Below are 54,358 nucleotides of genomic sequence, written 5' to 3'. Positions count from 1 at the left end.
CCGTTGATCGAGCCGGGCGAGCCGATCTGGCACACCAGGTCGACATCGCCGATATCAATCCCCAGTTCCAGCGACGCAGTGGCGATCAACACCTGCAGCTCACCGGCCTTGAGCCGTTGTTCGGCGTCCAGGCGCATTTCCTTCGCGAGGCTGCCGTGGTGGGCGGCGACGGCGGTTTTGCCCAGGCGCTCGCTCAAGTGCCGGGCCAGGCGTTCGGCCAGGCGCCGGGTGTTGACGAAAATCAGCGTGGTGCGGTGTTGCCTGGCCAGTTCGGCGAGGCGGTCGTAGACCAGCTCCCACACGTCGTTGGCCATGACGGCCGACAGCGGCACCGGCGGCACTTCGATATCCAGGTCCCGTGGGCGTGCGTGGCCGATATCGACGATCTCGCAAGGCCGGCCGGTGCCCACCAGAAAGCGCGACACCGCCTCGATGGGCTTTTGCGTGGCGGACAGGCCGATGCGGGTCAGCGGTTCGCTGCACAAACCCTGCAGGCGCTCCAGTGTCAGGGCCATGTGGCTGCCGCGCTTGCTGGCGGCGATGGCGTGGATCTCATCGACGATCACCGTGCGGGTGCTGGCAAGCATCTGCCGGCCGGAATCCGAGCCGAGCAGCACGTAGAGCGATTCCGGGGTGGTGACCAGGATGTGCGGCGGGTGCTTGCGCATCAGGGCGCGGTCTTTCTGCGGGGTGTCGCCGGTACGCACGGCGGTGCGGATCGCCAGCGGTGGCAGGCCGAGGCGCTGCAAGTGCTCGGTGATGCCGGCCAGCGGGTTTTGCAGGTTGATCTGGATGTCGTTGGAAAGAGCCTTCAGGGGCGAGACGTAGACCACCAGCGTTTGGTCTGGCAGTTGGCCGCCATTGGCCAGGCCTTGGTGCACGAGATCGTCCAGCACCGCGAGAAAGGCAGTCAGGGTCTTGCCGGAGCCGGTGGGTGCGGCGATCAGTGTGGAGCGGCGCTGGCGGATCAGCGGCCACGCCTGGGCCTGGGCGGCGGTCACCGACGGGAACGTGCTGCGGAACCAGGTGCTGACGGCGGGGTGGAAACCGTTCAAGACCGTGTCCGTTGATTCAGGAAGGTTCATCCCCAATTTATGCGGCCGGCCCCGGCAACTTGCAACCCCGGGATGCATTCCCTGTGGTGAGGGAGCTTGCTGCGGTAAGGGAGCTTGTTGTGGCGAGGGAGCTTGCAGTGGCGAGGGAGCTTGCTCCCGCTGGGCTGCGTAGCGGACCCAAAAAAGCGGGAGCGCTGCGCACTCCAGCGGGAGCAAGCTCCCTCGCCACAAGAAGCTCCCTGGCCACAGCAAGCTCCCTAGCCACTGCATGCTCCCTGGCCATAAAAAGGCTCTCTCTACCTAAACCCCCCGGCCGCAATCGGCGGCGCACTTTATAAGTGACGGTTGCGCTACAAACCCGCAAAATGCAACGATTCTGGCAAATGCCAACGGCATGGCTCACAAGCCTGTCGATAATAACCATCGTTCCAAACAGACCGGGCCTGCTCAATCTATGCGAATGCGCCTTATGTTACTGGGCGGCGGGAATGCCCTCGGGCAGGCGCTGATTCGCCTCGGTGCGGAGGAAGACATCGGTTTCCTCGCCCCGCGCCCGCCCCAAGACGGCTGGGATGCCGCGAGCCTCACGCAACTGCTCGACGACACCCGTCCCGATGCCTTGATCAATCTCGCCTATTACTTCGACTGGTTTCAGGCGGAGACGGTCAGCGAGACACGCCTGGCCGCCCAGGAATATGCGATCGAGCGCCTGGCTGAACTGTGCCAGCACCACAGCATCACCCTGCTGCAACCGTCCAGCTACCGGGTGTTCGACGGCTCCCGCGCCACCGCCTACAGCGAAAAAGACGAACCCGTGCCCTTGGGCCTGCGAGGCCAGGCGTTGTGGCGCATCGAGCAGAGCGTACGCGCCACCTGCCCGCAGCACGTGCTGTTGCGTTTCGGCTGGCTGCTGGATGACAGCGTCGACGGCACCCTCGGGCGCTTCCTGGCCCGTGCCGAAAAACCTGACGAACTGCTGATGGCCGACGACCGCCGGGGCAACCCGACGCCGGTGGACGATGCCGCGCGGGTGATCATTTCGGTGCTTAAGCAACTGGATTGCGCCGCGCCGTTGTGGGGCACTTATCACTATGCCGGCCACGAAGCGACTACCCCGCTGGCGCTGGGGCAGGCGATCCTGACCGAAGCGCGCAACTTCCACCCGCTGGCCGTGGAAGCGCCGACCGCCCAGGCCCACGCCGCCCGTCCGGATGCAGCCGACGAGCCGCAACACGCGGTGCTGGCCTGCAAGAAAATCCTCCACACCTTCGGCATCAAGCCACGGGCATGGCGGGCCGGGCTGCCGGCGTTGCTCGACCGGTTCTATCGACACGGTCAAACATAAAAAAGGCGCCTGAAACAGGCGCCTTTTTTGTGGCAGTGCACGGACGATTACACGTGATAGGTGTTGGCCAGCCGGATGCGCAGCGGCCTGCGAAAAATTTGAAACCTTTGGTGCGGGCGGTCATCTGTGTTGAGTCGATGGACCTTATCCCGGCGTTCAATGGTTATCCCCTTATGAACGGAAGTTACATTGCCGTCTCTATCACAGACAATGGCCAGGGAACTGGGTTGGGACTCAGCCAGGTATATGGCCCGCGCTTGAACGGCTGAGTGGATAGCCCGTTTGAACAAATGGAGTTAGCATCGTAAACCTTCGGCTCAAGAGCCTGTTGTTCACATCAGGGTTGCATTGTGGAAAAGCTAAATCGCCTTCAAAGCGGAATAGAAGGGCTGGATGCTCTGCTCAAGGGTGGGCTAGTCGCAGGTGCCTCCTACATCATCCAGGGGCGCCCGGGATCCGGTAAAACGATCCTCGCCAATCAGCTGGGGTTTAACCATGCGCGCAATGGGGGCCGTGTACTGGTTGCCACGTTGCTGGCCGAATCCCACGACCGTTTATTTCAGTTCCTCTCGACCCTGAACTTCTTTGATGCTTCCCGGGTGGGAGCCGAGATTCAGTTCGTCAGTGCGTTTGACACCCTTGAGAACGAAGGTCTCGATGAAGTGGTCAAGCTGCTTCGGCGTGAGATCAGTCGTCAGAAGGCCACCGTGTTAGTGGTCGACGGCTTGCTCAATGCACGCTCCAAGGCTGACTCGCCCATCGACACCAAAAAATTCATTTCCGAGCTGCAAGGGCACGCCGCGTTCGCCGGTTGTACGGTGCTGTTTCTCACCAGTTCCCGGTTGGACGACGGCAGTCCCGAGCACACCATGGTTGATGGTGTGATCGAGATGGGTGAAGAGCTTCACGGCAGCCGTTCGGTGCGCCGTATTCACCTGCGCAAAACTCGAGGCAGTGGTGCACTGACCGGACTGCACGAGTGTGAAATTACCGACGATGGCCTGGTGGTTTATCCGCGTCTGGAAAGCCTCTACAGCCATCCGTCTTTACCTGACAGTGCCGATCTGACGCGTATCACCAGCGGCATCGGTTCGCTGGACGCCATCATCGGCGGTGGCCTGCACAGCTCTTCCGTTACCCTCGTCATGGGGCCTTCCGGCGTCGGGAAGACCACGCTGGGGCTCAGGTTTCTCGCAGAGTCGACAGTGGACGCGCCGGGCCTGCATTTCGGTTTTTATGAAAGCCCGCAGCGGTTACGTCTCAAAGGCCAATCGCTGGGGATTGATATCAAGGGTATGGAAGAAAGTGGTGCGCTGAGTATTGCCTGGCAACCCACCACAGAAGGCCTGATCGATGGTCTCGGCGCACGGCTGCTGAAAATGGTTGAGGAAAAGGGCATCAAGCGCCTGTTCATCGACAGCTTGAGCGGCATGACCCGGGTGTCGACAAACCCGGCTCGTATCACTGATTTCTACAGCGCCTTGATGAGCGAGCTTCGTGCCCGTGGCGTAACGGTGTTTGCCTCATGGGAGATGCGTGACGTTTTTGGTTCGGAGGTCAGCTCTCCAACCCCGGACCTCTCCAGTATTGTCGATAACCTGATGCTGATGCGTTTCTTCGAGATTCAATCTGAACTAAGAAGAATGCTTTCGATTCTTAAGGTACGAGACAGCTTCTACGATCCTTCGCTTCTTGAAGTGGTAATCCATGAAAACGGCGTTGACCTGAAGAAGGCATCAAGAAATGCGTTGGCGGTCCCTAATGATTCTTCGCTGCCGGGCTCAACGTCCAAAGTCTCTGATTCGGGTTGAACTGACATGACCACCATCCTGGTCGTCGACGACGAGTATTTGATCGCTGACATTCTCGGCTATGCGCTGGAGGATGAGGGGTACATGGTCGTAAAAGCGAGCAATGGCCAGAAAGCACTCGAGGTCCTGGAGCGCGAGCGGCCAGCGTTGATCATCACCGACTTCATGATGCCGGTCATGGATGGCCAGGAGTTTGCCGAAGCTGTCCGCGCGCTACCGGCAGTCAATCACTTGCCCATCATCCTGATCAGCGGAGCCCAGGCCCATATTGGTATGGAGCGGTCGGACTTGTTCAATGCAGTGTTGAATAAGCCGTTCAACATTGACGTGGTCATTGCTGAAGTTCGCCAGCTCCTGGCTGAAGCCTGACTCGCAGCACACGGGCGTGTGCCTGGCTTCTGATTGGCGCTTGCCTCCAGGGGAAGCCTCACAAAAAAGGCCCTGTACAACAGGGCCTTTGGGTAGAACCTAGAACTTGTAGCCAATACCGACCATGTACACCATCGGATCAACATCCACATTAACCTTGGCCCGGGTGCCCTGGCCCAGGGCGTTGTTGTCCACGGTGGCCTTGGTGCTGATGTCGATGTAGCGCGCCTGGGCGTTGATCATCCACTTGTCGTTGATCATGTAGTCCGCACCGATCTGCGCCGCCCAGCCCCAGGAGTTTTCCGCCTTGAAGTTGCTGAAGCCGGCCTCCTGGGCGCGACCGCCGACGTGCTCGTCGTAGATCCAGGTGTAGTTGATACCGGCGCCGATGTACGGTTGGAATACCGACTTGCTGTCCAGCGGGTAGTACACGACGCTCAGGGTCGGCGGCAGGTGTTTCAGCGAGCCGAGCTTGCCGTTGGCCGGGGCCAGGGCGGTGTTCTTGATCTTCACATCATGTTCGAACGGTGTGGCCGCCAGCAGTTCGATACCCCAGTGGCTGGTGAACATGTAGGCGAAGTTCAAGCCCAGCTGGGTGTCGCTGCTCATGGTCGCCTTGCCGCCCAGGTTGGTCCCGGCCAGCGGGCCCTGGTCAACCTTGACACTGCTGCTGTCCGCTTTCGGGTTGACGGTGATGGCACCGGCGCGAATCAGGATGTCACCCGCTTCGTGAGCGTGGGCAACAGGGGCGACGAGGGCGAGCGCGACAAGCGACGCGCCGAGCAGGGACTTGTTCATGGGAGCTCCAAAGGACGTTATTAATTGCTTGTGTCCAATGGTAAAGATCGTAACGTTCGAGCTTTTGACTCAGCTCAATGAAAGCGCAATCACGGGTTATTCCTGCAACTCGTACACATAGATCTTGTCGGCATCCATCTGGTAGCCGGCATCGGCCAGTTCACTGCTGGACGGTTTGACCTGCATCTGGCCTTCGATCCAGTACGGTTGATACAACTCGTCGAGCTTCACGCCGACTTCGCTTTTCACATGCACGATCTGGTTCGACGGCGGTGGCGGTACATGGATGCACGCGCCGAAATACGGCACCAGCAGGAACTCCGTGGTGCGACCTTCTTCGCTGACTTCCAGCGGCACGATATAACCCGGCAGGCGGATGTGCTTACCGTCCAGGCTCTGTACGACTGGCGCGTTGGGCAGGTCCTGCTTGGCGGCCGGCGCTGACTCCACCGACAACGCATCGGCCATGCCCGACAAGTCGTGCAGCGGTTTCATGTTGGGGATTTCCGGCGGCGCGTCCGGCGGGATCATCTCCTGCCACGACAGGTCCTTGGGCTGGTCTTCAGCCCACACGGGCAGGGCCACCAGCAGCAACAGTGCGAGCACGGCGCGACGCATCAACAGCTTCCTCATAAACGTATCGACAGGCCGTCGGCCAACGATTGCCGGTAGGCGCGCCAGGCCGGCACGCTGCCCATCAGCAGGGCTGCGACGAGAATACCGCCGAGCAGGGTCCATTCATATTCGCTCGGCAACGACAGCGGCAGGTCCAGGCCGTAGTTGGCCTGCAAATACCCGCGCGACGCGGCGATGCACACATACAGCAGCCCGACGCCGGCGATCACGCCCGACAATGCCAGGGCGAAGGCTTCGAAGATCAGCAAGGTCGCAATATGCCAGGGCCGCGCGCCCACTGAACGCAGGATTGCCATTTCCCGGCGGCGCTCGTTGAGGCTGGTGAGGATCGCGGTGAGCATGCCGATCAGGCCGGTCAGCACCACGAACAGCGAGATCACGAACAGCGCTTTTTCAGCCGTGCCCATCATGCTCCACAGCTCTTGCAGCGCCACGCCCGGCAGGATCGCCAGCATCGGCTCGCCACGGAACTCGTTGATCTCCCGTTGCAGGGCGAAGGTGGAAATCTTGTTGTTCAAACCGAGCATGAACGCGGTGATGGCTTGTGGCGTCAGGTCCATGTTGCGAGCCTGGTCGGCGCTGATCCGGCCTTTGCCCTGGGCCGGCACGCCGTTGTGCCAGTCGATGTGAATCGCTTCCATGCCGCCGAGGCTGATATGCAGTGTGCGGTCCACCGGAGTGCCGGTGCGCTTGAGAATGCCGACCACGGTGAAGGGCTTGTCATCGTGCTTGACCAGGCTGACCACCGCCACGCCGTGGGCCAGCACCAGCTTGTCGCCGAGCTTGTAATGCAGCGCGTCGGCCACTTCGGCGCCGAGCACCACTTCGAATGGATCGGTGGCGAAGGCGCGGCCGCTGGCCAGTTCCAGGTTCTGCCGGCGGCCGTATTGGTAGTGTTCGAAATAGGATTCGTTGGTGCCCATCACGCGGTAGCCACGGTGGGAGTCGCCGAGGGAAATCGGGATCGCCCATTTCACCTGCGGGTTGGCCGCGAAGTGCTCGTAGCTGTCCCAGCGAATGTTGTTGGTGGCGTTGCCGATGCGGAACACTGAATACAGCAGCAAATTCACCGAGCCGGAACGCGCGCCGACGATCAGGTCGGTACCGCTGATGGTGCTGGCGAAGCTGGCGCGGGCTTCGGTGCGTACCCGTTCCACCGCCAGCAACAGGCACACCGACAGGGCGATGGCGAAGGCGGTGAGGATCGCGGTAAAGCGGCGGTTAGCCAGGCTGGCCATGGCTAGTCGAAACAAATACATCTCAAACCTCTGCGGGCGTGGCGGCGCGATTGAGTTCGGCCAGCGACAGGTTGCGGTCGAACAGCGGCGCCAGGCTCTGGTCATGGCTGACGAACAACAGGCTGGCGCCTGCTTCGCGGCATTCGGCGAACAGCAACTGAATGAAGGCTTCCCGGGCGTCGTAGTCCAGGGCCGAGGTCGGCTCGTCGGCGATCACCAGCTCCGGCTGGCCGATCAGCGCACGGGCAGCGGCCACCCGTTGTTGCTGGCCGATGGACAGGGAGTCGGCGCGGCGCTCCAGCAGGCTCTTGTCCTTCAGGCCCAGGTGGGCGAGCAAGGTCGCGGCAGCCTGGTCGACGCTGCCGTGACGCTGGATTGCCCGCTGCGCCCGTAACGTTGAAAAGTGGCAGGGCAACTCGACGTTCTCGCGCACCGAGAGAAACGGCAACAGGTTGAACTGCTGGAAGATGTAGCCGGTGTGGTCGACCCGGAAACGGTCGCGGGCGCCGGCCGAGAGTTCGGTCAGTTCCTGGCCCAGCAGGCGGATGCTGCCCCGGCTGGGCTTTTGCACACCGCCCAACAGGCCGAGCAGGGTGGTCTTGCCACTGCCGCTGGGGCCCTTGAGGAACAGGGTTTCCCCCGGCTCCAGGCGGAACGTCGGGATGTCCAGCAACTGTGGGTGACCGGGCCAATTGAAGCCCAGGTCAGACAGTTCGATAAGTGCTTGGGTCATAGGGAGGTCAGTGGTCTGGCTCGATTTGGATGATGACACCGATCAACTGTAGGAGCTGGCTTGCCTGCGATGGCATCACCGCAGTGTTTCTGGAGCACCGCGGCGTCTGCATCGCAGGCAAGCCAGCTCCTACAGTGTGGTGTTTACATCAGAATTTCAGGGTAGCTGCCTGTGCGGTCGCTTCCACACCCTGCTGGCCGCTCGGGCCAATGAGTTGTACCTGAATTTTCTGGGTGGCAGGGAAGGTCTTGAACACCTGGGTCAGGTCGAGGTTGCTCAGGGCGGTCGGCGTGGCGCAAGTGAACTGGTAGTGAGCGTGGATTTCGCTGTGGTCGTGGTGATGTTCGTGGGCGGCGGCGCCTTTGCCATCGGTGGCGTGGTCGTCATCGTCTTCATCGTGGTCGGCTTCAGGCTTGTCGCCGAACAGCGGGCTGTTCAGTTCCTGGGTGCTGATCACGCAACCGGCGGCCTTGGGCAGGCTGAACAGCACCAAAGGCTGTTCAAGTTGTTTGCGGGCAGCGGCGACCTTGGCTTTATCGGCAGGGGTGGTGGCGAGATGTTCGAAACCCACCAGGTTCATCGCCGGGCTGTCCAGTTCCAGCTCCAGGGCCTGGCCGTCGAGCACCGCATTGAGGCGACCCACGCCGTGTTCGTGGGCACCGAGGCTGCCGTGCTCGTGATCATGGTCGTGCTCGTCGGCAGCCTGGGCGATGGCCAGTGGCAACAGGGCAAACGGCAAAGCGAGCAGCATACGGCGCATGGTGGAGCTCCCGGACAAAGATGAAAGTTTTGTTATGTGATCTTATAACAATTTTGCGAGGAGTTTGACCGCCCGCTTGGCGTAGCGCAAGACGCGTGGGAGCATGCTCGTCAGAAAAGTGCGGGAGTAAGTGCGATGTTGAGAATTCGTGGAACCGTCGGTGACCTGCCGGTGGACTTGACCCTGGAGCTGGATGACGGCGACTGGGCCCGGCTGGGCGCGCAGTTGCAGGCCAGCAAACCGCCGAGTGCCGAGCCCGAGGTGGCGCCGGCCGCGGGTAACCTGGACGAGAGCCTGTGGCAGGCCGCCCAGGATTTGCTGCGCAAGGCCGGGCAACTCAACGGCCTGGAATTGCTTGATCAGCTGGAAGGCCTGGCCGGCAGCGCCTCGGCGGGCAAGCGCCTGCTGGTGCGCCTGCGCCATAGCGCCAAGGTCAAGGTAGCCAGCGGCGGGGATACGCCGCTGTACAGTTGGATCGAGTAAGGCTTAATACAGCGCGGCGAACAGCTTGCGGCGGTACACCGTGACAAGCGGGTGATCGTTGCCGAGCAGTTCGAACACCTGCAACAGCGTCTTGTGGGGCAGGCCTTCGCTGTAGCTGCGGTTGCGGATGAACAGCTTGAGCAAGCCATCCAGCGCGGCGTCGTATTGCTGGCGCGCCAGTTGTTGCACGGCCAGTTGGTACACCGCCTCGTCATCCTGCGGGTTTTGCGCCAGGCGGGCTTTCAGGTCTGCGGCGTCCGGCAGGTCGGCGGCCTGGCGCAGGAAAGTGATCTGCGCCTTGGCGCCGGCCAGTGCGGCCTTGTGATCATCGCTCTTGACGGCGTCGAGCACGGTTTGCGCTTCGCCCAGTTCACCGCGCTCGGCCAGGCAGCGTGCGTACAGGATCAGCGCGGCGGCGTTGGTGTTGTCTTCGCCAAGCAGGGTGACCAGCACGGCCTCGGCGTCGGTGATACGGCCTTCGGCAAACAGCGCCTGGGCCTGCTCCAGTGGATCGGCAGCCGCCGGTGGTGGCATCTGCACATGGGGCTCCAGCATCGCGCGCACGGCGGATTCAGGCTGCGCACCGGCAAACCCATCCACTGGCTGGCCATCCTTGAACAGCACCACGGTCGGCAGGCTGCGAATGCCAAAGCGCGAGACCACGTCCGGCTCGGCATCGCAATCGACCTTGGCCAGCAGCAACTCACCCTGATAACTCTCGGCAATCTGCGCGAGCATCGGCATCAACGCCTTGCACGGCGCGCACCACTCGGCCCAGAAATCCACCAGCACGGGTTTTTCGAAGGAGTTCTGGATCACCGCCTGATCGAAGGTGGCGGTGGTGGCATCGAAGATGTACGGCGTGGGCTCACTCATGGGGAATCTCGAAGAAAGCAGGAATGGGGCAACTATAAAGACTGGAGGAGGCGACCGGAAGCTATGCCGCGATTAAGCGCGTACAGGATGCCAGAAAGGGTCCTGGTACCAGTCTTGAGGAAAACCCATCGCTTTGAGGCTGACATCGGGAAAGTCTTCAGTCAGTTGATGCAGGCGCCGGTCCCAGTGAGCGTGTGGACACACTTTATGCATTAGGTGATTAAGAATGCAGAGTGCTGCAAACATACGGGTATGAGTGCCAGGATGAAGAAGGTGCCTGGGCCATGGGAAGTTGGCTTTTTTGGGCAGTTCTGGGCGAATGCCCAATTCTCGATTCCACATTCGCGCATGGTGTGCGCAGATGTTACGAATAGTGGTCAGCGTGTGCAGCCAGGATTGCATCAAAGGGGCGGGGAGTTCCAAGCGTCTGGCGATAGCCTTCTTGTCTGAATCCCTGGCCAAGCCTTTGTAGAGATGGGACAGGTCGCCGAGTGTGAGTTCTTCCAGCATTGCCCAGCCGGGCATGAGTGGTGGTTGGTCGTAGGTGGTGGGGTAGTGTCGGGCGTAACTCTCTTTTGCTCTCTGGCGTTTGAGATGCGCTTTGCGACCGCTTTCGGCTTGCAACCGATCTATTCGCAGGCATTCGCGCTCATAGTCTCGGATAGCGGCACATTGCTTGGACTGCAATGTTGCGAGTAGGCGTTGGTGGTCAAATGCCTGTTGAAACATTCCGATATCGGTATACCAATGGCTGCCATAGTTGGGCCCCATATGGTTACTGATCATCGAGCGGGTCGCTATTTCCACGCGTTCAATGGCATCCATGCTCAACAATCGAAGCCTGCGGTCAAAGTCGTAGAGTCGAGTTAACTGACGAAAACCTGTGCCATCGCGAAATCGATGATCGACATCCCCCGATTGCTGAAAAGGGCGCATGTAGGGGCTCAATCGGAAAAAACTGACGGACTGCAAGAAACACTGCGCACGGGCTTCATCTTGAATGAGCAAGCCACGTTGTTTGAGCAGTTCTATCTGGGAGGGAACATCAATGGCAGGTTTGTCGAACGTTCTCATGCCCAAAAAACGCCAGGCATAAAAAACCCGCACAATTTGTGCTTAGTCACTTGCGCGACCAGAGGCATGGCGGGTGTATTGCGGCAAAGATTAGGCAGTAGCGGTAACGTTTGCAAGCTTTTTGAGCAAGAGGCGACGGATGCAAATCGGGGGTTTGGCATACCCTTTGGTCGTCCAGGTAGCGTGCGAGAGGCGGCCATTTTCCACGCTACGCTGAAGACTGTCTTAGCCCATCTGTTACTGGAGATTTGCGGGTTTGATAGGCGCGACTATCGCTGCGAATGGTACAGGCTCACCTTGCGAAACTCCCACGGCTCGGCCAGGTCGGGCAGTGTCAGGGCGTCGAGGATACCCAGGCGCTGATACTCCGGGTGCTGGAAGTCCCGAACCCGGGAATCGGCGACCAGCGCTTCGCGGCCGCGTGTCAGGAATTGATCCAGCAGCGGCAGGTTCGCCCGGTCGTACAGCACATCGGCGACCAGGATCAGGTCAAACCGATCGGCTTCGGTGAAGAAGTCTTCTGAATAGCCCAGTGTTACGCCGTTGAGTTCGGCATTCGCCCGGCAGGCAGCCAGGGCCAGCGGATCCAGGTCGCACGCCACCACTTCCAGCGCTCCGGCCTTTACCGCGGCAATCCCGGCAACACCCGAACCTGCGCCGAAATCCAGCACCCGCTTACCCGCGACCCACTCGGGGTTGGCCGCCAGGTATCGCGCCAGCGCCAGGCCACTGGCCCAGCAAAAGCTCCAGTACGGCGGCTCATGCAGGATGCGCCGGGTTTCTTCGGGGCTGAAGGCGCGGTCCATGTTGTCGGCGTCCAGTAACCACAGCGACAACTCGGTGCCCGGCAGCGGGCAGGGCACCAGTTGGGCGTCGCCGATCAGTTCGCTCAGTGCGCGTTGCAGGCCCAGCGGTGGCGTCATGGTGCGGGAACGAGTTGCAGCGGCCCGGTGGTCTGGGTGATCGCCTGGGTGATGCGCACCGGCGGCAGGTGCAGGATCAACTGGCCGGACTGGCTGGCGCGACCACGCAATTCAACGCGCCCGCCCGCCGGGAACGCTTGCGGGTTGAAGCGCAGGCGGAAGGCCAGGGGCTTGTTGTTGCCGATCAGCACGCTGCTGGCCAGCAGTTGTTGCGGGCGCGAACGGTCGTCGATCACCAGCAGCGCCAGTTCGACTTCCGCACCCGCCGGTATACCGTTCAATTGGCCGCTGACTTCACGCTGGTAGGCGGGCAACGGGCCGAGATCTTCTTCCACACCCGGCAGTTTTTTCTCTTGTTGCGGTGCCGGAGCCGGCGCCGCAGGTTTTGGGGCATGGCTGCTGCAGGCGACCAGAAAACCGAGCAACGTGAGCAAAACAAGTGGTCGTAACTGCATGTACGGCTCCAGAAAGGACAAAATCCGTGGCTTAAAAAATATGAAACATAATAGTCAGCCTATATACCGTAAAGGCTATGGCTTGTCTTGCCACAGGGATGCGCTACCATGGCCCTCCCATTTTTTGTTGCCTGCCACCATGCACTGTCCCTTCTGCGGTGCCAACGACACCAAGGTCATTGACTCGCGTCTGGTCGCCGAGGGCGAACAGGTGCGTCGCCGGCGTGAATGCCTGGCTTCTGGCTGCGGTGAACGTTTCACCACCTTCGAAACCGCCGAACTGGTATTGCCACGTCTGATCAAGACCGACGGCAGTCGCCAGCCTTTCGACGAAGAAAAACTGCGCGCCGGAATGCAGCGCGCCCTGGAAAAACGCCCGGTGAGTGTCGAGCGGCTGGAAGCGGCACTGGTGCACATCAAGCACAAGCTGCGCGCCACCGGCGAGCGCGAAGTCAAATCCCTGGTGGTTGGAGAACTGGTGATGGGCGAGCTGCAAAAGCTCGACGAAGTCGCCTATATCCGTTTCGCCTCGGTGTATCGACGCTTCCAGGACCTCAACGAGTTCCGCGAAGAGATCGACCGCCTGGCCCGTGAGCCGGTAAAAGAATGAACCCACCTTCGGCAGAACAAGCGGTACTCGACGCCCATTACATGGCCCGTGCCCTGGAATTGGCGCGCAAGGGCCTGTACACCACCCACCCCAACCCCCGGGTTGGCTGCGTGATCGTGCGTGACGGGCAGGTTGTCGGCGAAGGCTGGCACGTGCGCACCGGCGAACCCCATGCGGAAGTCCACGCCCTGCGGGCTGCGGGCGACAAGGCCCGGGGCGCCACGGCCTACGTGACCCTTGAACCGTGCAGCCACCACGGGCACACACCGCCCTGCGCCGATGCCTTGGTGAATGCCGGCCTGGCCCGTGTGGTGGCAGCGATGCAGGACCCGAATCCGGAAGTCGCCGGGCGCGGCATGCGCCGCCTGGCCCAGGCCGGGATCGAGACCCACAGCGGCTTGCTGGAAAACGAAGCGCGGGCGCTTAACCCGGGCTTTCTCAAGCGCATGGAGCATGGCCTGCCGTTTGTGCGGGTCAAGTTGGCCATGAGCCTGGACGGTCGCACCGCGATGGCCAACGGCGAAAGCCAATGGATCACCGGCCCGGCCGCGCGTGCCGCTGTGCAGCGCCTGCGTGCCCAGGCCAGTGTGGTGCTGACCGGCGCCGACACGGTGCTGGCCGACGGTGCTCGCCTGACCGTGCGCGCCGCCGAACTGGGCCTGGATGAAGAAACCACCGCCCTGGCGATGTCCCGTCCGCCGCTGCGTGTGCTGATCGACGGCCGCCTGCGGGTGCCGCTGAATGCGCCGTTCTTCAAGGCTGGCCCCGCGCTGGTCATCACCTGCGTGACGCCGGACAACCAGTACCCCACAGGCCCCGAGTGCCTGGTGGTGCCGGGTGTCGACGGCCAGGTCGACCTGCGTTCCGCGCTGGTGGCCCTGGCGGCCCGTGGTGTCAACGAAGTGTTGGTGGAAGCCGGCCCAAGCCTGGCGGGTGCCTTCGCCCAGCAAGGGCTGGTGGACGAGTACGTGATATTCGTCGCCGGCAAGTTTCTTGGCTCTGCCGCCCGGCCTTTGCTGGACTGGCCGCTTGAGAAACTGGCCGACGCCCCCCAACTCAAGATCACTGAAATGCGCGCTGTTGGCGATGACTGGCGAGTCACTGCCATCCCTCTGCCATCAGCGAGCGTATAATTTCCGGCCTGCGCCACGTCTTCAGGAGAACGGCATGTTCACCGGCATTATCGAATCCATCGGCAGCATCCGTGCAATGACCCCAAAAGGCGGCGATGTACGCCTGCTGGTTGAAACCGGCAAGCTCGACCTGAGCGACGTCAAACTGGGCGACAGCATCGCCGTCAGCGGTGTGTGCCTGACCGTCATCGAGTTGCCTGGCAACGGCTTTGCCGCCGATGTCAGCCGGGAAACCCTGGACTGCACCGCGATGAACGACCTCAAGAGCGGCAGCCCGGTGAACCTGGAAAAAGCCCTGACCCCGACCACCCGCCTCGGTGGGCACCTGGTCAGCGGCCACGTCGACGGTGTCGGCGAAGTGGTTGCTCGCAGCGAAAACGCGCGTGCCGTGGAATTTCGCATTCGCGCACCGAAAGAGCTGGCCAAGTACATCGCCCACAAAGGCTCGATCACCGTCGACGGCACCAGCCTGACCGTGAACGCCGTGAATGGCGCCGAATTTGAACTGACCATCATTCCCCACACCCTGAGCGAAACCATCATGGCGTCGTACCAGCCGGGTCGCCGGGTGAACCTGGAAGTGGACTTGCTTGCCCGTTACCTGGAGCGCCTTCTATTGGGCGATAAGGCCGCAGAGTCTGACTCTCTTCAAGGGCCCGCCGGGAACATCACTGAAAGTTTTTTAGCCGCTAACGGCTACCTTAAATCCTGACCCAAGGGGGTGCCGCGTGGCGCTCAACAGCATCGAAGAACTGGTTGAAGACATCCGCCAAGGCAAGATGGTCATCCTCATGGATGACGAAGACCGCGAGAATGAAGGCGACCTGATCATGGCCGCCGAGTGCTGCCAGCCGGAACACATCAACTTCATGGCCAAGCACGCCCGTGGCCTGATCTGCATGCCGATGAGCCGCGAGCGCTGCGAGCTGCTGAAGCTGCCGTTGATGGCGCCGCGCAATGGTTCGGGGTTTGGCACCAAGTTCACCGTGTCCATCGAAGCCACCACCGGTGTCACCACCGGCATCTCCGCTGCTGACCGCGCCCGCACCGTACAAGCCGCTGCCGCGAAAGACGCCAAGGCCGAAGATATCGTCAGCCCGGGCCACATCTTTCCGCTGATGGCCCAACCGGGTGGCACCCTGGCTCGCGCCGGCCACACCGAAGCGGCCTGCGACCTGGCGCGCATGGCCGGTTTCGAGCCGAGCGGTGTGATCTGCGAAGTGATGAACGACGACGGCACCATGTCCCGTCGCGCCGAGCTGGAAGAATTTGCCGCGCTGCACAACATCAAGATCGGCACCATTGCCGACCTGATCCACTACCGGATGATCCACGAACGTACCGTTCAGCGGATTGCCGAGCAGCCGCTGGACAGCGAACTGGGCCAGTTCAACCTGGTGACCTATCGTGATTCCGTGGAAGGCGACGTGCACATGGCCCTGACCCTGGGCACCATCTGCGCTGAAGAGCCAACCCTGGTGCGGGTGCACAACATGGACCCGCTGCGCGACCTGCTGATGGTCAAGCAACCGGGGCGCTGGAGCCTGCGGGCCGCGATGTCCGCGGTGTCCGAGGCCGGCAGCGGTGTTGTATTGCTGCTGGGCCATCCGCTGGATGGCGACGTGCTGCTGGCGCATATCCGCGAAACCGCCGACCACGCGCCGGTGAAAAAACCGACCACCTACAGCATCGTCGGGGCCGGTTCGCAGATCCTGCGGGACCTGGGCGTGCGCAAAATGCGCCTGATGAGTGCGCCAATGAAATTTAATGCCATATCCGGTTTCGACCTGGAAGTAGTAGAATACGTGCCCTCCGAATAAAGGCCGGCGTTGTTTGCCCCTTGTTCGCGGTTCAAATATCACTGAGGGGCGCGCACTAAGCGCGTCCCGGCTCTTTAAGAGATTTGTCGAATGACCCTGAAGACCATCGAAGGTACCTTCATCGCCCCCAAAGGCCGCTATGCCCTGGTGGTTGGCCGCTTCAACAGCTTCGTGGTTGAAAGCCTGGTAAGCGGTGCCGTGGATGCCCTGGTTCGCCACGGTGTGAGCGAAAGCGATATCACTATCATCCGCGCTCCTGGCGCCTTCGAAATTCCACTGGTTGCGCAGAAAGTTGCACAGCAGGGTGAATACGCGGCGATCATCGCCCTGGGCGCGGTCATTCGTGGCGGCACTCCGCACTTCGAATACGTGGCTGGCGAATGCACCAAGGGCCTGGCCCAGGTGTCCATGGAGTTCGGCGTGCCGGTCGCCTTTGGCGTGCTGACCGTTGATTCCATCGAACAAGCCATCGAGCGTTCCGGCACCAAGGCCGGCAACAAAGGTGCTGAAGCTGCCCTGTCCGCCCTGGAAATGGTCAGCCTGCTGGCGCAGTTGGAGGCCAAGTGATTAGCGACGACAGCGATCAGTTCAACCCCCAGGACCCGCGCCCGGCAGACGCCGGCAAGCCATCGAAAAGCGAAAAGCGTCGTTCGGCCCGCCAGCTCGCGACCCAGGCTTTGTACCAGCGCCACATGGCGAAAACCTCGCTGAACGAAATCGAGGCGCAGTTTCGCGTCGACAACGATTTCAGCGCGGCCGATGCCAGCTACTTCCACGACATCCTGCACGGTGTTCCGGCCAACTTGGCGGAGATCGACGCTGCACTGACGCCGTGCCTGGACCTGGCGATCGAAGAGCTGGACCCGGTTGAACTGGCCGTACTGCGCCTGTCCACCTGGGAACTGCTCAAGCGCGTCGACGTGCCTTACCGCGTTGTGATCAACGAAGGGATCGAACTGGCGAAAGTCTACGGTTCCACCGACGGTCACAAGTTCGTCAACGGCGTGCTCGACAAGCTGGCCCCGCGCCTGCGTGAAGCCGAAGTGAAGGCGTACAAGCGCTAACTGGCGCTTGCTGACGCAATGGGCGAGTTTGAGCTGATCCGCAACTACTTCGCCGCCGCGCCCTGTGCGCAGGGCGGCGAAGGCATTGCACTGGGGATTGGCGACGACTGCGCCTTGCTGGCTGTTCCTCCCGGGGAACAGCTGGCGATTTCTACCGATACCCTGGTGGCCGGCGTGCATTTTGCCGACCCCTGCGATCCGTTTCTGCTCGGCCAGCGCTCGCTGGCCGTGGCAGTCAGCGATCTGGCGGCCATGGGCGCCAATCCCCTCGCGTTTACCCTTGCCCTCACCACCCCGACGGTTGATGCCGATTGGCTGCAACGCTATGCCCAGGGCTTGAACGCCATGGCGCAGGGTTGTGGCGTGGTTCTGGTAGGTGGCGACACCACCCGTGGGCCGCTGAGCCTGACCATGACCGTGTTTGGCCGGGTGCCGGCGGGCCAGGCCTTGACCCGCAGCGGCGCGCGGCCTGGCGACTTGCTGTGTGTGGGCGGTGAGCTGGGTAACGCAGCGGGCGCCTTGCCGCTGGTGCTGGGGCAGCGCACGGCGGAGGCGGCTATCGTCGAGCCACTGCTGGCCCATTACTGGTCGCCGCAACCGCAGTTGGCGCTGGGCTTGGCGTTGCGGGGCAAGGCCACGTCTGCCATGGATATTTCCGACGGCCTTTTAGCTGATTGCGGGCATATCGCCAAGGCGTCGGCTGTCAGCTTGTTGATCGAGCAGCAAAAACTGCCGTTGTCCGCCGCCTTGCTGGCGTTCGTCGGTGAGGCGGATGCCCGGGTGGCCGCGTTGAGCGGGGGGGACGACTACGTACTGGCGTTCACCTTGCCGCCCGCCGAACTGGCGCCGCTGTTGGCCGCCGGTGTGCCGGTCCATGTAATCGGCCGGGTCGAGGCGGGGCAGGGCGTTACCCTGCTGGATGCGTCTGGCCAGGACGTCACGCCGGCCATTCGTGGCTATCAACATTTCTGAAAGGCATAGAACCAAGCTGAAGGCCAATCGAACCTATTGATCTTTATCAGCGATAATTCAGCTTAAGCGTCTGTAGGAACCTACTGTTACAATCCCTCCCCTGTGAAATCTGAAATCAGGAGCACAAGGTGCCCGTCGTTTTCGTCGCCGCTTCCAAGCTGCCAACCCCTTTTGCCACGTTCACCATGAATGGCTTTCTTGAAGAAGCCACCGGGCGCGAACACGTTGTTCTCAGCCTCGGTGACGTGGCGGACGGTGCCCCGGTCCTCGGTCGCGTGCACTCCGAGTGCCTGACCGGCGATGCGCTGTTCAGCCAGCGCTGTGACTGCGGCTCGCAACTGGAAGCCGCCCTGCAGGCCATCGCCCGCGAAGGCCGTGGCGTGTTGCTGTACCTGCGTCAGGAAGGCCGTGGCATTGGCCTGCTGAACAAGATCCGCGCCTATGAGTTGCAAGATGGCGGCGCCGACACTGTGGAAGCCAACGAGCGCCTCGGTTTTGCCGCTGACCAGCGCGACTATGGGATCTGCCTGCCGATGCTCCAGCACCTGGGCGTCAAATCCCTGCGGCTGATGACCAACAACCCGCGCAAGGTCAAAGCCTTGACCGACATGGGCATCACCGTCGCCGAGCGCGTGCCGCTGCACACCGGCCACAACCCGCACAACAAGCTCTACCTGGCCACCAAGGCCAGCAAGCTCGACCACATGATGGGCAACGAGCACCAGGGCGAGGCCGACCGGGCGTGACGCGCGGCCAGGTCAAGCGGCGACTGTCGTTTAACTGGTGGCAATACCTGGCGTTGGCGCTGGCGCCGTTGTTTGTGATCAACCTCGTGTTTGGCAAGGCCGAGCCCTTGCTGCCGGTACTGGCGATGCCGTTTTTTATCGCCGGCGTAGCCTCGATGTTTGTCAGCCTGCGTTACTTCCACGGCTATAAACACGCGCTGATCGCCACCGGCAAAGCCCTCGATACCCCTGAAGAACCGGCTGCCTGGATCACCCTCGCGGCCCGTCGTCGTGTGGCGTTGCTGGTGGCTGCACTGCCGGCCTGGGTCGGCGCGCTGGCGGTGTTTGTCGGGCTGGAAGCGGTGCCGCTGTTTCTGTTGGCATTGTCGACCCTGGTGCTGTTCTACCTCTACCGCATCCCGCGCCAGTTGGGTTGATGCGCGTCTGGCTGGCGGTGTGGCTGCTGGTCGTCGCGGCCCAGGCTGCGGCGGTTGAGCGGGTGGTCAGCCTTGCGCCTTCCTTGTCTGAAATCGTCGTTGAACTGGGCGCCGCCGATTTGCTGGTGGGCGTGCTGGATGGCGGCGAGCGGCCACAGGCGTTGGCGAACGTGCCGTCTGTGGGCAACTACGGGCAGTTGGACATGGAACGGCTGCTCAGCCTCAAGCCCGACCTGATCCTGCTTTGGCCCGGCAGCGTCGGCCCGGGCCCGCGTGAACAGCTGCAACGCCTGAACATCCCGGTATTTGTCGCCGAACCCCACAGCCTCGAACAACTCACCTCACAGGTCGAAACCATTGCCCGGCAACTCGGGCGGGATGACGCCGGCCGGCAATTGGCCGCGCAGTTGCGTCAGCGCTTGGCCGAATTGCGCTCGCGCTATCACCGGGCCGAGCCGTTGCGGGTGTTTTATCAGGTGTGGAACCAGCCGCTGTACACCGTGGGTGGCGGGCAGATCATCAGCGATGCGCTGAGTGTGTGCGGCGCGCGCAATGTGTTCGATGACCTGAAATTACCGGCACCGCAGGTCAGTATTGAGTCGGTGTTGCAGCGTAATCCCGAGGTGATTCTGGCGGGCGATCAAGCGCAGCTGGATGCCTGGAAGGCCTGGCCCCAGGTGGCGGCGGTAGCGAACGGGCATTTGCTGCTGGTGCCCGACAAGGGCCTGGAACGGCCCAGCGGGCAGATGCTGCAGGCGGTGGCGCGGTTGTGTCAGGTGATTGCACCGGGGCTGTGAGACCGCTATCGCAGGCAAGCCAGCTCCCACATTTGACCGAGTCGTCTGGATAAGCACGGTCCCCTGTGGGAGCCGGGCTTGCCCGCGATGAGGCCGGTGCAGACGACTTAGAGTTCCGGCGTCCAGGTCACCCCGAACATCAGTGCCCGGCCTTCTTCCCGATAGCCATATTGCTGGCCTTGATACTGATACAGCGCCCGGCTGTAGTCCTTGTTCAGCAGGTTATCGAGCTTCATTTCCAGCGTGACTTCATGGTTCACCGCCCAACTGCCCCGTAGCCCCAGCAAGCCATACCCGCCCAGGCGTTGCTGGTTCGCCGCATCGTCGTAGCTGCTGCTGACCGCTTGCCAGCTGGCGCCGACGCCGAATTGATCGAATTGGCGATCCAGGTCCAGGCTCAGGGTGCGCCGGGCTCGACGCGCCAGTGTGCGCCCGGTGTCGCGGTCGCGTGGGTCGATCAATGCAACGGCGAGGCTGCTTTGCCAGCCGAACAGTTCTTGCTTGAGCGCCGCCTCGAAGCCGTTGATGCGTGCGGCGCTGACGTTTTGCGGGCCGTTGCTGGCAAACACGATCGCGTCCTGAATATCGGTGCGGTACAGCGAGGCTTCCAGTCGGCTGCTGTCGCTGAGCTGGCTGCGCCATTGCACTTCGTAGCTTTTCGATGTCTCGGGCTTGAGGTTCGGGTTACTGTTTTTGAAGCCGAATTCGTCCGGGTAGTAGAGGTCGTTGAACGTAGGCGCGCGGAAGCCTTCGCTGTAGCTCAGCAACAGATCATTGTCCGGGTTCAGCGGCAGGGTGAAGGTGCCGCTCCAGCTGTTGTGGCCGCCGAACTGTTGGTTATCGTCGCGACGCAGGCCCAGTTCGGTGGAAAAGGACTGGGCTTGAAAGCGGTGCTGGATAAACGCCGCTCGATTCCAGCGACTGTCTTCGGCGAACGCTGTGCTGCTGTTGACCTGGTCCTCGTACCAGTCGCCGCCCAGTATCAGGCTGTTCTGCTCATTGAGGGTCAGGTCGTTCTGCCAGTTCAGTGAGTTGCGGTAAGTGTTGAACACGCTGCGTTCGGTGCTGAGCTTGTCCCGGGTTTCTTCGCGGTTTTCGCTGTGGCCCGCTTCCAGCCGGGACTTCCACGTGTCATTGATACGCGCGTCAACATAGGTGCTGACACTGCTCACGGTGAAGTGGGTGTAGGGCTTTTGCTGGAAGCTTTGGAAGGTGGTCGAATCGAAGCGACCGAACGGGTTGTCGAATTCGCTTTTGCCGCGGTTATCCAGCACGTTCACACCCGCTTCGAGGTCATCGTTGAAGGCATGGCTCAGGCTGAAACTGATGGCCTGGTTGCGATAGGCGTCATGGTCACGGTCGCTGGGATAGGAGTCGTACGTGCGATTGATTCCGGCCGTGTCATCCAGGCTGGCGCCGAGGTTGAAGCGGGTTTGCGCATCGCCGCCGGACAAGCCCAGGCTGCGTTCCCACGTCTGGTTGCTGCCAAATCCCACATGCAGGCGGGGTTGCAGGCCGGACTCGTTACCACGCCGGGTGAAAATCTGGATCACCCCGCCAATCGCATCGCTGCCGTAGATCACCGAGCGCGAACCACGCAGGACTTCCACGCGTTCGATCTGCTGGATGTTCAGGTGTTGCAGGTTGCTGTCGCCGGAAGTCGAGTTGCCGATGCGCTGGCCGTCGACCAGCACCAGGCTCTGGGCCGACTTGGTGCCACGAATGTAGACGCTTGCCAGACTGCCACGGCCACCGGCCTGTGAAACCTGCACGCCGGGCACGCGGCTGAGCAAGTCGGTCACGCTGGTGGGTTGCAGGCGGTCGATGTCGTCGCGGGTGAAGACGGTGTTGGCGGCGCTGCTGTCGTTGCGCGCCTGGACCTGGCGGTTGGCGCTGATCACCACGTCGGGCAGCTTGAGGGCTTGGTCGCGTTCGAAACTGTCGGCGAGCAGGTCGGTGGCGGGCAGTAACAGAAGGGGCAGGGCGAGGCGAAGGCGGTTCATGGGCTGTCCGTAGCATTTGAAGTTGGCATAAAACAAATGTGGGAGCGGGCTTGCTCGCGAAGGCGCAGTGTCAGTCAATGCATCTGTCGACTGACCCAGCGCTTTCGCGAGCAAGCCCGCTTCCACATTTTTAATCGCGTTTCTACAGGCCCAGCAGGGCCATGCGCTGACGAACCGAAGCTTCAATCCCGGATTCATCCAGCCCGCACTCGGCCAGCATCTGCGCCGGCTTGGCATGCTCGACATACACATCCGGCAGGCCCAGGTGCAGCACGGACTTGAGGATATTCTCCCGTGCCAGGAACTCACTGACTGCCGCACCGGCGCCGCCCATGATGGCGTTTTCTTCGAGGGTCACCAGCAGCTCATGGCTGCCGGCGATCTCGCGCATCAAGGCCTCGTCCAGTGGCTTGACGAAACGCATGTCTACCACCGTGGCGTCGATCTTCTCGGCCACTTTCAAGGCTTCAGCCAATTGCACGCCGAACACCAGCAAGGCAACGCCGCTGCCCTGGCGGCGGACGATACCCTTGCCGATTTCGATAGGCTCAAGGTCCTTTTCGATCACCGCATTCGGACCATTCCCCCGCGGATAGCGCACAGCCGCCGGGCCGTTGTACAGGTGGCCGGTGCTGAGCATCTTGCGCAGTTCGTTCTCGTCGCTCGGGGTCATCACCAGCATGCCGGGGATGCAGCGCAGGTACGAGAGGTCGAAGCTGCCGGCATGGGTCGGGCCGTCTTCGCCCACCAGGCCCGCACGGTCGATGGCGAACAGTACGTCGAGGTTCTGCACCGCGACGTCATGAATCAACTGGTCATAACCGCGTTGCAGGAACGTAGAGTAGATCGCGACTACCGGCTTGGCGCCTTCACAGGCCATGCCCGCGGCGAAGGTCACCGCGTGTTGCTCGGCGATGGCCACGTCGAAATAGCGCAGCGGGAAACGCTCGCTGAACGCCACCAGGTCGGAACCTTCCTTCATCGCCGGGGTGATGCCCACCAGGCGCGGATCGGCGGCGGCCATGTCACACAGCCATTCGCCGAACACACCGGAATACTTTGGCCCGCTGGGCTTCTTCGGCGCGGCGGCCGGGGCGTTCAGCGGTTCCAGCTTGGTGATCGCGTGGTAACCAATCGGGTCGACTTCCGCCGGGGCGAAGCCTTTGCCTTTCTTGGTCACGATATGCAGGAACTGCGGGCCTTTAAGGTCACGCATGTTGCGCAGGGTGGCGATCAGGGTTGGCAGGTCATGGCCGTCGATCGGGCCGATGTAGTTCCAGCCCAGCTCTTCGAACAGGGTGCCGGGAACCAGCATCCCCTTGGCATATTCTTCGGTACGACGGGCAATTTCCCACGCGCCGGGCAGACGCGAGAGCACCTTCTTGCTGCCTTCACGCATGCTTGCGTAAGTGCGGCTGGAGAGGATTTTTGCCAGGTAATTCGACAGGCCACCGACATTGCGCGAGATCGACATGTCGTTGTCGTTGAGGATCACCAGCATGTTGGCGTCCACTTCCGGCGCGTGGTTCAGCGCCTCGAAGGCCATGCCGGCGGTCAACGCGCCATCACCGATCACCGCAATCGCCTTGCGATCGCTGTTTTGCAGGCGGGCGGCAATCGCCATGCCCAGCGCTGCACTGATAGAGGTGCTGGAGTGGCCGACGCCAAAGGTGTCGTACTCGCTCTCGGAGCGGCGCGGGAAGGCGGCGATGCCATCCTTCTGGCGCAGTGTGGCCATGCGCTCGCGGCGTCCGGTGAGAATCTTGTGCGGATAGGCCTGATGACCCACGTCCCACACCAGCCGGTCGTCCGGAGTGTCGAATACGTAATGCAGCGCAATGGTCAGCTCGATGACGCCCAGGCCGGCACCGAAATGCCCACCGGTCTGGCCGACCGTGTAGAGCAATTCCAGGCGCAACTCATCGGCCAGGGTTTCCAGCTCGGCTTCACCCAGGCGGCGCAGGCCGGCTGGCGTGTTGGCACGGTCCAGCAGGGGCGTGGCCGGGCGCTTGCGGGGAATCTCTTGAAACGTCGTGGGCATCAGGCGAATCGTTATAGGTATAGAAGAGGCGGCAGTTTACCTCAAGCATCGCAAACTGCCCACGCAGAGCGCCGAACTTGGCTGATATGCGGTGGAAAAGGCCGCTGTTGTCAGTGGCGACGTTCGACGATATACCGCGCCAGGTCACGCAGTGGCTCGGCAGCCGCGTCGAAAGGTCGCAGGGCATCCAGGGCCTGGTCCCGCAGCTCCAGGGCGTACGCCTTGGCGGCTTCCAGCCCGAGAAGCGAAGGATAAGTCGGCTTGTCCCGTGCGATATCAGCACCCTGGCGCTTGCCGAGGGTCGCGGTATCACTTTCAACGTCGAGAATATCGTCCTGCACCTGGAACGCCAGGCCGATGGCCCGCGCGTAGGTTTGCAGCGCCGCCAGTTGCGCCGCGTCGGCACGGCCACTGGCCAGGGCGCCGAGGTGCACGGCGGCCTCGATCAGCGCGCCGGTCTTGTGGCGGTGCATGTATTCCAGGGCTTGTTGATCGAGCTTCAAACCGACCGAACCCAGGTCAATCGCCTGACCGCCGACCATGCCGGCAGGCCCTGCGGCCAGCGCCAGCGCGGTAACCATGCGCAGACGGATCTCGGCGTTGACGCTGCTCAGGCGCGGGTCCAGCAGGGCGCTGAACGCCAGGCTTTGCAGGCCGTCACCGGCGAGAATCGCGCAGGCTTCATCAAAGGCTTTATGGGTAGTGGGTTGGCCGCGACGCAGATCGTCGTCGTCCATTGCCGGCAAATCGTCGTGTACCAGGGAGTAAGCGTGGATCAACTCCACCGCACAGGCGGCGCCGTTGGCTTCCTCCGCCTGGGCGCCGAGGGCTTCACAGGCCGCATAGGCGAGCAACGGGCGAACGCGCTTGCCACCGTTCATCACGCTGTAGCGCATGGCCTCATACAGGCGGTTCAGCTCAGGGCTGGGCGCGACAAACAGCGGTTCCAGCGCAGCATTGACCCGGGCCTGGCTGCCGGCCTGATAAGCGTCGATCATTCAGGCTGTTCCGCATCGAAAGGTTCTTCGGCCAACTCCCCATCGCGTTCCAGCAACACCTGGACCTTCTGCTCCGCCTGCGCCAGGGCGCTCTGGCAGTCGCGGGTCAGGCCGATGCCTTGCTCGAATGCGGTCAACGAGTCTTCCAGCGACAACTCGCCGTTCTCCATCCGCTCGACCAGGGTTTGCAGGTCGGCGAGGGATTGTTCGAAATCGAGTGCAACTTTTTTGCGGGCCATGGCGGCTATTCCGGTAGACGGTAAACCGGCGCGACACTAGCAGACATGGGGGATTGGGGCAAATGAGTGGGGGGATTTGCCTTGTAAATCAATCGCCTTGGGTGTTGATTTGATAGCGGGTGCTGCGGCCGCCGCCGGGTAGCCGAACCAGGCAGTTTTTTTCCAGAAGATCGGCCAGATGTCGGGTCGCCGTGGCCTTGGACACTTTGGCCAATGCCTGATACTGGGCGGCGCTGATCCCGTGCTCAAAGCCCTTTTCGCCACCGTCGAGCAGGCGATTCAAGACTTTGGTCTGTTCGGCGCTGAGTGCGTGGTCCCGATGCTGCTGCCAGAAGCGGGTTTTGCCCAGTACCCGGTCAATCCGCACCATGGCCTGCTGCAAGCTACGAAGCAGCGTTTGCAGGAACCACTCAAGCCAATCGGTGATATCCAGCGTGGCCTTTTGACTGGTTTCCAGTGCACGGTAATAGCCCGCCCGGTCTTCAAGGATGCTCGCCGACATGGCGTAGAAGCGGATCGCTTGATGCTCTGCCTGGGCAAGCGCGAGGTCGGTAATCGCCCGCGTCAGACGACCATTACCATCATCGAAGGGATGCAGGGTGACGAACCAGAAATGCGCCAGGCCTGCGCGCAGCAATGGGTCAAGGGCCGCATGATGGCGACTGGCTTTAAACCATTCGATGAAATCGTCCAGCGACTGCTCCAGTCCTTGGCGGGGTGGGGCCTCGAAATGCACAGTGGGTCGGTCCAGTCGTCCCGACACAACCTGCATGGGCTCATCCCCCCTTAGCGCGCCTACGTTCAAGCCGTGGGTGGAAAAGCGGGCCTCCTCGGCGGGAAACAACCACCGATGCCAGTTAAATAGACGGGTGAGGGTAAACGGTTGAGCAAACTGTTGCGTGGCGTCCAGCATCAAGTCAGCCAGACCCTCGCTGCGTCGGCTCACTGAGCCGTCTTGCAATTGCTCCAGGCCCAGGCGTCGGGCCAAAGAGGAACGTACGGAACCCACATTCAGTTGCTCACCCTCGATTGCCGAGGAGGTCAGAATGTTTTGCAGCAACGCATCCAGTTCATTCTCTGAGCTCTGGGCCTGGCTGACCGAACCGAGCATGCCCAGCAACTTTCCTTGCGCCTGCGTGCACTCGCGCAACAACGCTGCAAGGCGCTCTGGTTGCCAGTGAAAGTGCGGCCAGTCGGGTTGTTGCCAGATCCAGTTCGGTTGATCCATGGAGGCATGCTCTGTGCGTGAGCCGAATAGGAGGCTTATTCGGCTCATTTGGTGAGCCGATTGTGTGAGCTATTCGGCTCACTGTCCAGTCAGATGCGCACATCAGGTACAGCGCCGCCTCATCACTGGCCAGCAGGATCGCCTGTTCCATAACCTTTGGCGCAGTACTCGCCAGCTCCATCGATTCGCTGGCTGTCGCCCCCAGGCTTTCAAACAGCTTGCCGGCGTCCTTGAAGATCTCCTGCGCTTGCTTGATGGCGTCCCACACGCCGGTAATCGCCGTCCAACTTCCCGCCAGCACGCCATTGCCAATCGCGCTCGAAGTGGACCTTTCCCAGTGCGGCCGGAAACCACTCCATTACTTGCGAAGCTTTTTCTGTTCCGAGCCGCTGCCCGGTACTACGTAAAACAGCGATTCAGCTCATTGACGGCAGTGGCGTTTTCAGTGGTGCGGTGCATTGGCCCTGAGCATCCTTGAGACTGGCCTCAAATTCGACCAATCCCCCGTGCATCTTCTGCAGCGCTTCGATTTGCCTCACCAGTTCCTGCTTTTTGTTGGTGATTGCCTTGTCCGCCAGCTCCCAGGGCAACCCATCACCAGGATGCCCACCCAGAATCGCCTGCAACTCCTTGAGCTTGAAACCCAACTGCTGGGCGCACTTGATGAACGTCAGCAGTTCGACACTTTGCGTGGAGTAAATCCGATAACGACCTTCCCGCTGCGGCGGCGGCAACAGGCCGATGGCCTCATAGTGACGAATCGCCTTGATGGTTGTGCCCGACAGTTGCGCGGCTTTGCCGATGTACATGAAAAATCCTTTTCCCAAAGAGTGCGCCGGCCTGTTTCAGCCACTGTTCCCGCTGTGCTGGCGTAGAGCCAAGCACCGGCCCGAACTGCAACGTCTTGATCGGCTGGATGCCACAAAACTCCAGCGTCGTCTTGCGTATCTGGTGCAGTGCGGGCATGCGGTAGAACCACCTGTAATACCACGGCGGCGTGTCCAGGGTCACCAGCAAGTGCGCGGTTCTGCCCTTCAGGAGTTTGTCGGGGAAGGCCTTTCCCTTGCGGTATTTGAAGGCGAAACCGGATAGGAAAATTCGGTCGATAAAACCTTTCATCAACGCAGGGATTCCACCCCACCAGACGGGGAAAACAAACGTCAGGTGATTGGCCCACAGGATGTCGGATTGCGCGTTGAGCAGGTCGGGTTCCAGAGGCTGGGCCTGGTTGTAGCCGTTGTGGAGGATAGGGTCGAAAGCCAGTTCACCCAGACGCAGGATGCGTACTTCGTGGCCGGCGTTTTTGGCGCTGGTGATGTAGGTGTCGGTGAGGGCCGAGCAGAAGCTGGTGCTGGAAGGGTGGCCGAGGATGACCAGGATGCGTTGGCTCATGGTGGTGCGGTCCTGAAAACTGGGGTTTCAGGGTGAGGTGTGACCTTAGGGGGAGAGTCAAGAAGATGCAGTGATTGGGAATGGCCAGGAAGACTGATCCCTTTCATTTGCAGGACGTTTCCTAGAGAATTCCAAGCGCTTGCGCCAGCAAAATCCCGCGACTAGTCTGCGTTCCGTCACTGCATATTCGGTGATCGGGTTTAGTCGCCCGGATTCGATTGGCGCACGATCAGTTCATGAGTCAGGCCGTTTTTCGCCTGCACTTTTATGGTGGCTGTGCGCAGGGCGCCCTCGGGCGCGCCGGGTTTCCAATCGACCGGTCGACTAACCTGCGTACAGCTGCCGCCTTCGTTTAGTCGCGAGGAGTGGTGGCTCCAAATGTTTGATTGGAGATTTACCATGGTCAAAGTTACCCCCGATCCACCCGCATTCCATAAAGCCTTACTCCGCGACACTGATGCCTCGCGTCGAGTGATCGATCACTACCTTAAAGCGCCGGACGCGCAGCCTTCACCCAACCCGTTTACCGTCGATGACGAACTGAGTTTCGAAGATGCGCTGGCCCATGCTGCCGAGTTGCTGCATTGCGCCGTAGCAACCGCCCAGGCGTCGACCGAGCCGCTGAATGGCGCACAGCGGGCGGTGATGCATTTGGTGGAAATGTCGAAGGTGGTGGTGGATCGAGCGCTGGACTGTTTGCAGCCGAGGTGAGGACCTTAAGCCTACGCTGAGGTTGCGATGCATTTGGTCAGCGATCTACTGACCAAATGCTCATCATCCTGGCTCAGGGGCGGAAATCCCGGCAGACGATCGCCATGGATTAAAGCGGTCTCCTCAGGCGTATGGCTTGAAGTCATTGCTGTCGCGAGTGAGTAGCTGCATCAGTTTGGGATGGATGAAGAGCTTTTCCTTGCCAACCTGAACCTCTTGCAGAACGCCGATGGCGACTAGTTCTTTGAGGTAACGGGAGGCTGCTTGACGCTGGGCAATCTGTTTGTCGACGACGTTGCTGATGCGGCAGTAGGGCTGTTCGAAAATGACGTCTACCAGCTCGCGGGAATAGGTTTTCGGCAACTGCTCACGAACAAACTGGGTGGTGTGCTCGGACAGGCTGCGAATAGCGGCAATTTTTGCACAAGTCCAGCGTGCTGTTTCTTCCACAGCGCTGAGCATGTACAGCAGCCAAGGCTCCCAGGCTTGTTTGCGAGTGACATCAAGCAACAGGCGGTAGTAATCGGCTCTATGGGCAATGATGTAACGGCTAAGGTAGAGAATCGGTAGATTCAGCAGGCCTTCCTGGATCAGGTACAGGGTGTTGAGCACTCGCCCGGTACGGCCATTGCCGTCGGTGAATGGGTGAATGGCTTCGAATTGATAGTGACTAACCGCCATACGTACTAATGGATCCAGGTCGGTCTCGTTGTGCAGGAAGCGCTCCCAGTTGGCGAGCATGTCACGTAAGCGATCTTCGCCTTCCGGTGGGGTATAGATGATCTCGCCGGTTCGGTCGTTGGCTAGCTGGACTCCTGGCACCCGGCGTATATCCATGTTCACGCCTTTAAGCGTGCGGCAGATTTCGACTGCAGTACCGGTGGAGAGTGGGCGGTCGGCCAACGATTGATAACCTTTCTGCAGGGCTTTGCGGTAGCGCAGTGCTTCCTTGGTCGCTGGGTCTGCGTGGCTATCTCCATCCTGAGCATGCTGAAAGAGCAAATCCGTGGTGGTGACGATACTTTCGATCTCTGAGCTGTCCTTGGCCTCCAGCAATGGAATGGTGTTGATCAGCATTGTCTGGTTAGGGATCAGCTCAGCCGCTTGCTTCAATTCGGCCAGGGCTGTGCGGGCCTCAATGCAGCGTTTGAGCACTGCATGGGTTTCCAGAACAGTTGCCGGTGGCAAAGTGGGAAGCTGGTTGTAGGGCTTGTCAGCCTGCCAGGGAAGGTGGGATGCGGTCATGGATGGGGCTCGGTCTTTGACTTATCCGTCTAAAGGTAAGAGGGGCTCATCAGGGCGCCCTTTCGTGGCGTCAGTGTAAACATGCGTGCACTACGTGTCGCTATATTTTGATTTCTGCGACACGTCTTGATGTCATGTCGTTGGTAACGACAGGTATGCGAAACGTGTTCTTGGAACGGGCTTTTAGCGACGTATCAGGCGAATGTCCTGAGGATGGAAAAGACGGCTTGCGTGCCTTGGAGCGGTTGGCGCGTTCTCAAATAGCTCGATGCCTGGCAGGTGTAGCGCATTTCTTCCAGGCATTAAAAAGCCGGCTTGTGGCCGGCTTCTCGGGGACTGGTTCAGCTTATTTTTGGTAAACCTCACCAGCCTTCAAATCGTTCACCCAGGCTCACACCCAGGTGATAAGGGGCATCAGCGGGAACTCCTCCGCATCGCCAGGCAGGGCGGACCGGCTTCACGCCAACCCCCTGCCAAATGTGCGGCGGATAATACCCACATTCGCCTCAATTTCCCAGCTCCGGATCCGATTTAGAGCCTTCGTAGCCCAATAAATGCTCATCCAACGGCACCGGCGGGCGGCGGTTATTCAGTGTCGCCCACCAGAACACCCAACCCAGAATCTCAAAGTTCTGCTCATGCCGCTGCTCATAGGTCAAAAACTCGTCCGGATGCTCGGCGCTGTTGTGGCTGCGCATCCGCAGGCCACCTCCTGGACGGTTGTAGAGGTATTTGATCCGCAGCATTCCGTCGTGCTCTACCGCGTAGATTTCGCCATCGATGATCTGTTTGCGGCCACAGTCGATGGCAAGGGTACTTCCGTCCTGGATGATGTCGATCATGCTGTTGCCGACCATGTAGGCCCCGAGCGCCCGCTCCGGGCTTACACCGATGGCTTCAAGGGTGTGCAGGGAGAGGCGGATGCTTTCGGTCGAGGTGAAGGTGGGGTGGAGGGGGATCTCCACGTCGATTTTTACCGGGCCCGAGACCGGGTGGGTGATGTAGTTGCCGCTGGTCTCGCGGGCGATACGGTGGGAGGTGTCTGCATCGGATCCTTCCAGCAGGTAGTTGGCGGGTGGATGTTTGGGGCCTTCGCCTGTGCGCAGCCAACGGCTGGTGACGCACAACAATTCTGCGAACTCGTTTAGCCGGCCCATGGGGACGCCGCGTTTGAACCAGTTGTTTACGTGTTGAGGCGTAACATCGCGGTTCTTGGCGAAGTCGGAAGCGGAAAGATGAACTTCCCGTAATAGCGCTCTTAAGCGATCACCTGATGTATTCATAAACGCAGAGTTTACTGGCCGTAAAATCAGATCAAATAAACCATGCGTTGAGTTGCTGTATGTAGGTGTTTCCTTATCGCAGGACTATTCTGCTAGTTGATTAAGCTAGTTAAACAATTGCTGTAAATATGTTTATTAAAGTAGCCGGATGTTTATATTTTTCCCACAAAAAAAGCCCCGTTTAATCGGGGCTTTTTCAGAGCGAATAGCGGTATCAGCCTTTGTAGGCAGCGACCGACTTCAGGATCTCGGCGCGGGCGGCGTCTGCATTGCCCCAACCGTCGATCTTCACCCATTTGCCTTTTTCGAGGTCTTTGTAGTTCTCGAAGAAGTGTTTGATCTGTTCCAGCAGCAGTGGCGGCAGATCGGTGTATTCCTTCACGTCGACATACAGCTGGGACAGCTTGTCGTGTGGTACTGCGATAACTTTGGCATCGCCGCCGCCGTCGTCAGTCATGTTCAGGATGCCGACCGGGCGGGCGCGGATCACCGAGCCTGGGGTAACCGGGTAAGGGGTCACGACCAGCACGTCGAGGGGGTCACCGTCGTCTGCCAGGGTGTTGGGGATGAAACCGTAGTTGGCCGGGTAGAACATCGGGGTGGCCATGAAACGGTCAACGAACAGGCAGTCGCTGTCTTTGTCGATTTCGTATTTGATCGGCGCGTGGTTGGCCGGAATCTCGATGGCGACGTAGATGTCGTTCGGCAGGTCTTTGCCAGCCGGAATCTTGCTGTAGCTCATTGGGCGTTGCCCCCGTAGTTGGCCATGGAACATGGCCGGATTGGCCTAAAAGTGGCGGCGATTATAGGCATATTCTGACGCCGATGCCATGCGTCAGACGTCGTAGTGCGCTTGGCGTTCCGTCTGATACCGCACGTCGCCGGCCTGCAGTTGGTGCAGGCGCGCCAGGGGATCCTGACGGTAGAAGTGGCTCAGTTGCTCGTACACCTGTGGATAACTGCTGACCAGTAAATCCGGGGCACTGAAGAAATATTCGCTGGTGACGGCAAAGAACTCGGCCGGGTTTTCCGCGGCGTAGGGGTCGATGGCCGTTTCGGCGTCAGGGTTGCGGTCGAGCTGGCGGTTGAGGTCGTCGAAGGCGCTTTGCATGACGCTGGCCCATTCCTGCACGCGCATGTCGTGGTGCAGGGGTGGCAGGCCGTTGGCGTCGCCGTTGAGCATGTCCAGCTTGTGGGCCAGTTCGTGAATGACCAGGTTGTAGCCTTCCCAGTTGCCGCTGGCCAGTACGCCGGGCCACGCAAGGATCACCGGGCCCTGTTGCCAGGCTTCGCCGCTGTGCTCGCCGTCCCACTCGTGCTCCACGCCGCTGGCGTCGCGATGGCGCTGCGGGCTGAGGAAGTCGTCGGGGTACAGCACGATCTCGTGGAAGCCCTGGTACCAGTCGAGGTCGCCAAGGTTCATCAGCGGCAGCTGTGCCTGGGCGGCGAGCAGCAGGCGCTGTTCCTGGTGCAGTTCGACGCCGGGCAGGGCGGTGAGGTGTTTTTCGGCGAGGAACACCACGCAGGCTTCCCGCAGCCACTGGTCTTGCTCGGCAGTGATGCCGTCGAGGAACGTCAGGTGATGGCGCACCCGCTGCCACGTTTCATCGGCAATCGGGTGCTTGGCCAGCAGGCGCCGGCGACGCCAGGCGCTGAGGGACCACATCGCAGGTTACTGCGGCTTGGCTTCGGTGGAATTGCGGCCAAAGCGGCTGCGGAACACACCGATGATCATCGGTACCAGCGACAGCAGGATGATGAACACCACCAGCAGCGACAGGTTTTTCTTGATGAACGGCACGTTGCCGAAGAAGTAGCCCAGGGTTACCAGGCCGCCGACCCAGAGGACGGTGCCGAACACGCTGAAACCGAAGAAGCGCGGGTAAGGCATCTTGGCGATGCCGGCGACGAACGGTGCGAAGGTCCGCAGGATCGGCAGGAAGCGCGCCAGGGTCACGGTTTTGCCGCCATGCTTGTCGTAGAAATCGTGGGTTTTTTGCAGGTAGTCGCGGCGGAAGATCTTCGAGTTGGGGTTGCTGAACAAGCGTTCCCCGGCCGTTCGTCCGATCACGTAGTTGGTACTGTCACCCAGGATGGCCGCGAGCATAAGCAGGCCGCCCAGCAATATCGGGTCCATGCCGCCGCCCGCTGCAACAGCGCCGGCGATGAACAGTAAGGAATCACCCGGCAGAAACGGCATGACCACCAGGCCGGTTTCGCAAAAGATAACCAGGAACAGAATGGCGTAGATCCACACTCCGTAGTTTCTCACCAGCATGTCGAGGTACACGTCGAGATGCAGGATAAGGTCGAGCGGGTTGAAATCCATGGAGGGCACCTGTGTGAATGGCCTGGCTCAGCGGGCCTGTGCGGAGGCTTCGGGTAATAAGGGCTACAAGGTAGTGGCGTATTTCTTACGACCCTGAAAGGTCCGCATTATACGGATAGAGTTGTGAAAAGCGTGCTGGTTTTGTAGCGGGGAATGTCGCGAAAGCGATCTGATTGTAGACACAGCGTCAGTGTGGGAGGGGGCTCCCACAACAGATGTATGAGGTTTGGTTAATAGTTGTCAGTCATCGCTGATCGCAAGCACGTAGTTCTTGAACTCGGTGTCTTCCCGAAAACCGATGGACTCATAGGTTTTCTGCGCCACCTGGTTGTCACTGCTGGTGGACACACGCAGGCGCACGGCTTGAGTTTCCTTGGCCATCTTCTTCGCGGTACGCATCAGGTTGTCGGCCACCAACTGCCGGCGTGCGTCTTCGGCGACGTAGATGTCGTTGAGGATCCACACCCGCTTGAGGGACAACGATGAAAAGCTTGGATACAGCTGGCAGAAACCGAGCAGTTTCTTGTCGTCATCGTCGGCCAGCGCCAGGTAGATCACGGACTCCTTGCGGCGCAGGCGTTTTTCCAGGAAGGCGCGGCTCGAATCAGGAAACGGCAGCGCGCCGTAAAACTCGCGGTATTTGACGAAAAGCGGGGTCAACAGGTCCAGGTGTTCCAGGGTCGCTTGAGTAATCCGCATGCCAGGCCTCAACTTCCAAATGGGGTATGACCACACAAGCGGCCGTGTCTCGATGCTGCCTAAAGCAGAGAAAAAGCGCAATCGTGCAGGGATCAGTCCTTCGGTGGGCTGAGCAGGAAGTTTCCTTTCATCAGGTCGGGATCATCCGACTCGAGGGTTTGTACCTGCGCTTCATCCTTGAGGTTGACCCCCGACAACTGCCGGCGACAGGCCTCCCGCATCAAGTAAAGCAGGCGGTGAGCGGCCATGCCGTAGCTCAAGCCTTCCAGGCGCACATTGGAGATGCAGTTGCGGTAGGCGTCAGTGAGGCCGACCTTGGGGTTGTAGGTGAAATACAGCCCCAGGCTGTCCGGCGAGCTGAGCCCCGGCCGCTCGCCGATCAGGATCACCACCATTTTTGCCCCGAGCAACTGGCCGACTTCATCCGCGACGGCGACACGGCCCTGCTCCACCAGAATCACCGGTGACAGCGACCAGCCTTCAGCGTCGGTTTGTTCCTCCATGCGTGTAAGAAACGGCAACGTATGTTTATGCACCGCCAGGGCCGACAAGCCATCGGCCACCACCACCGCCAGGTCCACGCCGCCGGGGTTGGCTTCGGCATAGTCCCGCAGGGCCTGGACGGATTCATCACTGAGGCGGCGCCCAAGGTCCGGGCGTTGCAGGTAGCTGTGGCGGTCGACGGCGGCGCTGTGCAGCAACAGGCTGTCGCGGCCGCGCTCCGCCAGTTGGCTGCTGAGTCCTGCATGATCAAACGGCAGGTGTACCGCGTCGCGGGCCTGGGCATGGGCGAACTGGAAATCCAGCTGAGCGCCGGTAGGCATGCTGGTGCCGGTGCGGCCCAGGGCAATCCGCGCCGGGGTCAGGCGCCGCAGCTCAAGCCACGGGTTGTCCACGTTGTTTTCCGGGGTGTCGATGTGCACGGGCGGTTCCTTCTTCATCCCAGTTGCGCCAAGGCGTGGCGGAATGCCGGTGGCAGGCTGTTGCCGAAGTGCACCTTGCCGTCGGCTTGCGTGAAGATGCCCATTTTCGCCAGCCACTGTTCAAACTCCGGTGCCGGCTTTAAACCCAATGTTTGGCGGGCGTACAGCGCGTCGTGAAATGAAGTGGTCTGGTAGTTGAGCATGATGTCGTCGGAGCCCGGGATGCCCATGATGAAGTTGATCCCGGCCACGCCCAGCAGGGTGAGCAGGGTGTCCATGTCGTCCTGGTCGGCTTCGGCATGGTTGGTGTAGCAGATGTCGCACCCCATGGGCACGCCCAGCAGCTTGCCGCAGAAGTGGTCTTCGAGGCCGGCGCGGATGATCTGCTTGCCGTTGTACAGGTACTCGGGGCCGATAAATCCTACGACCGTGTTCACCAAAAACGGCTTGAAATGCCGGGCAACGGCATAGGCGCGGGTTTCGCAGGTTTGCTGGTCGACGCCAAAGTGTGCGTTGGCCGACAAGGCGCTGCCCTGGCCGGTTTCGAAATACATCAGGTTTTGCCCGAGGGTGCCGCGATTAAGGCTCAGGCCCGCGTCGTAGCCTTCCTGCAGCACGCTCAGGCTGATGCCGAAACTGGCATTGGCCGCCTCGGTGCCGGCGATCGACTGGAACACCAGGTCCAGCGGCACGCCACGGTTGATGGCTTCGATGGAGGTGGTGACGTGGGTCAGCACGCAGGCCTGGGTCGGGATTTCATAACGCTGGATGATCGCGTCGAGCATTTCCAGCATCGCGCAGATCGAGGCGATGCTGTCGGTGGCCGGGTTGATGCCGATCATGGCGTCGCCGTTGCCGTAGAGCAGGCCGTCGAGAATGCTCGCGGCGATGCCCGCCGGTTCATCGGTGGGATGATTCGGTTGCAGGCGGGTAGACAGGCGCCCACGCAGGCCCATCGTGCCGCGGAACTGTGTGACGACGCGGATCTTCTGCGCCACCAGTACCAAGTCCTGCACGCGCATGATCTTCGACACGGCGGCGGCCATTTCCGGTGTCAGCCCGGGTGCCAGGGCGCGCAGGCTTTGTTCGTCGGCCGCGTCGCTGAGCAGCCAATCTCGCAAGCCCCCGACGGTCAGGTGGCTGACCACGGAAAACGCCTGTTTATCGTGGGTGTCGATAATCAGCCGGGTGACTTCGTCGCTTTCGTACGGGATCAACACTTCTTCAAGAAAGTGCTTCAACGGAATATTGGCCAAGGCCATTTGCGCCGCGACCCGCTCGCCATCGTTCTGGGCGGCAACACCCGCCAAAAAATCCCCGGAACGCGCCGGGCTGGCCTTGGCCATCACGTCCTTGAGGCTGTCGAAGCGGTAGGTCAATGCACCGACCGCGTGGGAAAAGCTTGCCATACAGAGTCTCCTTGTCGACGCGGGCTGAATGTGAGTAAAGCGCCCGCGTCGAGGTTTATGGCAGTTAGTGCAAGGCGGCCTCTGCGGCCTGGATCGCCGCAAATTCTTCTTCCGGCGTGCCTGCTACCAAGTGATGCCGACTGTAGAAAGCAAAGTAAGCAATTAATACTCCATAGATGATCGCGGCGCCAATCACCACGCGCGGATCCACCAGAAAGCCCGCCACAACAGCGATGCAGGCCAGTACCAGGGCGACGCCCGAGGTGAAGATGCCGCCCGGAGTACGGTAAGGGCGGTCCATTTTGGGGCGGCGGATGCGCAAGGTGATGTGCGCGGCCATCATCAGCACGTAGGAAATGGTCGCGCCGAATACGGCGACCAGGATCAGCAAATCGCCTTGGCCGGTCAGCGACAGGCCGAACCCGATGATGCCGGGGATCACCAGGGCCAGTACCGGTGCCTTGCTTTTGTTGGTCTGCGACAGCTTGCGCGGCAGGTAGCCGGCGCGGGACAGGGCGAAGATCTGCCGGGAGTAGGCGTAGATGATCGAGAAAAAGCTCGCGATCAGCCCGGCCAGGCCCACCAGATTGACGAAGTGGCCCATCCACGTGGAGCCGCCGTAGGCTTTGGACAAGGCTTCCACCAGCGGATTGCCCGATGCCATCAGCGCGTAGGCGCCAGCACCGCCGGGGGCGATCACCAAAATCAGCAGGGCGAAGCTGGTCAGTACCACAATGGCGCCGATCAGGCCGCGAGGCAGGTCGCGTTTGGGGTTCTTGGTTTCTTCGGCGGCCAGGGGCACGCCTTCGACCGCCAGGAAAAACCAGATCGCATAGGGAATCGCCGCCCACACGCCGACATAACCGAAGGGCAGGAAAGTGCTGGCGCCCTTGGCCTCGGTCACCGGGATGTCCAGCAGGTTGGCAACACTGAAGTGCGGCACCATCGACACCAGGAACACACCCAGGGCAATCGCGGCGACGGCGGTAATCACAAACATCAGCTTCAGCGCTTCACCCACGCCGAAAATGTGGATGCCGATAAAGATGATGTAGAACGCCAGGTAGATCATCCAGCCGCCAATGCCGAACAGCGACTCGCAATAGGCGCCGATAAACACCGCGATGGCGGCGGGGGCGATGGCGTATTCGATAAGGATCGCGGTGCCGGTGAGGAACCCGCCCCAGGGGCCGAACGCGCTGCGGGCAAAGCCGTAGCCGCCGCCGGCGGTAGGGATCATGGAAGACAGTTCGGCCAGGGAGAAACACATGCACAGGTACATGGTGGCCATCAGCAGTGTGGCGAGGAACATACCGCCCCAGCCACCCTGGGCCAGGCCGAAGTTCCAGCCGGCGTAGTCGCCGGAGATGACGTAGGCAACACCGAGACCGACTAATAGTACCCAGCCGGCAGCGCCTTTTTTCAGTTCCCGTTGTTGGAAGTATTCGGTGCCGACCTTTTCAAAGTCGACGGAAGACCCGGACGCCGGAGCGCCATTCGGTTCGCTGGGCATGATGGAATCCCTTTCTTATTGTTTTATCCCGGCTTACTTAAGTAAGCCGAATGAGTAGCAAGGTCTTGTGAAGATCAAGTGTGGTAGCGGGCTTGCTCGCGAATGCGGTAGTCAGTTGAAAACTCAGTAACTGATACACCGCATTCGCGAGCAAGCCCGCTCCCACATTTTTATTGCATTTCAAATGTGGGAGCGGGTTGTCAGTTAGAAGAAGCCCAGCGGATTGATGTCGTAGCTCACCAGCAGGTTTTTGGTCTGCTGATAGTGATCAAGCATCATCTTGTGAGTCTCACGGCCCACACCTGACTTCTTGTAACCACCGAACGCGGCATGCGCCGGGTACAGGTGGTAGCAGTTGGTCCATACACGCCCGGCCTTGATCGCCCGGCCCATGCGGTACGCGCGGTTGATGTCGCGGGTCCACAGGCCGGCACCCAGGCCGAACTCGGTGTCGTTGGCAATCGCCAGGGCTTCGGCTTCATCCTTGAACGTGGTGATGCTCACCACAGGGCCAAAGATTTCTTCCTGGAACACCCGCATCTTGTTGGTGCCCTTGAGCAGGGTTGGCTGGATGTAATAGCCGGTGGCCAGATCGCCGGTCAGCTTCTCGACCTTGCCGCCAGTCAGCAGCTCGGCGCCTTCGCCCTTGGCGATTTCGAGGTAGGACAAAATCTTGTCGAACTGCTGCTCGGACGCCTGGGCGCCGACCATGGTGTCGGTGTCCAGCGGGTCGCCACGTTTGATCGACTCGACCTTCTTCATCACCACTTTCATGAAGTCGTCGTAGATCGACTCTTCCACCAGCGCGCGGGAAGGGCAGGTGCACACTTCGCCCTGGTTGAAGAACGCCAGCACCAAACCTTCGGCGGCCTTCTCGATGAATTGCGGTTCGGCTTTCATGATGTCGGCGAAGAAGATGTTCGGCGACTTGCCGCCCAGCTCAACGGTGGACGGAATGATGTTCTCGGCGGCCGCGTGCATGATGTGCGAGCCCACTGGCGTGGAGCCGGTGAAGGCGATCTTGGCGATGCGCTTGCTGGTGGCCAGGGCTTCGCCGGCTTCTTTGCCGTAGCCGTGCACCACGTTCAGCACGCCCGGCGGCAGCAGGTCGCCGATCAGTTCCATCAGCACGTTGATGCCCAGCGGGGTTTGCTCGGCAGGCTTGAGCACCACGCAGTTACCGGCGGCCAGGGCTGGCGCGAGTTTCCAGGCGGCCATCAGCAGCGGGAAGTTCCACGGGATGATCTGGCCGACCACGCCCAGCGGTTCGTGGAAGTGGTAAGCGGCGGTGTGTTCGTTGATCTCGGCGCTGCTGCCTTCCTGGGCGCGGATGCAGCCGGCGAAGTAGCGGAAGTGATCCGCGGCCAGCGGGATGTCGGCGTTCAGGGTTTCGCGCACGGCCTTGCCGTTGTCCCAGGTTTCGGTGATGGCCAGCAGTTCGAGGTTCTGTTCGATGCGGTCGGCGATTTTCAGCAGTACCAGCGAGCGGTCCTGGGCCGAGGTCTTGCCCCAGGCGTCGGCGGCGGCGTGGGCGGCGTCCAGGGCCTTGTCGATATCCTTGGCAGTGGAGCGCGGGAATTCGGCGATGGGCTTGCCGTTGACCGGCGAGGTGTTGGTGAAATAGTTGCCATCGACCGGCGCGACAAACTCACCGCCGATGTAGTTGCCGTACTTGGCCTTGAACGAAACGATCGCGCCTTCAGTACCGGGGTGTGCGTAACGCATGGTGGGTATCTCCTGGCTTTTTGTGTTTATTGGAGGACGCACGGTTGTGCTTGTTAAAGCGTAGAGCAAAGGTCGGGCCAGTGCCTCGTAGAGCCTGTAAATCAAGGGTTTAGAGGTTGTTGCAAACCGTTGCTGTGGCAAGCTTGGTACAGCCTGGGTGACAGTTTGTGCCATAAGCGGTACAGCCTGTGACCGGTGGGTCTGCCCGGGATTGCATTGGTCGGGAGGCTGGAGGATGCTGGGCACTCGCGCGCGGTGTACTTCACGCAGGGAGAATAATAAGAACATGCAAAACGATCATTTCAGTCGCCATGCCCAACAAGTCCTGACGGTCACCCGTGGGCAGGACCCGCTGCATGGCCCCGGCAGCGATCCGTCCATCGCCCGCTCCTGGCTGCGTTGTCTTGAGGACTATCACCTCGACCCCGCATTGACCATCGCGCCCACGGTGCTCGAACATGGCCGCCTGCTGGAAAGCCGCGAACGCCTGCAACAAGTGCTGAGCATCGCCGGCAATGAAATGAACAGCCTGCATCAACAGCTCTCCGGCGCCGGCCATGCGGTGCTGCTGACCGACGCCCGCGGGGTGATCCTCAACTGCGTCACCGCCCCCAGCGAGCGCAAGATCTTCGAGGGTGCCGGGCTGTGGCTGGGTGCCGATTGGAGCGAGGCCTGCGAAGGCACCAACGGCATCGGCACCTGCCTGGTGGAGCGCCAGTCCCTGACGATTCATCGCGATGAACATTTTCGTGGCCGACATACCGGCCTGACCTGCTCGGCCAGCCCGGTGTTCGACCCTCATGGCGAACTGCTGGCGGTGCTGGATGTGTCCTCGGCCCGGGAGGCGGTGTCGCGCCAGAGCCAGTTCCACACCATGGCGCTGGTCAATCTTTCGGCGAAGATGATCGAGAGCTGTTACTTCCTGCGCCATTTTGAGCACCACTGGTTGCTGCGCTTTCATTTGCAGGCCGAGTCTGTGGGCCTGTTCAGCGAAGGGCTGCTGGCGTTCGATGGTGAAGGGCGCATTTGTGCGGTTAACCAGAGTGCGTTGAACCTGCTCGGGCAAATCCGTGGCGGGTTGTTGGGGCAGCCGGTCGAGGCGTTTTTCGATTGTTCGCTCGATGAGTTGCTCGGGCGTGCCAGCGCGAACGCCAGCGCCAGTTGGCCCCTGCGTACCCGCGATGGCCGTGGCTTGTTCGCGGTGTTGCGCGGCCAGCCACGCAGCGTACCGGTGCCGGTGGCCCACGCCTTGCCGGAGCGGCCGCGATTGCCGGGCATTTGCCTTGGAGACGCGGCGCTGCAAAACGATTTCCGCAGAGCCTTGCGGGTGTTCGAGCGTGATGTGCCTTTGCTGATCCAGGGGGAAACCGGGTCTGGCAAAGAGGCGTTTGCCAAGGCCGTGCACCATGCAAGCCTGCGCGCAGATAAAGCCTTTGTGGCCCTCAACTGCGCAGCCATCCCGGAAAGCCTCATCGAAAGCGAGCTGTTCGGTTATCGCGGCGGCAGTTTTACCGGCGCCCGCAAGGAAGGCATGCGCGGCAAGCTGCAGCAGGCAGATGGTGGCACGTTGTTTCTGGATGAAATCGGCGATATGCCGCTGGCTTTGCAAACCCGGCTATTAAGGGTGCTTGAAGACCGCTTGGTAGTGCCCATCGGCGGTGAACCGCAAGCGGTGGACGTCAGAATTATCAGCGCTACCCACCGTAATCTGCTTGATCGGGTGCAGGACGGTAGTTTTCGTGAAGACCTGTATTACCGGCTCAATGGCCTGGAAGTGGCCTTGCCGCCGTTGCGCGAGCGCAGTGACAAGTTGCAACTGCTGGACTTCCTGTTGGCCGAAGAAGCGGGAGATCAGGCGGTGCAGCTTGACGGCGAGGCCCGCCAGGCCCTGTTGGCGTTCGCGTGGCCGGGCAACGTGCGGCAGTTGCGCACGGTGTTGCGCACCCTTGCCGCACTGTGTGAGGACGGGCGGGTGAGGCTTGATGACCTGCCTGCACAGATTCGTGCCGTGCAAACCCTGCCGGTGGCGATGAGTGAACCGGCAAACTCATTGCTGGATGCTGCCGAGCGCCAGGCATTGCTGGCAACATTGGTGCAGCAACGCTGGCATATGACGCACGTGGCGACCGTGCTTGGAGTCAGTAGAAATACGCTTTATAGAAAGTTACGTAAGTATGGTATAGCGCGTCAGGTTTAATGATGACGTTACCTGTTCTGGCTGTGAGTGATCAATCTGTGTTGTGGGCGACTGTGCGTTAAATAATTGGCGTCGCACCGTATTAATGTTTTGTCATGTATTTTCGTGTGTGGGTGACTGTCTTCTGGAACGTTCATTATCTGTTTAGTTACTAAGTTGGCGGTTGTCGATTGTCTCGATAACTCGCTAATAGCGCTTATGCGTAAATAGTAACAACAAGTGAGATAATAATCATGAATAGTATTAGAATTCGGCCCAACACGGTCAATCTACCTCCAGTGAATACACCACCGGCCCCGCGCAATGGCGGTGTAACGCCTCCGATAGTACGTCCCGGTGGCCAGGGCAGCTCCCCTCCAATAGCTCCCCAACCTAAACCCCGGTTAGGGAAAAATCCGGCCACAGACACCTCCACAACGCTACCCAAGCCCGAGAAACCCAATAATTTTCAAACGCTGACACAACAAAAATTGATGAACCAAGGGCCTGCCAACCGGCCGTTCAAGCCTCAGGCCAGCGCAGATCCTAAAGATATGGCACAGGTGACTCAAAACCTGATGGTTGCTGATCGCCTGGTCAAGGCTAAGGTGTTCGACACCTCGCCCCAGGCGGCGACGGTAGCCCGCGACGCCTTTGTCAGTTCGGGTGTAAGCGGATTGGTCAGTGCTCCCCTGAGTATTGGTACCTACGCAGGCTCGGTTTGGTCTGGCGAGACAATCAAGGCGCAGTTTACAAACAATACGCCACTGCTCCCTCCGGCTCACCAGCCGGCTCCAAGCACGCAGGTGCCTGCCGCGAAAACCGACGGGACAACATCGGTCGTCGCCACGCAGGACACCGACACGGGTGCCACGACCGCGCGCTTGGGCCTGGCCGAGTTGCGCATGGAAGTCATTGCCAACAATATTATGGCAATGCGTCAAGGAACGAATGCTCCGGCACTTAAAATGAGCGACTCCTCGTCGTCGCGTACGCCAAGCGAGCGCCTGGAAACGCTTGAGGCCTTGTATAAAACTGCGGAGGAACAGCTTAAAAAACTGGCGGACGAAAGCGACATGGTATTCCGGCCTTACATTGCCACTCCCGCAGACGGCACCGATGACAAAGGCCGTCTGGATGTTATTGATAAAAAATTCGACGCATTAAACAAGTTCATAGGGAAGTTGTTGCACATGAAAACGCTGGAATTACCGGCGGAGTCTGCCGAAACAAAAGTCGTGTGACATAACCCCGCGTAAACTTTCGAGTCATGGATGATGCTCAGTCAAACTGGCGATGGGTCCGATGCCATGCATGCATCCTGTGGCACCGGACTTATCGAATATTCCCCTACGCTCTGACAAACAATGGCGGCTACCCCCCAAGGCCTGCGTGCTACAGCTAAAGAGTGCGATTTTCCCTTCCCTGCGCTAACCTGCCTCGATGTTTTACGAGGTCGACTATGCACATTCATATTCTCGGTATTTGCGGCACGTTCATGGGCTCCATGGCGGTGCTCGCCAAAGAACTGGGCCATCATGTTACTGGCTCCGATGCCAACGTTTACCCACCCATGAGCACGCAACTGCAGGCCCAGGGCATTGAGCTGACCCAAGGTTATGACCCGGCGCAATTCGACCCGGTCCCGGACCTTGTCGTGATCGGCAATGCCATGGTGCGCGGTAACCCGGCAGTCGAATATGTACTGAATAAAGGTTTGCCGTACGTGTCTGGCCCGCAATGGCTGGCCGACCATGTGTTGCAAGGCCGTTGGGTACTCGCCGTTGCCGGTACCCATGGCAAGACCACCACCAGCAGCATGCTGGCCTGGGTGCTGGAGCATGCGGGCATGAGCCCGGGCTTCCTGATTGGTGGCGTGCCGCAGAATTTCTCGGTGTCGGCGCGCCTCGGCGACACCCCGTTTTTTGTTATCGAAGCCGATGAGTACGATAGCGCGTTCTTCGACAAACGCTCCAAGTTCGTTCACTACCGCCCGCGTACGGCGATCCTGAACAACCTGGAGTTCGATCACGCGGACATCTTCCCTGATCTGGCGGCCATCGAGCGGCAGTTCCACCACTTGGTGCGCACCATTCCCAGCGAAGGCCTGGTGATTCACCCCACCACCGAACCTGCCCTGCAGCGAGTTATCGAGATGGGCTGCTGGACCCCGGTACAAGCCACCGGTGCTGGCGGCCAATGGCAGGTCAAACTGCTGAGCGAAGATGGCTCCAAATTTGAAGTGCTGTTCGAAGGCGTCGCCCAAGGCATCGTCGATTGGGACATGACCGGCCAGCACAACGTCGCCAATGCCTTGGTCACCCTGGCGGCTGCGCGGCATGTCGGCGTGGTGCCGTCCATGGGCATTGCGGCCTTGAGCGCGTTCAAAAGCGTCAAGCGCCGGATGGAAAAGGTCGCCGAAGTGAATGGGATTACCATCTATGACGACTTTGCCCACCACCCGACGGCCATCGCCACTACCCTGGATGGCTTGCGCAAGCGTGTGGGTGATGCCCAGGTGATCGCGATTATCGAGCCGCGCTCCAACTCCATGAAGCTGGGCGCCCACCGTGATGGTTTGCCGGAAAGCGTCAACGATGCCGACCAGGTTGTGTGGTACGCGCCGGCCAACCTCGGTTGGGACCTGCCTGCCATCGCCGCGTTGTGCACGGTGCCGTCGATTTGCCGCGACTCACTGGAAGGCATCATCGAGCACGTGAAACACCAGGCCAGGCCCGGCACTCACGTGGTGATCATGAGCAACGGCGGCTTTGGCGGCCTGCATGGCAAACTCGCCGAGGCCCTGAAGTGAGCGGCCCGGAACGCGTCACCCTGGCGATGACCGGTGCGTCCGGCGCGCCCTATGGCTTGCGCCTGCTGGACTGCCTGGTGCGCGAAGACCGCGAGGTGCACTTCCTGATCTCCAAGGCCGCGCAACTGGTGCTGGCCACCGAGACCGATGTGGCGTTGCCGCCCAAAGTGCAGATGATGCAGGCCTTCCTCACCGAGTACACCGGTGCGGCGGCGGGGCAGATCAAGGTCTATGGCAAGGAAGACTGGATGTCACCGGTGGCGTCGGGCTCCGGTGCGCCGGCCGCGATGGTGGTGGTGCCGTGTTCCACCGGGACCCTGTCGGCGATTGCCACGGGCGCCTGCAACAATCTGATCGAGCGCGCGGCGGACGTGACCTTGAAGGAGCGTCGCCAGTTGATTCTGGTGCCGCGCGAAGCGCCGTATTCGAGCATCCATCTGGAGCACATGCTCAAGCTGTCGAACATGGGCGTGACTATCTTGCCGGCGTCGCCGGGCTTCTATCACCAGCCGCAGACCATCGATGACCTGGTGGACTTTGTGGTGGCGCGGATTCTCAACCTGCTGAACATTCCCCAGGACATGCTGCCGCGCTGGGGCGAGCACCATTTGAGCAGTGATGAATAAACTATTGATGGTGCTGCTGGCGCTGCAACTGACCGGGTGTGCGACTGCGCGAACCCTGGACGCCGCCCAGCCCGGCGCGCCGGTGGTGTATGCCGGCACGCGGCTGGACATGTATGCGATTCAGGGCGGGTGTTGCGCGATGGACCGTTTTGGGGCCGAGGCGCCGAGCTATCCCCATGTCGACCTGCCGGCCAGTGCCTTGCTCGACACGCTGCTGTTGCCGCTGTCGGTGCTGACGGTGCTGGGGGTTGGGTTTAACGCGACGGGCGGGCTTTAGTACTTATCCCAGTATTAACAGAAATCCAATGTGGGAGCGGGCTTGCTCGCGAATGCGGTGGATCAGTCAATGATATAGTGACTGATCCACCGCATTCGCGAGCAAGCCCGCTCCCACATTTGGATGGTGTCCTGCCTGGAATTACGTGTTATTTGCCGAGCTTGCGCAGCTCGTCCGACTCTATAACCCGCACCCCATCCTGCTCTTCCAGCGCCAGTCGCCACATCGCCCGCGCCAGTTCGCACACTTCAATGCCGTGGTACTTGCCCGGAATCAGCCGCGACAATGGCCCGGCCAGTTGCTCGGCCAGCCGCGGTTCCAATCGCTCACCCAACAACAGCGAAGGTCGGACGATGGTCAACTGCGGCCAATCCTGGGCTTTCAACGCCTGTTCCATCTCGCCCTTGACGCGGTTGTAGAAGATCGAGGATTTCGGGTCGGCGCCGATTGCGCTGATCACGATCAGGTGCCGCGCCCCCATTTCCCGGGCGCGCTTGGCAAAGGCCACGACCATGTCCAGGTCGACGGCGCGGAACGCTTCTTCGGAGCCGGCCTGCTTGATGGTGGTGCCCAGGCAGCAGAAGGCGATGTCCACCTGGCCGCTCAGTTGCGGCAGGAATACTGCAGGGTCGCCCACCGGGTTTTCCAGGTGTGGATGCTCGGCCAGAGGCTTGCGGCTGGGTGCCAGCACGCGGGTCACGGTCGGCTCGTTGAGCAGGCGGTCCAGCAGGTGCTCCCCGGTCAAGCCGGAGGCTCCGGCGAGCAAGATATGCTGAGGCGTCAGGTACATGATGTTTCCCCCTTGATACAGATTCAGCTTAGTTGCTCTTGGCTTCCTTGCTATTCATTGAGACGCTTTCGAGCGCCTTTCGTGCCTGCTGTTTGCGTAATAATTGCCAATGGGCGATTACGCCTTTGGGGGCCCAGATCTGCGGTTCGGAGGCTTCGAAGTTGTCCGCCTGTTCGCGTTCGGCCACGTGGGTCTGTGCCAGCTTGAAGGCTTGCTGCAAGTCGTCGGTCTGGTTGAAGGCCTGGGCGAAGAGGGCGTCGCCGAAGTAGGTGAAGTCGGCCTCTTCGGAGCAGCCGAACGACACACGATCGGCGCGCGAGGCGGTCATGATCAGGGTGTGTTCGTCCTTCAGGGCCGGGATGAACCCGCCGGAGTAGCAGGCCGAAATCACGATGATCTTGTCGCGGTTCTTCAGCGGTGCCAGTACGGCGGCCAGCTCATCGGCCGGCAGGTCGGCCAGCTCCATGCGCGGCTGGTCGAGCACCAGTTCGTGCTCGTGGGTGCCGTGGCTGGTCAGGTAGATAAACACCAGGTCTTGCGGGCCACTGCGTTCGGCCAGGGTCTGGACTGCGCGGCGCAGGCTTTCGCGAGTGGCCATCGGGCGGTCGGCAATATGGTCGCGATGGTTCACCAGGCGGATCTGGCCGTAGGCGCCGAAGCGTGTGGCGAGCATGTTGCTGACGTAGTCGGCTTCGCGCAGGAACACGCTTTGTTTGCCGTCGCCGGCCACCACCAGGGTGTACAGCTCCACCCCCGATCTGGACGCGGGCACGGCGGCGAGGGCGGCATCCAGCAAGTGGCCCTGGGCAAACAGGCCGATTTCCAGCGGGTCAGGCAACAATTTGCCCTCGGCGTCGCGCACGCGCATGCCGTTGACCCAGGTGCCGGCCTGCACGGTGCCGTCGGTGAGCACCAAAGTGCCACGACCTTGATAGCTGTCGCTGTCGAAGCCGCCAATATAGAAGCTGCCGTCGGTGAGGTTCAGGCGGCCTGTGCCTGTGAAGCGCCAGTCGACGAACTGGCCGACGTAGTGGCTGCCATCGACGCCGATCAGTTCGCCCTTGCCGCTGAGGGCGCCTTCCTTGAATTCGCCGATCCATACGTCGCCGTCGGCGTTTTCGTAGCGGCCCTTGCCGTTGAGCTGGTTTTGTTTGAAATGGCCGATGTACATGTCGCCGTCGGCGCTGTTGAAGGTGCCGTTGCCCTCCAGCTGGCCATCGACGAAGCGGCCGCTGAACTGGTTGCCGCTGTCGTCGTTGCGCTGGCCTTCGCCGTTGGGCTTGCCGTGGGCGAACTGGCCCTGGTACTGGCTGCCGTCGGCCAGCTCGAGGCGGCCGAGGCCGGAATACTGGTCGTCCTTGAATTCGCCGCGATAGGTCATCTGCCCTTCTTTGAGGGTGCCTTCGCCGTTGCGTTTGCCTTGTTTGAAACCGCCGACGTAGCTGTTGCCCGACGTGGTCAGGCTGCCCTGGCCGTCGAACAGGCCCTGCTGGAACTGGCCTTTATAGACCTCGCCGTTGCTGCCATGCCATTCGCCCTGGCCGTGCCACTGGCCTTTATCGAACTGGCCCGCGTACCAGCTGCCATTGGGGTAATCCACCCGGCCCTGGCCTTGCAGCAAGCCATTGACCACATCGCCACGGTAACGACCGCCATCGGGCAGCCGCGCATCGGGCGGCAACAGCGATTCGCCGTCGCCGCACGCGGTGAGCAACAGGACAAGAGCAAGGGGAGCGAGTGGGCGCATAGCGGGATCCGGATAATTGAGCGCCGAGTATGCCGCAGCTGCGAGATCTATACATAAATTTACATGAATTGTGGTGAGCGGACGGGCTCACCACAGCCAGGTTTCAGACGAAGCAGAGTGACAACGATTCTGCAATGTAGGCCGGTTTTTCCTGGCCATCGATTTCCAGGGTGCAGGTGGCTTTAAGCAACCATTGCCCAGGTTTTTTCTCGGTGGCGTCGGTCAGGGTCACAGCCAGGCGCACCCTGGAGTCGACCTTCACGGGCTGGATGAAGCGCACGCTGTCCAGGCCATAGTTGACCGCCATCTTCAGGCCTTCGGGCATGATCAGGATGTCTTCGATGAGCTTGGGTATCAGCGACAGCGACAGGAAACCGTGGGCGATGGTGCCGCCAAACGGGGTCTGGGCGGCTTTCACCGGGTCGACGTGGATGAACTGAAAATCGCCGGTGGCTTCCGCGAACAGGTTGATACGTTCCTGGTCGATGGTGAGCCATGCAGAACGTCCCAGTTCCTTGCCGACATATTCTTTGAGTTGCGCTACGGGTACTGAGGGCATTGCGACTCTCCTTCTTTGCTCGGTTGGCTTCATCGTTTTTGTAGTTTTGGACAGGTCCAGAGAACCAATGTAGATCATCACGGGCACTTGGCCCGGTCAACCCACCATGCTTTTGGCGAATGCCGCTCCATAGAGGCAGCGTGCTTATAATGCCGACACGCTTTTGGGGGGAAGAACGGATGCTGTTACGCGGTCTGACATGGCTGGTGCTGTTTCAATTACTCGGCACGGCGATCAATCATTTGTTTGTCCCGGTGCTGCCGGGGCCGATTATCGGGCTGCTGCTGATGCTGGCCTTCCTGGTGTGGCGCGGCGAAGTCGGTGAACCCCTGAGCCTGGCGGCCAGCAGTCTGCTGCGTTATTTGCCGCTACTGCTGGTGCCGCCTGCGGTCGGTGTGATGGTGTATGCCAAGGACATTGCCGCCGACTTCTGGGCCATCGTCGGCGCGCTGGTGCTGTCGCTGGTGATCGCCATGGGCTTTGTCGGCGTGCTGATGCAGAAACTGGTCAAGCGCCAGGCGCAGCGGGAGGACGGCCAATGACACTGGACTGGCAGGGCGCCTGGGCCGCCGTGATTCATCACCCGTTGTTCGGCATCGGCATCACCCTCGGCGCCTATCAGCTGGTGCTGGCCGGTTTCGAGAAAACCCGCTGGATTTTCCTGCAACCGGTGCTGGTGTCGATGCTGTTGGTGATCGGCGTGTTGCTCGGCTGTGGCCTGACGTACGTCGAGTACCGCAAGAGCACCGAGATCATGAGCATCCTGCTGGGCCCGGCGACGGTAGCCCTGGCGGTGCCGCTTTACCTGAATCTGCGACGAATTCGCCAATTGTTCTGGCCGATTTTTACTACGCTGGTGGTGGGAGGCGTATTGGCCACCGGCCTGTGCGTGCTGTTGGGCTGGTGGTTTGGCGCCGAACACATGATGCTGATGACCATGGCACCCAAGTCCGTGACCTCACCGATTGCGATGCTGGTGGCCGAGCAGATCGGCGGCGTGGCGGCATTGGCGGCGGTGTTCGTGCTGATCACCGGGGTGATCGGCGCGATGATCGGTCCGGCGTATCTGTCACGGTTGGGCGTGCACAGCCCCGAAGCGCGCGGTATGGCGCTGGGCATGACCGCCCACGCCGTAGGTACGTCGGTGGCCTTGCAGGAAAGCGAAGAGACCGGCGCCTTTGCGGCGCTGGCCATGAGTCTGATGGGCGTGGCCACGGCGGTGTTCCTGCCGTTGGCCGTGTCGCTGGTTATTTAAGTCGGGTTTAAGGAAACCTTTATGAGTCTGGCGCTTTTCCCGCTCAATACCGTGCTGTTTCCCGGGTGCACCCTCGACCTGCAGCTGTTCGAGGCGCGTTACCTGGACATGATCAGCCGCTGCATGAAAAAGGGCGAAAGCTTTGGCGTGGTGTGCATCCTCGACGGCAAGGAAGTGGGGCTGGCGCCGGATGGCTATGCGTTGATTGGCTGCGAGGCGCTGATCCGCGACTTCAAGCAGCAGGACAATGGCCTGCTGGGGATTCGGGTCGAGGGTGGCCGGCGTTTCCGCGTGCGTGATGCCGGTGTGCAGAAGGACCAGTTACTGGTGGCCGAGGTGCAATGGCTGCACGAGCATCCCGAGCAACCGCTGGAAGAGGAAGACGCTGACTTGCTGGCGTTGCTTCATGCCCTGGCCGAGCATCCGATGGTGGCGTCCCTGGATATGGGCACCCACGCCGATGGACAGCAAGCCCTGGGCAATCAGTTGGCCTATCTGCTGCCCTTTACCGAGGCCGACAAGATCGACCTGTTGCAACTCGATGACCCGCAACAGCGCCTGGACGCGATCCAGTTGCTGCTGGATGAGTTGCAGGGCGAGCTGTTCACCTGACCCGCGAGTGTCACTCGGACTTGTCCTTCCCGGTCTTCAGATTTTCCGTGGTTGTCCTGATCCCGCTGCCTGAAATAGTTGGCAGTCACGTAACGATGATCAGGGGGAAAGGATGATTCGGCTTTCGCAATCGGAGCAAGTCGTGTGGGATGCGTTTTTTATGGCCGTCACCACGCAAATTCTTCATATGAACGACGGTCGCGGCGCGGAGTACATCGCCGAACGCGCCGCGGAGATTGCTGACGAAATGCTTCTGGAGCGGCGCGAGCGCAGCGTCGAACGCCGCGCTGCACCCCTGGATTGGCTGGGGCCTGCCTAGTAGGCATACCTCAGCAGCGCGTGGGAAGTGCCGGTAAACGCAATGAACCCGAGCACCGCGCCACACACCGGCAGGATCAGCCACCAGACTCTCGGCGGCATCGGTGGCAACAGGCTGCGGTGCTGGCTTAACGTCAGGCTGAAGGCGCACACCGTCATTGCCAGCAGGGTGCCGGCCAGGATGTCCGTCGGCCAGTGTGCACCCAGGTACACCCGGGAAATCGCGATGGTGGCGGCGGGAATGCAGCCAAGCACCAGCCAGGTCAGGCGCAGTCGTGTCGGTTGACCGCGACCGGCAAGCACTGCCAAGGCCAGGAAGAATGCAAACGAGCCGGACGCATGGCCGCTGGGCATGCTGAAGCTGGTGAGTGGGTCGGTCAGCACTTCGGGGCGCATCCGCGCAAAAAACAGCTTGGTCCCGGTATTGATCAGCGCCGCGCCCAGCAGGGTGGCGCCGACAAAGATTGCCTGGCGCCATTGCCGCGCTACCACCAGCAGGCCGGTCAGCACCGCGCTGACGACAAACATCTTCTTGAACTCGCCGAGCTGGGTCACCATCACCATCGCCCGGTCGATCGCCGGGCCGCGGTGTTCCTGCACCAGTGCCATCAAGCCCTGGTCAAAGTCGTTGAGGTAGGGATAGCCGATAAACAACGCGATCAACAGTGTGCCGCCGATGCAGCCAATCCATAGGGTGGCACGCCGATGGCCGCGCAGGCTGCTGTTGAGGCTTACGCCGATCAACACTGCGAGACAGGCGGCGACAATCCCGGCCTCCGGCCAGAAGCCTTCGGGCAATGGCAGGCGGAAGGCCGCGCCGGTGGCCCAACCCGGCAACAGATACGCCACCGACCAGCCTGCGCCGGCCAGCAGGCTCACGGCGGCAAAACGTGGGAAGGGCATGTCGCACATGCCCGCAACCATCGGCAACATTGGCCGCAGCGGGCCAATGAAGCGGCCTACCAACAGGCTGGCGATGCCGTACTTCTGGAAGTAAGCCTCGGCGCCGCTCATCCATTCCGGGTGATGCCGCAGGCCGGGAAGGCGCCGGATGTTCTGGTGGAAATGGCGACCGAGGAAGTAGGAAACAACATCGCCCAGCACGCCGCCGAGGAAGCCCAGCAACAGGGTTTCTCCCAGTGACAGTGCGCCGCTGCCGGCCAGGGCGGCGATGGCAAACAGCAATATCGTGCCAGGTACGATCAGGCCGGCAATGGCCAGGCACTCCACGCACGCCACGATAAACACCGCCACGGCCAGCCATTGCGGGTTCAGGGTCAGCCAGCCGGTAATGCTATCGAGCCATGGGCCCATACAATCAACTCCCTTTTGTAGATCGTCCTTGTGGGAGCCCGGCTTGCCGGCGATGGCGTCCTTGGGTCCGCTATCGCCGGCAAGCCGGGCTCCTACAGGTTTATGTATGTTTTCAAATCAAAAAATAGTCGCGGCCTTCGACCTGGCCCCGGCGCAGCGGGTTCCGTGTGCAATACGGCGCATAACCGGCATCGACGAAGCGGTACATCAGGTGTTCATCGCGCCCACCGGGAATGCCCAGGCGGGTGGTCTGGATGATCTGCGCTGGCGCCAGCCCTACGTCTTCCACGTAGAGCAGTTCCTGGTCAAAGCGCTTGGCGTCCCACATCGGCACCTTCAAACCCAGCGCCTTGCACAGCAAGGTCTGGCCAGCGCACAGCTTTTGCGAGGGCCGTGGCCTGCCGCTGGCGTCCGGGTTATTCAGCAGCATCTGCGCCAGGCTGGCCGGGCCGGAGACTTCGTCGACCCACGGATAGGCTGATTTGATCAGCACCGCATTGCCCGGACCGTGGGCGCTGAAGTTCAGCGAATCACCGCCACGGGCGTAGTACATATAGATGTGCCCGCCATCCAGAAACAAAGCCTTACGCTTTTCTGTGTAGCCCAAGGATGCGTGGCTGCCTTTTTCGGCGAGGTAATACGCTTCGGTTTCGATAATTCGTGCCGACAGCCACAAATCACCAACACGATGGCGAATGACTTTTCCGAGCAATTCGCGCGCGAGCAGTTGCGCGTCACGGTCGAAAAAGCCGTCGGGCAGGGCGTTGGCGGGGATCAGCGGCGAAAAACTGGACATGGCGATTAAAGGTAATACGGCTAAATGTGACAGGATGATAACAACTCCAGCCTTAATTCCCGCTGAACGTCGGGTTTTTACAGTTCATTTCGACCATCCGCCCCTCACCGCTGTCCGTAGGACGGCGTCACAGCTATAATCTGCCGCTTTCCTCTTTGCCAAGACCCCACCAGACCATGACTGAGTCCGTTCTTGACTACATGACCCGCCTGGGTCGCGCTGCCCGTCAGGCCTCGCGGTTGATCGCCCGTGCGAGCACTGCGCAGAAGAACCGCGCCTTGCTGGCGGCCGCCGACGCTCTGGATGCTTCGCGCTCCGAGCTGAGCGCCGCCAATGAACAGGATTTGGCCAACGGTCGCGCCAATGGCCTGGAGCCTGCATTGCTGGATCGCCTGGCGCTGACGCCGGCGCGGATCGACGACATGATCGAAGGCTTGCGTCAGGTGGCCAAGCTGCCTGACCCCATCGGTGAAATCCGCGACATGCGCTACCTGCCCTCCGGCATTCAAGTCGGCAAGATGCGCGTGCCCCTGGGCGTGATCGGCATCATCTATGAGTCACGCCCGAACGTGACCATCGACGCCGCGAGCCTGTGCCTCAAGTCGGGCAACGCCACCATCCTGCGGGGCGGTTCCGAGGCCATCAATTCCAACCGTGCCATCGCCGCGTGCATTCAGCAGGGCCTGGCCGTGGCCGAGCTGCCCGCCGAAGTGGTGCAGGTGGTCGAGACCACTGACCGCGCTGCCGTTGGTGCGCTTATCACCATGCCTGAGTTCGTCGACGTGATCGTGCCACGGGGTGGCAAGAGCCTGATCGAACGCGTGAGCCGTGATGCCAAGGTGCCAGTTATCAAGCACCTGGATGGCGTCTGCCACGTGTTCATCGACATCGCCGCCGACCTCGACAAGGCGATCCGCATTGCCGACAACGCCAAGACTCACCGCTACGCCCCGTGCAACACCATGGAAACCCTGCTGGTGCACGTCGGCATTGCCGATCGCGTGCTGCCGCCGCTGGCTGCCATCTACCGCGACAAGGGCGTTGAACTGCGTGGTTGCGAGCGTACCCGGGCGATCCTCGGCAGCGACGTGATCGAGGCCACCGAGCAGGACTGGTACACCGAATACACGGCGCCGATCCTGTCGATCCGCATCGTCGACGACCTGGACCAGGCCATCGAACACATCAATCAATACGGCTCCAAGCACACCGACGCCATTGTCA

General features: G+C 61.0%; 57 protein-coding genes (2 of these 57 only partly in view). 25 read left to right on the top strand and 32 right to left on the bottom strand.

The window, feature by feature from the left end:
• Positions 1 to 1,085 carry the 5' end (the start) of a DEAD/DEAH box helicase gene (locus ACIOMR_RS09765; RefSeq protein ID WP_401193719.1) on the bottom strand. The gene continues 3,196 nt to the left of window position 1, outside the view, so only the first 1,085 of its 4,281 coding nucleotides appear in the window; the start codon lies at positions 1,083 to 1,085; the stop codon falls past the left edge of the window.
• Between the two features lie 424 nt (positions 1,086 to 1,509).
• On the opposite strand from ACIOMR_RS09765, the gene ACIOMR_RS09760 reads away from it, so the two are divergent.
• From ACIOMR_RS09760 to ACIOMR_RS09750, 3 genes are all read left to right on the top strand, one after another.
• Positions 1,510 to 2,400, top strand: a complete 891-nt coding sequence (locus ACIOMR_RS09760) for a sugar nucleotide-binding protein (RefSeq protein WP_008436463.1) — start codon at positions 1,510 to 1,512, stop codon at positions 2,398 to 2,400.
• Positions 2,401 to 2,750: 350 nt separating this feature from the next.
• Positions 2,751 to 4,211: an ATPase domain-containing protein gene (locus ACIOMR_RS09755; protein ID WP_087692346.1), complete on the top strand. Its 1,461-nt coding sequence runs from the start codon at positions 2,751 to 2,753 to the stop codon at positions 4,209 to 4,211.
• 6 nt (positions 4,212 to 4,217) lie between these two features.
• On the top strand, positions 4,218 to 4,580 hold the full coding sequence (locus tag ACIOMR_RS09750) for a response regulator (protein WP_102369993.1): 363 nt from the start codon (positions 4,218 to 4,220) through the stop codon (positions 4,578 to 4,580).
• Positions 4,581 to 4,679: 99 nt separating this feature from the next.
• Here ACIOMR_RS09750 and ACIOMR_RS09745 read toward each other — a convergent pair whose 3' ends face one another.
• The 5 genes from ACIOMR_RS09745 to ACIOMR_RS09725 all read right to left on the bottom strand — a co-directional run bounded on the left by ACIOMR_RS09745 (position 4,680) and on the right by ACIOMR_RS09725 (position 8,745).
• Complete coding sequence (locus ACIOMR_RS09745) at positions 4,680 to 5,378, bottom strand: OmpW family protein (protein WP_008436467.1); 699 nt, start codon at positions 5,376 to 5,378, stop codon at positions 4,680 to 4,682.
• Between the two features lie 96 nt (positions 5,379 to 5,474).
• The gene (locus ACIOMR_RS09740; RefSeq protein ID WP_102369991.1) at positions 5,475 to 5,996 is read right to left on the bottom strand and encodes a DUF3299 domain-containing protein; all 522 of its coding nucleotides are present in this window, start codon (positions 5,994 to 5,996) and stop codon (positions 5,475 to 5,477) included.
• Positions 5,997 to 6,007: 11 nt separating this feature from the next.
• A complete protein-coding gene (locus tag ACIOMR_RS09735) occupies positions 6,008 to 7,273 on the bottom strand; it encodes an ABC transporter permease (protein ID WP_003210004.1) in 1,266 nt (421 codons plus the stop codon).
• Between the two features lies 1 nt (position 7,274).
• Entirely contained in the window at positions 7,275 to 7,985 is a 711-nt protein-coding gene (locus ACIOMR_RS09730) for an ABC transporter ATP-binding protein (protein WP_008436477.1), read from the bottom strand.
• Positions 7,986 to 8,133: 148 nt separating this feature from the next.
• Positions 8,134 to 8,745 carry a DUF2796 domain-containing protein gene (locus tag ACIOMR_RS09725; protein WP_401193712.1) on the bottom strand — a complete coding sequence of 204 codons (612 nt, stop codon included), beginning with the start codon at positions 8,743 to 8,745 and terminating at the stop codon, positions 8,134 to 8,136.
• A 135-nt stretch (positions 8,746 to 8,880) separates the two neighbouring features.
• Here ACIOMR_RS09725 and ACIOMR_RS09720 point away from each other — a divergent pair, with 135 nt between their 5' ends.
• Entirely contained in the window at positions 8,881 to 9,228 is a 348-nt protein-coding gene (locus ACIOMR_RS09720; protein WP_401193709.1) for a hypothetical protein, read from the top strand.
• Between the two features lie 3 nt (positions 9,229 to 9,231).
• Here the strand turns inward: ACIOMR_RS09720 and trxA are convergent, their stop codons facing one another.
• From trxA to ACIOMR_RS09700, 4 genes are all read right to left on the bottom strand, one after another.
• On the bottom strand, positions 9,232 to 10,104 hold the full coding sequence (gene trxA, locus ACIOMR_RS09715; protein ID WP_003209995.1) for a thioredoxin: 873 nt from the start codon (positions 10,102 to 10,104) through the stop codon (positions 9,232 to 9,234).
• A 72-nt stretch (positions 10,105 to 10,176) separates the two neighbouring features.
• On the bottom strand, positions 10,177 to 11,178 hold the full coding sequence (locus tag ACIOMR_RS09710; RefSeq protein WP_401193706.1) for an Abi family protein: 1,002 nt from the start codon (positions 11,176 to 11,178) through the stop codon (positions 10,177 to 10,179).
• Between the two features lie 269 nt (positions 11,179 to 11,447).
• Entirely contained in the window at positions 11,448 to 12,101 is a 654-nt protein-coding gene (locus tag ACIOMR_RS09705) for a methyltransferase (protein ID WP_178903052.1), read from the bottom strand.
• On the bottom strand, positions 12,098 to 12,556 hold the full coding sequence (locus ACIOMR_RS09700) for a YbaY family lipoprotein (RefSeq protein WP_003209991.1): 459 nt from the start codon (positions 12,554 to 12,556) through the stop codon (positions 12,098 to 12,100). The genes ACIOMR_RS09705 and ACIOMR_RS09700 overlap by 4 nt, the downstream gene beginning before the upstream one ends.
• 139 nt (positions 12,557 to 12,695) lie before the next feature.
• Here ACIOMR_RS09700 and nrdR point away from each other — a divergent pair, with 139 nt between their 5' ends.
• The 10 genes from nrdR to ACIOMR_RS09650 all read left to right on the top strand — a co-directional run bounded on the left by nrdR (position 12,696) and on the right by ACIOMR_RS09650 (position 20,114).
• Positions 12,696 to 13,166 carry a transcriptional regulator NrdR gene (gene nrdR, locus ACIOMR_RS09695; protein ID WP_003209990.1) on the top strand — a complete coding sequence of 157 codons (471 nt, stop codon included), beginning with the start codon at positions 12,696 to 12,698 and terminating at the stop codon, positions 13,164 to 13,166.
• Positions 13,163 to 14,299 (top strand): bifunctional diaminohydroxyphosphoribosylaminopyrimidine deaminase/5-amino-6-(5-phosphoribosylamino)uracil reductase RibD, encoded by a 1,137-nt coding sequence (gene ribD, locus ACIOMR_RS09690; protein ID WP_003209989.1) that lies wholly within the window; start codon positions 13,163 to 13,165, stop codon positions 14,297 to 14,299. Before nrdR ends, ribD begins: the two co-directional genes overlap by 4 nt.
• 34 nt (positions 14,300 to 14,333) lie before the next feature.
• Positions 14,334 to 15,011: a riboflavin synthase gene (locus tag ACIOMR_RS09685; protein WP_003209988.1), complete on the top strand. Its 678-nt coding sequence runs from the start codon at positions 14,334 to 14,336 to the stop codon at positions 15,009 to 15,011.
• A gap of 16 nt (positions 15,012 to 15,027) precedes the next feature.
• The gene (gene ribBA / locus ACIOMR_RS09680; protein WP_003209987.1) at positions 15,028 to 16,119 is read left to right on the top strand and encodes a bifunctional 3,4-dihydroxy-2-butanone-4-phosphate synthase/GTP cyclohydrolase II; all 1,092 of its coding nucleotides are present in this window, start codon (positions 15,028 to 15,030) and stop codon (positions 16,117 to 16,119) included.
• 90 nt (positions 16,120 to 16,209) lie between these two features.
• Complete coding sequence (gene ribE, locus ACIOMR_RS09675) at positions 16,210 to 16,686, top strand: 6,7-dimethyl-8-ribityllumazine synthase (protein ID WP_003209986.1); 477 nt, start codon at positions 16,210 to 16,212, stop codon at positions 16,684 to 16,686.
• Positions 16,683 to 17,183 (top strand): transcription antitermination factor NusB, encoded by a 501-nt coding sequence (gene nusB / locus ACIOMR_RS09670; RefSeq protein WP_003209985.1) that lies wholly within the window; start codon positions 16,683 to 16,685, stop codon positions 17,181 to 17,183. Before ribE ends, nusB begins: the two co-directional genes overlap by 4 nt.
• Positions 17,184 to 17,201: 18 nt before the next feature.
• Positions 17,202 to 18,155, top strand: a complete 954-nt coding sequence (thiL, locus tag ACIOMR_RS09665; RefSeq protein ID WP_102605737.1) for a thiamine-phosphate kinase — start codon at positions 17,202 to 17,204, stop codon at positions 18,153 to 18,155.
• Positions 18,156 to 18,283: 128 nt separating this feature from the next.
• Positions 18,284 to 18,901 carry a GTP cyclohydrolase II gene (ribA, locus tag ACIOMR_RS09660; RefSeq protein ID WP_003209983.1) on the top strand — a complete coding sequence of 206 codons (618 nt, stop codon included), beginning with the start codon at positions 18,284 to 18,286 and terminating at the stop codon, positions 18,899 to 18,901.
• Positions 18,898 to 19,317 (top strand): nuclear FMR1 interacting 1 family protein, encoded by a 420-nt coding sequence (locus ACIOMR_RS09655; protein WP_008436498.1) that lies wholly within the window; start codon positions 18,898 to 18,900, stop codon positions 19,315 to 19,317. Before ribA ends, ACIOMR_RS09655 begins: the two co-directional genes overlap by 4 nt.
• Positions 19,317 to 20,114, top strand: coding sequence for a cobalamin-binding protein (locus ACIOMR_RS09650; RefSeq protein WP_401193697.1), 798 nt, complete (start codon positions 19,317 to 19,319; stop codon positions 20,112 to 20,114). Before ACIOMR_RS09655 ends, ACIOMR_RS09650 begins: the two co-directional genes overlap by 1 nt.
• A gap of 107 nt (positions 20,115 to 20,221) precedes the next feature.
• On the opposite strand, the gene ACIOMR_RS09645 is transcribed toward ACIOMR_RS09650, so the two are convergent.
• From ACIOMR_RS09645 to ACIOMR_RS09615, 7 genes are all read right to left on the bottom strand, one after another.
• Positions 20,222 to 22,117 carry a TonB-dependent receptor domain-containing protein gene (locus tag ACIOMR_RS09645; protein WP_003209975.1) on the bottom strand — a complete coding sequence of 632 codons (1,896 nt, stop codon included), beginning with the start codon at positions 22,115 to 22,117 and terminating at the stop codon, positions 20,222 to 20,224.
• A gap of 142 nt (positions 22,118 to 22,259) precedes the next feature.
• Positions 22,260 to 24,158: a 1-deoxy-D-xylulose-5-phosphate synthase gene (gene dxs, locus ACIOMR_RS09640; protein ID WP_401193694.1), complete on the bottom strand. Its 1,899-nt coding sequence runs from the start codon at positions 24,156 to 24,158 to the stop codon at positions 22,260 to 22,262.
• 110 nt (positions 24,159 to 24,268) lie between these two features.
• Positions 24,269 to 25,156, bottom strand: coding sequence for a (2E,6E)-farnesyl diphosphate synthase (gene ispA, locus ACIOMR_RS09635; protein WP_401193691.1), 888 nt, complete (start codon positions 25,154 to 25,156; stop codon positions 24,269 to 24,271).
• Positions 25,153 to 25,395: an exodeoxyribonuclease VII small subunit gene (locus ACIOMR_RS09630; protein ID WP_003209964.1), complete on the bottom strand. Its 243-nt coding sequence runs from the start codon at positions 25,393 to 25,395 to the stop codon at positions 25,153 to 25,155. The genes ispA and ACIOMR_RS09630 overlap by 4 nt, the downstream gene beginning before the upstream one ends.
• 88 nt (positions 25,396 to 25,483) lie before the next feature.
• Positions 25,484 to 26,623, bottom strand: coding sequence for a Fic family protein (locus tag ACIOMR_RS09625; protein ID WP_401193688.1), 1,140 nt, complete (start codon positions 26,621 to 26,623; stop codon positions 25,484 to 25,486).
• A 416-nt stretch (positions 26,624 to 27,039) separates the two neighbouring features.
• Positions 27,040 to 27,432 (bottom strand): MerR family transcriptional regulator, encoded by a 393-nt coding sequence (locus ACIOMR_RS09620; protein ID WP_177008869.1) that lies wholly within the window; start codon positions 27,430 to 27,432, stop codon positions 27,040 to 27,042.
• Entirely contained in the window at positions 27,371 to 28,015 is a 645-nt protein-coding gene (locus tag ACIOMR_RS09615; RefSeq protein WP_087692356.1) for an NAD(P)H-dependent oxidoreductase, read from the bottom strand. Before ACIOMR_RS09615 ends, ACIOMR_RS09620 begins: the two co-directional genes overlap by 62 nt.
• 399 nt (positions 28,016 to 28,414) lie before the next feature.
• Here ACIOMR_RS09615 and ACIOMR_RS09610 point away from each other — a divergent pair, with 399 nt between their 5' ends.
• Positions 28,415 to 28,726, top strand: a complete 312-nt coding sequence (locus ACIOMR_RS09610) for a DUF6124 family protein (RefSeq protein ID WP_003219377.1) — start codon at positions 28,415 to 28,417, stop codon at positions 28,724 to 28,726.
• 123 nt (positions 28,727 to 28,849) lie between these two features.
• On the opposite strand, the gene fic is transcribed toward ACIOMR_RS09610, so the two are convergent.
• The 10 genes from fic to ACIOMR_RS09560 form a co-directional block, all read right to left on the bottom strand.
• Complete coding sequence (fic, locus tag ACIOMR_RS09605) at positions 28,850 to 29,971, bottom strand: protein adenylyltransferase Fic (protein WP_401193683.1); 1,122 nt, start codon at positions 29,969 to 29,971, stop codon at positions 28,850 to 28,852.
• Between the two features lie 506 nt (positions 29,972 to 30,477).
• Positions 30,478 to 31,254, bottom strand: a complete 777-nt coding sequence (locus ACIOMR_RS09600; protein ID WP_177021485.1) for an XRE family transcriptional regulator — start codon at positions 31,252 to 31,254, stop codon at positions 30,478 to 30,480.
• A 214-nt stretch (positions 31,255 to 31,468) separates the two neighbouring features.
• Positions 31,469 to 31,996 (bottom strand): inorganic diphosphatase, encoded by a 528-nt coding sequence (gene ppa, locus ACIOMR_RS09595; RefSeq protein WP_003219382.1) that lies wholly within the window; start codon positions 31,994 to 31,996, stop codon positions 31,469 to 31,471.
• Between the two features lie 93 nt (positions 31,997 to 32,089).
• Positions 32,090 to 32,920, bottom strand: coding sequence for a zinc-dependent peptidase (locus ACIOMR_RS09590; protein ID WP_008436519.1), 831 nt, complete (start codon positions 32,918 to 32,920; stop codon positions 32,090 to 32,092).
• A 6-nt stretch (positions 32,921 to 32,926) separates the two neighbouring features.
• Positions 32,927 to 33,583 (bottom strand): DedA family protein, encoded by a 657-nt coding sequence (locus ACIOMR_RS09585; protein ID WP_008436520.1) that lies wholly within the window; start codon positions 33,581 to 33,583, stop codon positions 32,927 to 32,929.
• A gap of 240 nt (positions 33,584 to 33,823) precedes the next feature.
• Positions 33,824 to 34,282: an N-acetyltransferase gene (locus ACIOMR_RS09580; RefSeq protein ID WP_003219389.1), complete on the bottom strand. Its 459-nt coding sequence runs from the start codon at positions 34,280 to 34,282 to the stop codon at positions 33,824 to 33,826.
• Between the two features lie 92 nt (positions 34,283 to 34,374).
• On the bottom strand, positions 34,375 to 35,223 hold the full coding sequence (gene eutC / locus ACIOMR_RS09575; protein WP_177055615.1) for an ethanolamine ammonia-lyase subunit EutC: 849 nt from the start codon (positions 35,221 to 35,223) through the stop codon (positions 34,375 to 34,377).
• On the bottom strand, positions 35,220 to 36,614 hold the full coding sequence (locus ACIOMR_RS09570; RefSeq protein ID WP_003219393.1) for an ethanolamine ammonia-lyase subunit EutB: 1,395 nt from the start codon (positions 36,612 to 36,614) through the stop codon (positions 35,220 to 35,222). Before ACIOMR_RS09570 ends, eutC begins: the two co-directional genes overlap by 4 nt.
• A gap of 64 nt (positions 36,615 to 36,678) precedes the next feature.
• Positions 36,679 to 38,127 carry an ethanolamine permease gene (eat, locus tag ACIOMR_RS09565; protein ID WP_008436523.1) on the bottom strand — a complete coding sequence of 483 codons (1,449 nt, stop codon included), beginning with the start codon at positions 38,125 to 38,127 and terminating at the stop codon, positions 36,679 to 36,681.
• 204 nt (positions 38,128 to 38,331) lie between these two features.
• Positions 38,332 to 39,852 (bottom strand): aldehyde dehydrogenase family protein, encoded by a 1,521-nt coding sequence (locus tag ACIOMR_RS09560; RefSeq protein ID WP_003219398.1) that lies wholly within the window; start codon positions 39,850 to 39,852, stop codon positions 38,332 to 38,334.
• Between the two features lie 286 nt (positions 39,853 to 40,138).
• Between ACIOMR_RS09560 and ACIOMR_RS09555 the strand changes: the two genes are divergently transcribed.
• The 5 genes from ACIOMR_RS09555 to ACIOMR_RS09535 all read left to right on the top strand — a co-directional run bounded on the left by ACIOMR_RS09555 (position 40,139) and on the right by ACIOMR_RS09535 (position 45,743).
• Positions 40,139 to 42,049, top strand: a complete 1,911-nt coding sequence (locus ACIOMR_RS09555) for a sigma-54-dependent Fis family transcriptional regulator (protein ID WP_008436524.1) — start codon at positions 40,139 to 40,141, stop codon at positions 42,047 to 42,049.
• 233 nt (positions 42,050 to 42,282) lie between these two features.
• Complete coding sequence (locus tag ACIOMR_RS09550) at positions 42,283 to 43,272, top strand: hypothetical protein (RefSeq protein ID WP_256344652.1); 990 nt, start codon at positions 42,283 to 42,285, stop codon at positions 43,270 to 43,272.
• A 218-nt stretch (positions 43,273 to 43,490) separates the two neighbouring features.
• Positions 43,491 to 44,840, top strand: a complete 1,350-nt coding sequence (gene mpl / locus ACIOMR_RS09545) for a UDP-N-acetylmuramate:L-alanyl-gamma-D-glutamyl-meso-diaminopimelate ligase (protein ID WP_401193676.1) — start codon at positions 43,491 to 43,493, stop codon at positions 44,838 to 44,840.
• On the top strand, positions 44,837 to 45,466 hold the full coding sequence (gene ubiX, locus ACIOMR_RS09540) for a flavin prenyltransferase UbiX (RefSeq protein WP_003219402.1): 630 nt from the start codon (positions 44,837 to 44,839) through the stop codon (positions 45,464 to 45,466). The genes mpl and ubiX overlap by 4 nt, the downstream gene beginning before the upstream one ends.
• Positions 45,459 to 45,743, top strand: a complete 285-nt coding sequence (locus ACIOMR_RS09535; protein ID WP_023659172.1) for a YceK/YidQ family lipoprotein — start codon at positions 45,459 to 45,461, stop codon at positions 45,741 to 45,743. Before ubiX ends, ACIOMR_RS09535 begins: the two co-directional genes overlap by 8 nt.
• A 148-nt stretch (positions 45,744 to 45,891) precedes the next feature.
• Here the strand turns inward: ACIOMR_RS09535 and ACIOMR_RS09530 are convergent, their stop codons facing one another.
• From ACIOMR_RS09530 to ACIOMR_RS09520, 3 genes are all read right to left on the bottom strand, one after another.
• Positions 45,892 to 46,533, bottom strand: a complete 642-nt coding sequence (locus tag ACIOMR_RS09530) for an oxidoreductase (RefSeq protein ID WP_003215421.1) — start codon at positions 46,531 to 46,533, stop codon at positions 45,892 to 45,894.
• Positions 46,534 to 46,561: 28 nt separating this feature from the next.
• Positions 46,562 to 48,280 carry a C13 family peptidase gene (locus ACIOMR_RS09525; RefSeq protein ID WP_401193672.1) on the bottom strand — a complete coding sequence of 573 codons (1,719 nt, stop codon included), beginning with the start codon at positions 48,278 to 48,280 and terminating at the stop codon, positions 46,562 to 46,564.
• A 103-nt stretch (positions 48,281 to 48,383) separates the two neighbouring features.
• Positions 48,384 to 48,839 (bottom strand): MaoC family dehydratase, encoded by a 456-nt coding sequence (locus tag ACIOMR_RS09520; RefSeq protein WP_003215423.1) that lies wholly within the window; start codon positions 48,837 to 48,839, stop codon positions 48,384 to 48,386.
• A 179-nt stretch (positions 48,840 to 49,018) separates the two neighbouring features.
• On the opposite strand from ACIOMR_RS09520, the gene ACIOMR_RS09515 reads away from it, so the two are divergent.
• The 4 genes from ACIOMR_RS09515 (at position 49,019) to ACIOMR_RS09500 (ending at position 51,025) form a co-directional block, all read left to right on the top strand.
• A complete protein-coding gene (locus ACIOMR_RS09515) occupies positions 49,019 to 49,381 on the top strand; it encodes a CidA/LrgA family protein (RefSeq protein ID WP_003215424.1) in 363 nt (120 codons plus the stop codon).
• A complete protein-coding gene (locus tag ACIOMR_RS09510; RefSeq protein WP_003215425.1) occupies positions 49,378 to 50,094 on the top strand; it encodes an LrgB family protein in 717 nt (238 codons plus the stop codon). The genes ACIOMR_RS09515 and ACIOMR_RS09510 overlap by 4 nt, the downstream gene beginning before the upstream one ends.
• A 21-nt stretch (positions 50,095 to 50,115) precedes the next feature.
• Complete coding sequence (locus ACIOMR_RS09505) at positions 50,116 to 50,706, top strand: LON peptidase substrate-binding domain-containing protein (protein ID WP_003215426.1); 591 nt, start codon at positions 50,116 to 50,118, stop codon at positions 50,704 to 50,706.
• A 112-nt stretch (positions 50,707 to 50,818) separates the two neighbouring features.
• On the top strand, positions 50,819 to 51,025 hold the full coding sequence (locus ACIOMR_RS09500) for a hypothetical protein (protein ID WP_087694439.1): 207 nt from the start codon (positions 50,819 to 50,821) through the stop codon (positions 51,023 to 51,025).
• Here the strand turns inward: ACIOMR_RS09500 and ACIOMR_RS09495 are convergent.
• Positions 51,022 to 52,338, bottom strand: coding sequence for a bifunctional DedA family/phosphatase PAP2 family protein (locus ACIOMR_RS09495; protein WP_401193666.1), 1,317 nt, complete (start codon positions 52,336 to 52,338; stop codon positions 51,022 to 51,024). The genes ACIOMR_RS09500 and ACIOMR_RS09495 overlap by 4 nt on opposite strands.
• A 112-nt stretch (positions 52,339 to 52,450) precedes the next feature.
• The gene (locus ACIOMR_RS09490; RefSeq protein ID WP_102369965.1) at positions 52,451 to 53,134 is read right to left on the bottom strand and encodes a DNA-3-methyladenine glycosylase; all 684 of its coding nucleotides are present in this window, start codon (positions 53,132 to 53,134) and stop codon (positions 52,451 to 52,453) included.
• 176 nt (positions 53,135 to 53,310) lie between these two features.
• On the opposite strand from ACIOMR_RS09490, the gene ACIOMR_RS09485 reads away from it, so the two are divergent.
• Positions 53,311 to 54,358, top strand: the 5' portion of a protein-coding gene (locus ACIOMR_RS09485) for a glutamate-5-semialdehyde dehydrogenase (protein ID WP_003215430.1). 218 nt of this gene lie beyond the right edge of the window; 1,048 of the gene's 1,266 nt are visible here — the first part of the coding sequence; it begins with the start codon at positions 53,311 to 53,313; its stop codon lies beyond the right edge, outside the window.

The sequence above is a fragment of the Pseudomonas sp. NPDC087814 genome, assembly GCF_044742865.1.
In the GTDB taxonomy this organism is placed as follows: Bacteria; Pseudomonadota; Gammaproteobacteria; order Pseudomonadales; family Pseudomonadaceae; genus Aquipseudomonas.
This window is presented reverse-complemented; position numbering and strand designations above follow the sequence as displayed.

What these genes read in the sequence shown, in the direction of transcription:
- ACIOMR_RS09760 (WP_008436463.1), top strand. Translation starts at nt 1,510, where the DNA reads ATGCGAATGCGCCTTATGTTACTGGGCGGCGGGAATGCCCTCGGGCAG.
- ACIOMR_RS09750 (WP_102369993.1), top strand. Translation starts at nt 4,218, where the DNA reads ATGACCACCATCCTGGTCGTCGACGACGAGTATTTGATCGCTGACATT.
- ACIOMR_RS09745 (WP_008436467.1), bottom strand. Translation starts at nt 5,378, where the DNA reads ATGAACAAGTCCCTGCTCGGCGCGTCGCTTGTCGCGCTCGCCCTCGTC.
- ACIOMR_RS09740 (WP_102369991.1), bottom strand. Translation starts at nt 5,996, where the DNA reads ATGCGTCGCGCCGTGCTCGCACTGTTGCTGCTGGTGGCCCTGCCCGTG.
- ACIOMR_RS09735 (WP_003210004.1), bottom strand. Translation starts at nt 7,273, where the DNA reads ATGTATTTGTTTCGACTAGCCATGGCCAGCCTGGCTAACCGCCGCTTT.
- ACIOMR_RS09730 (WP_008436477.1), bottom strand. Translation starts at nt 7,985, where the DNA reads ATGACCCAAGCACTTATCGAACTGTCTGACCTGGGCTTCAATTGGCCC.
- ACIOMR_RS09725 (WP_401193712.1), bottom strand. Translation starts at nt 8,745, where the DNA reads ATGCGCCGTATGCTGCTCGCTTTGCCGTTTGCCCTGTTGCCACTGGCC.
- ACIOMR_RS09720 (WP_401193709.1), top strand. Translation starts at nt 8,881, where the DNA reads ATGTTGAGAATTCGTGGAACCGTCGGTGACCTGCCGGTGGACTTGACC.
- trxA (WP_003209995.1), bottom strand. Translation starts at nt 10,104, where the DNA reads ATGAGTGAGCCCACGCCGTACATCTTCGATGCCACCACCGCCACCTTC.
- ACIOMR_RS09710 (WP_401193706.1), bottom strand. Translation starts at nt 11,178, where the DNA reads ATGAGAACGTTCGACAAACCTGCCATTGATGTTCCCTCCCAGATAGAA.
- ACIOMR_RS09705 (WP_178903052.1), bottom strand. Translation starts at nt 12,101, where the DNA reads ATGACGCCACCGCTGGGCCTGCAACGCGCACTGAGCGAACTGATCGGC.
- ACIOMR_RS09700 (WP_003209991.1), bottom strand. Translation starts at nt 12,556, where the DNA reads ATGCAGTTACGACCACTTGTTTTGCTCACGTTGCTCGGTTTTCTGGTC.
- nrdR (WP_003209990.1), top strand. Translation starts at nt 12,696, where the DNA reads ATGCACTGTCCCTTCTGCGGTGCCAACGACACCAAGGTCATTGACTCG.
- ribD (WP_003209989.1), top strand. Translation starts at nt 13,163, where the DNA reads ATGAACCCACCTTCGGCAGAACAAGCGGTACTCGACGCCCATTACATG.
- ACIOMR_RS09685 (WP_003209988.1), top strand. Translation starts at nt 14,334, where the DNA reads ATGTTCACCGGCATTATCGAATCCATCGGCAGCATCCGTGCAATGACC.
- ribE (WP_003209986.1), top strand. Translation starts at nt 16,210, where the DNA reads ATGACCCTGAAGACCATCGAAGGTACCTTCATCGCCCCCAAAGGCCGC.
- thiL (WP_102605737.1), top strand. Translation starts at nt 17,202, where the DNA reads ATGGGCGAGTTTGAGCTGATCCGCAACTACTTCGCCGCCGCGCCCTGT.
- ACIOMR_RS09650 (WP_401193697.1), top strand. Translation starts at nt 19,317, where the DNA reads ATGCGCGTCTGGCTGGCGGTGTGGCTGCTGGTCGTCGCGGCCCAGGCT.
- ACIOMR_RS09645 (WP_003209975.1), bottom strand. Translation starts at nt 22,117, where the DNA reads ATGAACCGCCTTCGCCTCGCCCTGCCCCTTCTGTTACTGCCCGCCACC.
- dxs (WP_401193694.1), bottom strand. Translation starts at nt 24,158, where the DNA reads ATGCCCACGACGTTTCAAGAGATTCCCCGCAAGCGCCCGGCCACGCCC.
- ispA (WP_401193691.1), bottom strand. Translation starts at nt 25,156, where the DNA reads ATGATCGACGCTTATCAGGCCGGCAGCCAGGCCCGGGTCAATGCTGCG.
- ACIOMR_RS09630 (WP_003209964.1), bottom strand. Translation starts at nt 25,395, where the DNA reads ATGGCCCGCAAAAAAGTTGCACTCGATTTCGAACAATCCCTCGCCGAC.
- ACIOMR_RS09625 (WP_401193688.1), bottom strand. Translation starts at nt 26,623, where the DNA reads ATGGATCAACCGAACTGGATCTGGCAACAACCCGACTGGCCGCACTTT.
- ACIOMR_RS09620 (WP_177008869.1), bottom strand. Translation starts at nt 27,432, where the DNA reads ATGTACATCGGCAAAGCCGCGCAACTGTCGGGCACAACCATCAAGGCG.
- ACIOMR_RS09615 (WP_087692356.1), bottom strand. Translation starts at nt 28,015, where the DNA reads ATGAGCCAACGCATCCTGGTCATCCTCGGCCACCCTTCCAGCACCAGC.
- ACIOMR_RS09610 (WP_003219377.1), top strand. Translation starts at nt 28,415, where the DNA reads ATGGTCAAAGTTACCCCCGATCCACCCGCATTCCATAAAGCCTTACTC.
- fic (WP_401193683.1), bottom strand. Translation starts at nt 29,971, where the DNA reads ATGACCGCATCCCACCTTCCCTGGCAGGCTGACAAGCCCTACAACCAG.
- ACIOMR_RS09600 (WP_177021485.1), bottom strand. Translation starts at nt 31,254, where the DNA reads ATGAATACATCAGGTGATCGCTTAAGAGCGCTATTACGGGAAGTTCAT.
- ppa (WP_003219382.1), bottom strand. Translation starts at nt 31,996, where the DNA reads ATGAGCTACAGCAAGATTCCGGCTGGCAAAGACCTGCCGAACGACATC.
- ACIOMR_RS09590 (WP_008436519.1), bottom strand. Translation starts at nt 32,920, where the DNA reads ATGTGGTCCCTCAGCGCCTGGCGTCGCCGGCGCCTGCTGGCCAAGCAC.
- ACIOMR_RS09585 (WP_008436520.1), bottom strand. Translation starts at nt 33,583, where the DNA reads ATGGATTTCAACCCGCTCGACCTTATCCTGCATCTCGACGTGTACCTC.
- ACIOMR_RS09580 (WP_003219389.1), bottom strand. Translation starts at nt 34,282, where the DNA reads ATGCGGATTACTCAAGCGACCCTGGAACACCTGGACCTGTTGACCCCG.
- eutC (WP_177055615.1), bottom strand. Translation starts at nt 35,223, where the DNA reads ATGAAGAAGGAACCGCCCGTGCACATCGACACCCCGGAAAACAACGTG.
- ACIOMR_RS09570 (WP_003219393.1), bottom strand. Translation starts at nt 36,614, where the DNA reads ATGGCAAGCTTTTCCCACGCGGTCGGTGCATTGACCTACCGCTTCGAC.
- eat (WP_008436523.1), bottom strand. Translation starts at nt 38,127, where the DNA reads ATGCCCAGCGAACCGAATGGCGCTCCGGCGTCCGGGTCTTCCGTCGAC.
- ACIOMR_RS09560 (WP_003219398.1), bottom strand. Translation starts at nt 39,852, where the DNA reads ATGCGTTACGCACACCCCGGTACTGAAGGCGCGATCGTTTCGTTCAAG.
- ACIOMR_RS09555 (WP_008436524.1), top strand. Translation starts at nt 40,139, where the DNA reads ATGCAAAACGATCATTTCAGTCGCCATGCCCAACAAGTCCTGACGGTC.
- ACIOMR_RS09550 (WP_256344652.1), top strand. Translation starts at nt 42,283, where the DNA reads ATGAATAGTATTAGAATTCGGCCCAACACGGTCAATCTACCTCCAGTG.
- mpl (WP_401193676.1), top strand. Translation starts at nt 43,491, where the DNA reads ATGCACATTCATATTCTCGGTATTTGCGGCACGTTCATGGGCTCCATG.
- ACIOMR_RS09535 (WP_023659172.1), top strand. Translation starts at nt 45,459, where the DNA reads ATGAATAAACTATTGATGGTGCTGCTGGCGCTGCAACTGACCGGGTGT.
- ACIOMR_RS09530 (WP_003215421.1), bottom strand. Translation starts at nt 46,533, where the DNA reads ATGTACCTGACGCCTCAGCATATCTTGCTCGCCGGAGCCTCCGGCTTG.
- ACIOMR_RS09525 (WP_401193672.1), bottom strand. Translation starts at nt 48,280, where the DNA reads ATGCGCCCACTCGCTCCCCTTGCTCTTGTCCTGTTGCTCACCGCGTGC.
- ACIOMR_RS09520 (WP_003215423.1), bottom strand. Translation starts at nt 48,839, where the DNA reads ATGCCCTCAGTACCCGTAGCGCAACTCAAAGAATATGTCGGCAAGGAA.
- ACIOMR_RS09515 (WP_003215424.1), top strand. Translation starts at nt 49,019, where the DNA reads ATGCTGTTACGCGGTCTGACATGGCTGGTGCTGTTTCAATTACTCGGC.
- ACIOMR_RS09510 (WP_003215425.1), top strand. Translation starts at nt 49,378, where the DNA reads ATGACACTGGACTGGCAGGGCGCCTGGGCCGCCGTGATTCATCACCCG.
- ACIOMR_RS09505 (WP_003215426.1), top strand. Translation starts at nt 50,116, where the DNA reads ATGAGTCTGGCGCTTTTCCCGCTCAATACCGTGCTGTTTCCCGGGTGC.
- ACIOMR_RS09500 (WP_087694439.1), top strand. Translation starts at nt 50,819, where the DNA reads ATGATTCGGCTTTCGCAATCGGAGCAAGTCGTGTGGGATGCGTTTTTT.
- ACIOMR_RS09495 (WP_401193666.1), bottom strand. Translation starts at nt 52,338, where the DNA reads ATGGGCCCATGGCTCGATAGCATTACCGGCTGGCTGACCCTGAACCCG.
- ACIOMR_RS09490 (WP_102369965.1), bottom strand. Translation starts at nt 53,134, where the DNA reads ATGTCCAGTTTTTCGCCGCTGATCCCCGCCAACGCCCTGCCCGACGGC.